This window comes from Pseudomonas sp. D1HM (assembly GCF_019266105.1).
Lineage (GTDB): Bacteria > Pseudomonadota > Gammaproteobacteria > Pseudomonadales > Pseudomonadaceae > Aquipseudomonas > Aquipseudomonas taetrolens.
In genome coordinates, this window is sequence record NZ_LRMN01000016.1 from 1 (window position 1) to 54,242 (window position 54,242).

The following is a 54,242-nucleotide window of genomic DNA, read 5'->3' on the forward strand; positions in this document are numbered from 1 at the left end:
GGAGAGGGTTGGGGTGAGGGTTTTTTTGAGTCGCTGAGACCCCACGGGTTTTCAGGATACTTCGCACAGCTTTGCCAATTGCTGCACGATCATGACGGCGCCTATAGTCAGCGCTCGCCCAAAAGGGCGGCCGGGTTTGGCGACCTGGAGTTACCCAAGAGTACTGCCCAATTGCTAAATATGGCTGAGCGTGTATTTTGCTCGCTGTGCTTTATGGCAGTTGTACGTGGGAGATCTTCGGATCTGCCGGGGATTCTTGGGTACACCGGTTCGCCAACCCGCGTACAGCGGCCACCTGTTTTCGTTTGGCGACGAAAACAGATGGCTCAAACTCTATACCCAAGAGATTTACTTATGACTAATTCACCATTCATACCGCTCACCGCAATCGACTGCACCATCCCCGCCTTACTGATCGACCGCAACGTTCCCCTCGACGTATTGCACGCCAACGCCACTGCCCGTGTACTGGCCGTGACCCAACTCATGGAAACCTTTTCCAGTCGTGACGTTCAAGAGGCGGACGCTGTTGACCTCAAACACCTGTCCACCACCGCCATGCTCTTGCTGCGCGACGGCTGCGACTTGCTGAACGTGTTGGGCTGGCGTTTGCAGCCCAGGTAAGGCTGCGATTGTTATGCCTCGTCAGCGGCTACAAAAGTTGGCCACAAAAAAGCCCGGCTCAAGAGCCGGGCTTTTTATTCAGCTATTTACACTCAGTTGCCGTAAACAGGCAGCTTGGCGCAGATGGCTTTGACTTTCTCGCGAACGGCGTCGATAACGGCTTCGTTGTTGATGTCAGCCAGGATGTCGCAGATCCAGGTGGCCAGTTCACGGCACTCTTCGACTTTGAAGCCGCGAGTGGTGACAGCCGGGGTGCCGAAACGCAGGCCGGAGGTCACGAACGGGGAACGTGGATCGTTCGGTACGGAGTTTTTGTTCACGGTGATGAACGCTTTGCCCAGTGCGGCGTCAGCATCTTTACCCGAGATGTCCTGCTTGATCAGCGACAGCAGGAACAGGTGGTTTTCAGTACCGCCCGAAACCACGTCAAAACCACGCTCGATGAATACCGAGGCCATGGCCTGGGCGTTCTTCACCACTTGTTGCTGGTAAGCCTTGAACTCAGGTTGCAGGGCTTCTTTGAAGCACACGGCCTTGGCGGCGATGACGTGCTCCAGCGGGCCGCCTTGCGAACCCGGGAAAACAGCCGAATTCAGCTTTTTCTCGATGTCGGCGTTGGCTTTGGCCAGGATCAGGCCGCCACGTGGGCCGCGCAGGGTTTTGTGGGTGGTGGTGGTGACCACGTCAGCAAACGGAACCGGGTTCGGGTAAACGCCTGCAGCGACCAGACCGGCTACGTGAGCCATGTCGACGAACAGGTAGGCGCCTACTTTGTCAGCGATTGCGCGGAAACGCGGGAAGTCGAGGATCTGCGAGTAGGCAGAGAAGCCGGCCACGATCATTTTCGGCTTGTGCTCAACCGCCAGGCGCTCGACTTCGTCGTAGTCGATCAGGCCGTTGGCGTCGATGCCGTACTGGATGGCGTTGTACAGCTTGCCCGAGGACGAAACGCTGGCGCCGTGGGTCAAGTGACCGCCGTGGGCCAGGCTCATGCCCAGGATGGTGTCGCCAGCCGACAGCAGGGCCAGGTAGACAGCGCTGTTGGCCTGGGAACCGGCGTGAGGCTGAACGTTGGCGTAATCGGCGCCGAACAGCTCTTTTGCACGGTCGATGGCCAGTTGCTCAACCACGTCGACGTATTCGCAGCCGCCGTAGTAACGCTTGCCTGGATAACCTTCGGCGTACTTGTTGGTCAGTACCGAGCCTTGAGCTTCCATGACCGCTGGGCTGGTGTAGTTTTCCGAAGCGATCAGCTCAATGTGTTCTTCCTGGCGCTGAGCTTCTTGCTCCATGGCGGCAAAAAGGTCGGCGTCGAACTTGGCAAGTGTCAAATCACGGCTGAACATGGCGGTCCTCAAGGATCGGGGGGGCAGAAAAGGAGGGCATTCTAACTCAATGGGTTTTATCTGGCATATGAAAGCGATTCACGGCACAGATGATTCAAATTGAAAGGCGGCTCAAGCGGGTTCGGGCAGCCCGGAGCTTTGGCCCGAGGGCTCTTGCGAGAGGTCGTCGGGTGAGATCGGGCGGGCGGTGAGCCTGCCGGTTGACGCTTGGTCTGCGCTGGTTTGCCCTGTTCAACGCATTAAGGTAGCTTTGCCGGTTACGCGGGGCAGTGGGGGCATTCTCAATGAGTTTCCACGCCCAAGCGGGGGGAACTCATTGAGAACACCCTCCGGAGCTCCTACACTCAGGCTTTTTCTGCGAGCAGCGATTGATCACCATCAATCGCTGACTTACTGCTATGGCCTGACCCGGGCAGCGCTCGCGCCTTATTCACCAGTCACTGACGCTAGGTTCTCCATGGCTCAATACGTATTCACCATGCATCGGCTGAGCAAAGTTGTTCCGCCGAAGCGGGAAATCCTGAAAAACATCTCCCTGTCATTTTTCCCGGGCGCCAAAATCGGCGTCCTCGGCCTGAACGGCTCGGGTAAATCAACCCTGTTGAAGATCATGGCTGGCGTCGACACCGAGTTCGACGGCGAAGCCCGCCCGATGCCGGACTTGAACATCGGCTACTTGCCGCAAGAGCCGCAGCTGGACCCAACCAAAACCGTACGCGAAGTGGTGGAAGAAGCCGTTAGCGTGATCAAGGACGCTCAAGCGCGTCTGGACCAGGTTTACGCCGAATACGCCGACCCGGATGCCGACTTCGACAAGCTGGCGGCAGAACAGGCCAAGCTGGAATCGATCCTGCAGGCAAGCGACGGGCACAACCTGGAGCGCCAGCTCGAAGTCGCGGCCGATGCGCTGCGTCTGCCGGCCTGGGATGCCAAGGTTGAACACCTGTCGGGTGGTGAGAAGCGTCGTGTGGCCTTGTGCCGCCTGCTGCTGTCGGCCCCGGACATGCTGTTGCTCGACGAACCGACCAACCACCTGGACGCCGATTCCGTCGCCTGGCTGGAGCACTTCCTGCACGACTTCCCGGGTACCGTGGTTGCGATTACGCACGACCGTTACTTCCTGGATAACGTCGCGGGCTGGATTCTGGAACTCGACCGCGGTGCGGGTATTCCTTACGAGGGCAACTATTCGGGTTGGCTGGAAGCCAAGTCCGATCGTCTGGCCGCCGAGTCCAAGCAGCAGTCGGCCCATGAAAAGGCCATGAAAGACGAGCTGGAATGGGTTCGCAAGGGTGCCAAGGCGCGTCAGTCCAAATCCAAGGCCCGTCTGCAACGCTTCGAAGAACTGCAATCGCAGGAATTCCAGAAGCGCAGCGAAACCAACGAAATCTACATCCCGGCCGGTCCGCGCCTGGGTGATAAGGTTATCGAGTTCAAGAACGTGTCCAAGGGTTATGGCGATCGCGTGCTGATCGACAACCTGTCGTTCGCCATGCCTAAAGGCGCGATCGTGGGCGTGATCGGTGGTAACGGTGCCGGTAAATCCACTCTGTTCCGCATGCTGATGGGCAAGGAGCAACCGGATTCGGGCAGCATCGAAATCGGTGAAACCGTGCAACTGGCATGCGTGGACCAGAGCCGTGACGACCTGGATGGCAGCAAGACGGTATTCCAGGCAATTTCTGATGGTTCCGATGTCATTCGCATCGGCAACTATGAAATCCCGTCGCGTACCTACGTGGGCCGCTTCAACTTCAAAGGTGGCGACCAGCAGAAGTTCGTCAAGGACCTGTCCGGTGGTGAGCGGGGTCGCCTGCACCTGGCCCTGACCTTGAAAGAGGGCGCCAACGTGCTGCTGCTCGACGAACCGTCCAACGACCTTGACGTTGAGACCTTGCGTTCGCTCGAAGAGGCGCTGCTGGACTTCCCTGGCGCTGCCATTGTGATCTCTCACGATCGGTGGTTCCTGGACCGTGTCGCGACTCACATCCTGGCGTACGAAGACGACTCGCAAGCGGTCTTCTTTGAAGGCAACTACACCGAGTACGAAGCCGACCGTAAAAAACGCCTCGGCGAAGCGGCTAACCAGCCGCACCGTGTGCGTCACAAAAAACTGGCCCAGTAAGGCCGGTAAGCAGCAAAAAAACGGAGCCTTCGGGCTCCGTTTTTTGTTGGGCGCAGGTTTTTGGCTGCGCTCTTGATGGTGCAAAACTGGGTACAAAAATCACTTTTATGGTGCGCAAAGCATCTGCAAATCGACTCAATTTATATATAAGCACCATTTAAATTCATAACTGCGACATTTTGCGCTGTCGCGGTGCGACATGAATTGATAGAGTTCTGGCCAATCTCCGTTTAACGACAACAAATTTGCCGAGACTTCCCCATGATCGAATCCGTCGACCAGTTCCTATCCCGCCTGAAAAAACGCGACCCGGACCAGCCTGAATTCCACCAGGCCGTGGAAGAAGTATTGCGTAGTCTTTGGCCCTTTCTTGAGGCCAATCCGCATTATCTGAACTCAGGGGTTCTTGAGCGTATCTGTGAACCTGAGCGTGCGATTGTGTTCCGCGTGTCGTGGGTCGATGACGAAGGGAAAGTGCGGGTCAACCGCGGTTTCCGGATCCAGATGAACAGCGCCATTGGCCCTTACAAGGGCGGGCTGCGTTTCCATCCGTCAGTGAACCTGGGTGTGCTGAAGTTCCTGGCTTTTGAGCAAACCTTCAAGAACTCCCTGACCTCGTTGCCTATGGGCGGCGGCAAAGGTGGTTCGGACTTCAATCCCAAGGGCAAGAGCGACGCAGAGGTCATGCGTTTCTGCCAGGCCTTCATGAGCGAGCTGTATCGTCACATCGGTTCTGACGTCGACGTGCCTGCGGGCGATATCGGTGTTGGCGCACGGGAAATCGGCTTCATGTTTGGTCAGTACAAGCGTCTGAGCAATCAGTTCACGTCAGTGTTGACCGGCAAGGGCATGAGCTACGGCGGCAGCCTGATTCGTCCGGAAGCCACCGGGTTCGGGTGCGTGTACTTCGCTCAGGAAATGCTCAAGCGCAGCGGCCAGCGCATTGATGGCAAGCGCGTGGCCATTTCGGGCTCGGGCAATGTGGCGCAATACGCGGCTCGCAAGGTCATGGACCTGGGCGCCAAGGTGATTTCGCTGTCGGACTCCGAAGGCACGTTGTATTGCGAAGCGGGGTTGAACGAAGAGCAATGGCTGGCGCTGATGGACCTGAAAAACGTCAAGCGTGGCCGTATCAGCCAGTTGGCCGAGCAGTTTGGCCTGGAGTTTTTGGCCGGTCAGCACCCATGGAACCTGGCGTGTGACATCGCCCTGCCGTGCGCCACTCAGAACGAGCTGGATGCCGAGGCCGCGCGTACGCTGCTGAGCAATGGCTGCGTGTGCGTAGCCGAAGGCGCGAATATGCCGACCACCCTTGAGGCAGTCGATCTGTTTATCGAGGCTGGCATTCTGTTTGCCCCGGGCAAGGCGTCCAATGCCGGTGGCGTTGCGGTGAGCGGCCTGGAAATGTCGCAAAACGCCATGCGCCTGTTGTGGACCGCAGGTGAAGTCGACAGCAAGTTGCACAACATCATGCAGTCGATCCACCACGCGTGCGTGCATTACGGCGAAGAAAACGGTCGGGTCAACTATGTAAAAGGCGCCAATATCGCGGGCTTCGTCAAAGTGGCTGATGCGATGCTGGCTCAGGGTGTGGTTTAAGCCGGCTCAATCCTGATGATTTCGACCTGCTGGTCCCCGGCAGGTCGTACCCACAGCACTTCGTCGCCCGGTTGCGCACCCAGCAGTGCGCGACCCAAGGGCGAGCCCCAATTGATCAGCCCGCGGGCCGCATCGGCCTGATCTTCACCCACCAGCTGCACCCGCTGTTCATGGCCCTGGTCATCGGCATAGGTCACCCAACTCCCAATCTGCACGGTCTGCGTCGAGGACGCCGGGGCGACTTCGTGGGCGCTTTTCAGGCGTTGATTGAAATAACGCAAGTCGCGCTCGAGGTCGGCTAAGCGCTGTTTGTCGGCAGCATCCTGGCGGGCAGACTCTTCGCTGTGCAGACGCTGCAGCTCACGCACTCGGGCTTGCAACTGCGCCAGACCACTGGCGGTGACATAGTTGGGCTGGTCACTGACCTGTCGCTCAATGGGGGCATTGGCCTGGTCAGCGGCATTGTCTTCGTTCACAAACGCGCGGCTCATGGCAGCAACTCCATAGGATCCATAGGATTGAGAGCCTGTTCAGGGCGCGGCGTTCAGATTATTTGGCGCGATAGGCTCGGCCGGCGTCCTGATCTTTTTCGTGCTGCCAGTCACGTTCGCGCTGATCCAGGTGCCGTTCCTGATAGTCATTGAGCTCTTCGCTCTCACGCAGGGACTTGCACTGGCGGAAGCCATCCTCCCAACCTTGTGCGTAAGTGGGATCCTTGAGGTAGCGCGGGACATCTTTCTTGAATTCGCCGCTGATGACGCCGGCGGCTTGTCGGCCGCTACTGCATCCCGCATCAAAGCCGTCGGCGTAGGCGGGAGGATAGCCGTTGGCCAGCAGTGTTTCGTGGGTGGACTGACACCCGGTGAGCGCAATCAGCGTTACCAGCAACATCCTGACTTGCCACATAAACACCTCCCGCACCGTCAGACGGCCTGTGAAATGAGCTTAGGTGTGGACCTGTGAAACTTCTGTCAGAACCCTGTAGAAATGGCGCGCATAGTGCTCTGCACCCGCCCTGTCAGTTCAGCCGGCTTGATCGGCCTGCAACGCGGAATGCTCGGCCAGTTCCTGCTGGATGAAAGCCGCGATCATGGCGCGGTAGACGCTTTCGGTGACGCCCGCATTGGCCCCCAGTTCTTGTGCCAATGACCTCACCTTGGCAATGACCTGCTCAACCCGCTGCGGGGCTTTCACGGCTTCGCTGTCTTTTTTGAAGCCTGCGGCTTGCGAGACGTAAGCGCCACGCTCGGCGATCAGGCTGACGATTTTGCGATCAAGCCCGTCGATGTGCTCACGGACTTGCTCAAGGGATGTGCAGTTAACGGCCATGTTCTGACAACTCCATTTAATAGTGATACCACTTCAGTTCCAGCATCACCTCGTTGACCGGGGATGCAAAGTGGCTGAATGCCCGTTCTGCGCTCACTCGTAGACCCAGGTTTCGCGAGATTTCCCACTGCTGATTCAAACTGATACTGCGCCGGATTTCACCGTTGGCGAAATAGTCGCCCTTGGCTTCCAGGCTCAAGTTACCCACAGGGTTGCGCCACAGCAGGCCGGTGTTGAAGCCGGCAGCCGGGGACACAAAGGCGGCGAAGTCATTGTTGTGCTCCACGCGCAGGGTTCCCAAGGCAAAACCCAGCAGGTTTTCGCCCAACTGCCAGGTTCCACCTGCGCCGCCGTTGACGTGGGTGACGAGTGTTTCATCGCCATGCTTGCCCAGTACGCGCTCCAGGCCGCCTCCCACTTGCCATGACCAGGGTTTGAGCAAGTCGTTGCGCGGGGTCAACGAGCGGATGTTGGCCAGATCAAGCTGCTGAACTTGCCAATGATTACCTTCGTACTGGCGAAGTTTGAGCTGCAGGATTTCAATTTGTGCGCCCAGCGGGAAGCCCGGGCTGTTGTCGTTCAGGTCGTGGTAGGCCATGCGCAGGCCGTACTCGGCAAACGCCGTATCGTCACGGCTGCCGGCGCCCAGTTGCCAGGTGCGGGACTCGTGGCCGTTTTCCGGGAGTTCGGGCTGTTCGACCTGTAATTCGGGCGCAGGGTTCTGGTTGATCGCCCGCAGCAGTTCAAAGCTGCGTTGTGAGCGTGACGTATCGCGCTCAAGGCCATTGGCCCGATAGCGCTCAAGACGATAAGCAGCATCGATGATCAACGCCTGGCGGTCTTTGGGCAGCGCCTTGAACGTCGGGTTTTGCAATTGGGTTTGATCCGCGCTGACCTGCAAGACCCATTGTTGTTCTTCAGGATCCAGTGCTTTGGCACGATCCAGCAGTTCGCGTTCGCGCGAAGGGCGGTACTCGATGCTTTCGACAAGGCCGGCTTCCTTGACCGCTTTGACAGTGTCGGTAGGAATGGCGGTCAACGGGAACTGGCTGGTCAGTTGCAAGCCGGGGCGTGCTACTTGCAGCAGTTCGAGCAGGCGATACGAGCAGTTTTCGTCGAAGAAAAAATAGTCGAACTTGATCTGCTTCAACTCCCACACATGCTCGACCATGCGCCGGGTTTCTTCGGGGGTCAGATTCAGCCTGTATTCCCAGAGGTCGCGGTTCTCGAGGCTGCGGTACTCCGAGAGCTTCTCCTGATAGGGCACCAGGGCGAACAGACCGGGATACCCGCCTGCCAAGCCTTTCCAGGCGTACAGGATGCTGTTGTCGGAACCTTCGATATAGGCTCCGAAGTTGATCGCGTAGCTGAGCAGGGAGGTCTTGTTGCTTTGTACGTCGGCCTGATCGATGCGCAATAACGTATGGCCAAACATTGACGACGGGCTATTGAGATAGGCCGCCGGGAAAATCATCACCGTACTGTGGGGCGCCACATCCTTGAACCATTGGCTGAACTCTGCGCATTCGGCCTTGGGCAGGCCGGTCAGGTTCAACTGATCCTTGAGCCAGCGGGTGCGGGCCGGGTAGACGCATTGCGGGTGTTTGTCCCCAAGGCTCAGGGGTGAATACAACGCGTCGACCGTGGCACGCAATTCGGCATCCGGGTGATGAGCGCCGTCGGGGGCAAGAAAGAATTTGTCATCGCTGACATAGCTGCGCCAGCCGCCCAGCTTGCCGGCCTCGTAATGCCCGAGAGAGATCCAGAAAGGATCATTGGCCAACTGCTGCAAACGATGATTGTCGATTTGAGGTGCGGCATACAGCGGGGTACAGGCACAGAGCGCCAGGTAGGCAAGGCGTTTGAGCATGGTGGGCAACTGTTGTCAGACAATGGAGATGAAGCTCGAGAATACCCGCTCCCGGAGGAGCGGGCAGGTCTCATTTACGCAGCGGTGGCGTACTTGGCCAGGCGAGCATCGCCTTTGAGGATAGCCAGTGTGTTGGCATGCACATCTTCAGCCGTTACATCGGCCTTGCTGAAGATTTGCTGGAAGTGCTCATGGGTGACCGCGGCGAAATGAGCACGGTCTTCAGGGGCGACACCCAGCACAACAGCGTAGGTGGTCAGTGCTTCGCCATTGCCTTTGGCCATGTCTTCGGACAGTTCGTTGATCATGCCATTCATGGCAATCCACGATTTGCCGCCGTAGGTCAGTGCGTCCTTGGTGGTGCAACCGTTGGTGCCTGAAGTCATACCGAAGGTAGCGTTGCCGGACGTGCCGTTGGTGGTCGAAGCCAGGAAGTGGGCAGGGGTTCCGCGCTGGCCGTCAAACAGCATGTTGCCCCAACCGCAGTTCGGGCCACCTGGTGCTTGCGCCATGGCATTGAGGGAAACAACAGTAAAGAGAGTACCGAGAAGAATCCGTTTCATAAGCTGTGTTCTCTATGTGTATGCAACCAATGGACAAGGGTGTCTGGCCTTACCGCGCCAGTACGGGCCAGTTATCACTTCCAGCCGCGTAACAAGTAGGAGTCTAGGCACGATCGGCGGGTTCCGTGTTTTTTTGTAAAACATTCATCAAACGAAGTCTTTTTTGGCCCGTAAATGCGGGGCTCTGGCTTTTCACGTGTTGTGCGCCTTGCCAGTGGTATACGGCCAGCGCCAGAATGCTGCCATCTGCCCCGCCCGATGTAAGGAAGCCCGATGCCTGATTCTGTTGCTGCCAGCTTGCGTCTAGCGCCTGACGCGCTAACCCGTCCGTTCTCCGCTGAACAGTTCAGCTTCTCTACCACCAATGATTTGGAACCCTTTCGCGGCATTCTCGGCCAGGAACGTGCGGTCGAAGCCTTGCAGTTCGGCGTGGCCATGCCGCGTCCGGGTTACAACGTATTTGTCATGGGCGAGCCGGGTACGGGTCGCTTTTCGTTCGTCAAACGCTACCTCAAGGCGGAAGGCAAGCGCCTGACGTCGCCGAGCGACTGGGTCTATGTCAATAATTTCGATGAGCCTCGCGAGCCGCGTGCCCTGGAACTGCCCGCCAGTTCAGCGGGCGCTTTTATCGGCGACATCAATGGCCTGATCGATAATCTGCTGGCGACCTTTCCTGCCGTGTTTGAACACCCGACGTATCAACAGCGTAAAAGCGCCATCGATCGAGGTTTCAATCAACGTTACGACCGCGCCCTGGATGTGATCGAGCGTTTGGCCCTGGAAAAAGGCGTTGCGCTCTACCGCGACAGCAGCAACGTGGCCTTCACCCCCATGAGTGATGGCAAGGCGCTGGATGAAGCCGAGTTCTCGCAACTGCCCGAGGAAGAGCGTGAGCGCTTCCATGAGGATATTTCAGCGCTTGAAGAGCGCCTGAACGAAGAGCTGGCCAGCTTGCCGCAGTGGAAGCGCGAGTCAAACAATCAGCTGCGCCAGTTGAACGAAGAAACCATCACGCTGGCTTTGCAACCGTTGCTGGCGCCGTTGTCGAACAAGTACGCCGAAAATGCTGCGGTGTGCGGTTACTTGCAGGCGATGCAGGTCTACTTGCTGAAAACCGTGGTCGAGCAACTGGTTGAAGACAGCAAGACCGATGCCCAGGCGCGCAAGTTGCTCGAAGAGCAATACCTGCCAAGCCTGGTGGTTGGCCAGCCCATGAGTGGGGGCGCGCCGGTCGTTTTCGAACCGCATCCGACCTACGACAACCTGTTTGGCCGTATTGAGTACAGCACTGATCAAGGCGCGCTCTACACCACGTATCGTCAGCTGCGTCCCGGCGCCTTGCACCGCGCCAATGGCGGCTTTTTGATTCTTGAAGCCGAAAAGATGCTGAGCGAGCCTTTCGTATGGGACGCCCTTAAGCGCGCCCTGCAATCGCGAAAACTGAAAATGGAGTCGCCGCTCGGTGAAATGGGCCGACTGGCCACCGTGACACTGAGCCCGGAAATGATCCCGCTGCAGGTGAAGGTGGTCATCATCGGTGCGCGTCAGTTGTATTACACGCTGCAAGACCTGGATCCGGATTTCCAGGAGATGTTCCGGGTGCTGGTGGACTTCGATGAAGACATCCCGATGGTCGATGAAAGCCTCGAGCAGTTCGCTCAGTTGCTGACCACACGCACCTGCGAAGAAGGCATGGCACCGTTGACCGCTGACGCCGTTGCGCGTCTGGCGACCTACAGTGCACGTCTGGCCGAGCATCAGGGGCGTTTATCGGCGCGTATCGGTGACTTGTTCCAGCTGGTCAGTGAAGCCGACTTCATTCGCCATCTGGCCAACGATGAGATGACCGACGCCGGGCACATCGAGCGCGCCCTCAAGGCCAAGGCTACGCGGACCGGACGCGTGTCGGCGCGGATTCTCGACGACATGCTGGCCGGCATCATCCTGATTGATACCGACGGTGCAGCGGTGGGCAAATGCAACGGCCTGACCGTGCTGGAAGTCGGCGATTCGGCGTTCGGTGTACCGGCGCGGATCTCGGCCACGGTGTACCCGGGCGGCAGCGGTATTGTCGACATTGAACGTGAGGTCAACCTCGGGCAGCCGATTCACTCCAAGGGCGTGATGATCCTGACCGGGTACCTGGGCAGCCGTTACGCCCAGGAGTTTCCGTTGGCGATTTCGGCCAGCATCGCGCTGGAGCAATCGTACGGTTACGTCGATGGCGACAGCGCATCGCTGGGCGAGGCCTGTACGCTGATTTCGGCGCTGTCGAAAACACCGCTCAAGCAATGCTTTGCAATCACCGGCTCGATCAACCAGTTTGGCGAAGTCCAGGCCGTAGGCGGGGTCAACGAAAAAATCGAAGGCTTCTTCCGGCTGTGCGAAGCACGAGGTCTTACAGGCGAGCAGGGTGCAATCATCCCGCAAGCCAACGTGGCGACCTTGATGCTTGACGAAAAAGTGCTGCAGGCGGTGCGGGCGGGCAAGTTTCATGTGTACGCCGTACGCCAGGCAGACGAAGCCTTGAGCCTGCTGGTCGGTGAACCTGCCGGTGAACCGGATGCTGAAGGCCAGTTCCCTGAGGGCAGCGTCAATGCCCGGGTGGTGGAACGACTGCGAGTGATTGCCGAAATGATCAGCGACGACGACCTCAAGGAAGCAGAGAAAGAGCTGGCTGCCGAGGCCCTGGCCGCGGCAAAACCAGCGTAACGCTAACGTGACTGTTTGTAGCAGTGGTCGAGCTGAGCGACGTAGCCTCGTTCTACTCGTCACCTGCTACAGGTTCGAGGGCATCCTGTAGCAGCCGTCGTAAAACATGGCGTTGTCAGAAAATTCTTCTATTCTCAGCTCAAGGACATCCACTGTCGTCACTGGAACGATACAGCCCGCAGTGTGGCTGAAGACAGGATCTAGAGGGTCGCCGCCATGTCGCGCAACCTTTCTCTTACCCGGCAGTGCCTGGGCCTGGTGACGCGAATTGAATGCAGCATTCGCCCGCTGGCAGGCAACACGGGGATGTGGACGCTGCTTTTCGCAGCAGGACTGGCCGGTGAGCAACCGACTACGATCAAGTCTCAAGGCCCTTTTCCTGGCCCGTTCGTGGCTGAAACCATTCTCGATTCGATTGTTGAAAACCTGACATTGCACGGCTATCAGTTGGCGGACGACCCGCAAATCTGGTGCCTGCATGTGCAGGCCCAGTTGCGGCAGCTCAACAGCGGGCGTTGCCGCGCCTCGCGTTAATCAGCAGGGACCTTGTCCAGCTTGACCTCGAAGCCGTATTGAACAGGCGTCAGGTCAGTGCGTGTGTAGCTTTCAAACTGAGTCGGCTGGCCATAAAAGTAATGCACATCGAACAGGGGCGGCCCGTGTGGCTCAGCGCTGTGGCTTACGGCGAGGGCTTCCTTCAGGTAGTTGCCGGTGGCGTCTTTTGCATAAAAACGCCAGGCCTCGGAAGGGAATAGCGTCTGGTCAACCACCAGTGCATTGCCTTTGAGCTCAAGGCCCTTGGGTAGATGGGCTACCTCCAGCGTTTTTTTATCAATGGCAGCGATATACATGGGCATTGAGCCGACCGCATACGCCGGTGTTTCCGGGAACAGATTGAGGTCGTAAGTGATCACCCCGGTTTCCGGATCGATATCAAAGGCCTCCGCAGGCAACTCCAGAGGTTCGCTGCGCGTGCCGTTTTCATCTTCGGCGAAGAAGGTGACAGGCGCGATGGATGTTTCAGGCAGTGTTCCGAGCAGTTCGTCATTGAACGTAGCGGGATGGGTGAACTCAAGCGTGGCGGCGCTGGCATCCTCGACCGACTGGATGATCACCACCTGCCGTTTCAGGTGCTCGGGGTCCAGAGCGGCATCTTTCAGGTAGTTGGCGGCCTGATCGTCGTACACCACCACAGGGATCGGCAACAGCCCAATCTCTTTCCCTGTCATTGCTTTGTCGAGTCGGTGTACGGGCAGCTTAAGCGCCTTGCGGGTGATGTCAGCCCTGGAAAAATCGAGCACGCTGACGTCGAGCTGTTCGATGGCACCTTTGAAATACACCTTGCTGTACTGCCCCGGGTGCTTGCGTTCAAACGCCTGTTGTTCGTCATCCAGTTGCTGAGCGAAGGTGGCGCTCCATTCGGTCTGTTTGAGCATCCGGGCCAGTTGCTGCTGATAAAACGCAAGTTGTTCGGCGTTCTGGTTGATAGCACCTGCGCGCGACAGGAACTGTCCGGAAGTGTCGCGCGCCTGGATGATCAGAGGGTCAAGCGGCAGATCGCGCACTTGCTCGGCCACTGGTGCGCTGTTGGCGATCTCGACTTCCGCAAAGTTGTTACCCAGTGCGAGCAAGGTCACGCTGATCGTGCCTTCTGTGCGGGTATGGCCCACGTCGTTGGCGGTCAGGTTGAAATGGACCACGTTAGCCGGTGCCACCACCTCGACGGTACCCTGCAGCATCACGGGCTGAGGCTGCTGGCTGTTCTGGATTTCTACCCCGTCGGTAAAGGGGTAGGCGATGGTCAGGTCATCCGGATTGCTCACGTTGGCGCTGGAGGGGCTGAGCTGTATGCCTGGATCGGTTTCAGACCACTCGTTCTGAAAGGGCACCACTTGTTGATTGCTCAGGGTTACGGACTGCCATTCCAGGGTATGGGGGAATGGAAACTCGGAAGCGCTGCTGGAGGAAAATGGGAAGACGGGCTCTAGATCGGTCAGATAATCGGAGCTGTTGTTTCTGCGCAGGATAAACAGGCCGTTGATATAGGTATCGCTCAGGGCCTGGCTGTCGGGGTAATGCTTGAGCAATGCAAGGTCATCCTCGCCGTATTCGGTCTGGATCGGCATGTCTTGCAATTTTAGGCGCGCACGCTCCAGCAATAACAGTGAGCCCCCCAACTCGGCGACGGCATCTTTCAGTTGCGGATCCTGAAGGGTGTCGAGGCTCTTTTCGAACGCTGCGGTCCTTTCTTCCAGGCTGGCCTGCGGGTGTTTGTCGTCGGGGGAGCAGCCGCTCGTGACGAGCAGAGCCATTGAAATCCCGAGACACGCCAAGGGGAGACGCAGATCCATTGTTGAGTTTTCCTGTCCGTAAGCGGTGCTGAGAAAGAGGACACTAGCAGAAAATGTTTTTACCGGCTGTTTCCAAGACTTTCTCTATGCGGTTTTCTCACTGATATACTCGCGCCCATTTTTATACGTCCTGTGAGATTCAATGGAACGCTTTATCGAAAACGCAATGTATGCCTCGCGCTGGATTTTGGCGCCCATCTACTTCGGGCTATCGCTGGGCCTGCTGGCGCTGGCGTTGAAGTTCTTTCAGGAAGTGTTTCACGTTATCCCCAACGTGTTTGCATTAACCGAGTCGGACTTGATTCTGGTCATTCTGTCGCTGATCGACATGGCGCTGGTGGGCGGTTTGCTGGTCATGGTGATGATTTCAGGCTACGAGAACTTCGTCTCGCAACTGGATATCGATGAGCACAAAGAGAAGCTCAGCTGGTTGGGCACCATGGACTCCACGTCGCTGAAAATGAAAGTGGCGGCGTCGATTGTGGCCATCTCCTCAATCCATCTGCTGCGGGTCTTCATGGATGCACGCAACATCGAGACCGAGTACCTGATGTGGTACGTGATCATTCATATGACTTTTGTGGTGTCCGCGTTTGCGATGGGTTACCTGGACAAGCTGACCAAGCACTGATGCATCTACAGGGCGGCGTGTACACGATCCCGGGCTGCGAAGGCTTTGGGGGCTGTGGTAGTCTGCTCGCCCTTTTTTGGTTCAGGGTGTTCGGGGCTGGCGGTTGAAAGACGGCTTTTCCTGGATACCCCACAGCGGAGCAGTGTTATGTCCGAAGTAAATCTGTCGACCGACGAAACCCGTGTCAGCTACGGCATTGGCCGCCAGCTGGGTGACCAGCTGCGCGACAACCCGCCACCGGGCGTGAGCCTGGATGCAATCCTGGCCGGCCTGACTGACGCTTTCGCAGGTCAGCCGAGCCGTGTAGGTCAGGAAGAGCTGTCTGCCAGCTTCAAAGTGATCCGCGAGATCATGCAAGCTGAAGCCGCCGCCAAAGCAGAAGCTGCTGCAGGTGAAGGCAAGGCTTTCCTGGCCGAAAACGCCAAGAAAGACGGCATCACCACTCTGGCTTCGGGCCTGCAATTTGAAGTGGTTACTGCGGGCGAAGGCGCCAAGCCATCCCGTGAGGACACTGTACGTGTTCACTACCACGGCACCCTGATCGACGGTTCTGTCTTTGACAGCTCCTACGATCGTGGCCAGCCTGCCGAATTCCCGGTTGGTGGCGTGATCGCTGGCTGGACCGAAGCCCTGCAACTGATGAATGCCGGCAGCAAATGGCGCATCTACGTGCCGAGCGAACTGGCTTACGGCGCTCAAGGCGTTGGCAGCATTGCTCCGCACAGCGTGCTGGTGTTCGACGTTGAGCTGCTGGACGTTCTGTAAGAACGCAGCGCTTTAACGGTGGTCGCGGGTGTACTGGCGATGGGGGCGACATGAAGTCGTCTGCATCGCCAGGCCCGCTTCCCTGAAGGGAGCTTCATAGTTCTATTTTGGCGTGATGCTCGTGAGTGTCAGTGGTGCCGACGGGGCGCAATGCCCGGGCATAGCAAAACAGAAACAAATTGCGCACCAGCTCCTTGAGCACCAACGGTTCGCTTGAGTTAAGTCCCGAAAAATCCAGATCCCCCTGATCCTGTAGCTCGTTGAGGGCTTCTTCTTCCAGTACTGCGCAGACTTCTCCGGTTTCCCGATGGAGGATTCGCAGATAGGGATGTGGACGGTCCAGCCAGGCATCAATTAAATAAGTCATGGTCGTCATCTCCTTGATGAATATCAATGAGAATAATTCTTATTCAATTAATAGCAAGTGCCTATTGGCAGATTTCCGGTTTTTCCGCGCAAGAGCTGCTGCAGGTCAAGAGGGCTGGCTTTTTGAGATCGCGGAGGCAATTTGGCGGGAGCGTAGCGGGGGGAGGCGAGCAGTACAGCACCTTCCTACGCCGGGCGCAGGAAGGAATGCAGCAGAATCAGACCTTGCGGACGAACTCGGACTTGAGCTTCATCGGGCCGATACCGTCGATTTTGCAGTCGATATCGTGGTCGCCATCACACAGGCGAATGTTTTTGACCTTGGTACCCACTTTGACCACCAGTGAAGTGCCTTTGATTTTCAGGTCCTTGATCACGGTGATGGTGTCGCCGTCGACCAGAACATTGCCTGCAGAGTCTTTGTAGACTTTGACGTCAGTGTCGACTTCAGCGTCGCCGCTGGCGGACCACTCATGGGCGCATTCCGGACAGATCAGCTGAGTGCCGTCTTCGTAGGTGTACTCGGAATTGCATTTTGGGCAGGGTGGCAACGTGCTCACTAAAGCTCCTTAAGGGGCAGGATGGCTAAAGGCGCGTATTGTATAGGGTTTTAGCGGGAAGGGGGGGATTCGCGGTTGTGGCCGACCCGTAGCCGCTGCCGGGGTACGAGGCTGCGTCCGGCGGCGAAGCCGCCGCAGGGTCAGATATCGCGGTGTATCAGATACACCGCATGCTCAGGGTTGACGACCGCTTCATGGCCGAACGCAGCCTTCGGCAGCGGCTACAGGTCGTGTGCAAACTCAGTGCGTACGGGCCACTGCAAATTCGCTCAGCTCGACCAGTGCATCGCGGTACTGGCTCGGTGGCAGCGTTTCCAGGCATTCAATTGCGCGGGCTACGTAATCCCGGGCCAACTGGGCGGTGTAATCCAGGGCGCCGGAAGATTCCACGGCGTCGCGAATGCTTTCGAGGTCTTCAATGCCGCCTTTCTGGATGGCTTTGCGTACCAGGGCTGCTTGTTCCGGAGTGCCTTCGCGCATGGTGTAGATCAGTGGCAGTGTCGGTTTGCCTTCTGCCAGATCGTCACCGACGTTCTTGCCCAGGGTTTCGGCGTCGCCGCGGTAGTCGAGCAGGTCGTCCACCAGCTGGAAAGCCACACCCAGGTGATCGCCAAAGGTGCGCAAGGCTTCGCTCTGCTGCGCAGTTGCGCCAGCCAGGGCAGCCGCACTGTGGGTCGAAGCCTCGAAAAGCATCGCGGTTTTGCCGCGAATCACTTCCATGTAGGTTTCTTCAGTAGTGCTGGCGTCACGAACCTTGGACAGCTGCAGTACTTCACCTTCCGCAATGATGCGAGTGGCTTGCGACAGGATTTTCATCACTGGCATCGAGCCTAGCTCAACCATCATCTCGAATGAGCGCGAGTACAGGAAGTCGCCGACCAGTACGCTTGGCGCGTTGCCCCACGTGGCGTTAGCGGTTTTACGGCCACGGCGCATGCCCGACATGTCGACCACGTCATCGTGCAGCAGGGTGGCGGTATGCAGGAACTCAATGGTCGCGGCGAGCAGACGCATATCGTCGCCTTCGCGGCCCAGGGCCTTACCACACAGCAACACTAATAAAGGACGAAGACGCTTGCCGCCGGCCGAGGTGATGTAGTCGCCGATTTTTGAAACCAGCGGTACGCGGGAAGTCAGCTGCTTCTTGATGATGCAGTCTACGGCGCTAAAATCGTCCGCCACCGCGTGGTAGAAAGCTTGGGGTTGCATCAGCGACAGGTGCTCCAGAAGGGTTGCGCGGCATGCTAGGTCGGGGGGCTGGGCCTGTCAAGGCGAGATGGACGGCCCCTTGCAACCCTGACTTGCCTTGCGTACAATCGCGCACCCTGAACTTCCTGGGCAGCACCTGCCTTACGCAATTGCACTTGGGCCGTTCCAGCCCCATGCAGCCATGCCAGCCAATACCTTTACCTATAAAGCGCTGGGTGAGCAGGATTATCGGAGAAATACCATGTACGCAGTAATCGTTACCGGTGGTAAGCAGTACAAAGTAGCACCAGGTGAATACCTGAAGATCGAGAAACTGGAAATCGCTACTGGCGAATCCGTTACTTTTGATCGCGTTTTGTTGGTTGGCAATGGCGATGACGTAAACATCGGCGCACCAGTTGTTCCTGGCGCTACCGTAGTGGCTGAAGTGATTTCCCAAGGTCGTCACGACAAGATCCGCATCATCAAGTTCCGTCGTCGTAAGCACCACATGAAGCGTATGGGCCACCGCCAGTGGTACACCGAGATCAAAATCACCGGTATTCAGGCTTAATTTCAGCCTAATTCCTCACTAGGAGAATTGACTCATGGCACACAAAAAAGCTGGTGGTAGTACCCGTAACGGTCGCGACTCAGAAGCCAAACGCCTTGGCGTTAAGATGTATGGCGGCCAGGCTATCATTCCGGGCAACATCATCGTGCGTCAGCGCGGCACCCAATTCCACGCTGGCTACGGCGTTGGTATGGGCAAAGATCACACCCTGTTCGCGAAAGTGGAAGGCGTGATCAAGTTCCAGGTTAAAGGCGCCTTCGGTCGTCGCTATGTAAGCATCGTTCCGAAGACTGCAGTCGTCGCGGCGTAATAGCTTGGTAGCTGGAAGAGCCCTGTCTTGCGACGGGGCTTTTTCGTTTGTGGGGTGAGTCTCTTGCAAAACTGTTTGTATGGGCTGCTGGCGCTGGATTTAACGGTCGTTGATTGAGGTCGCTGCGCTCATTTTTGCAAGAGTCTTATGTCTTAGTGTTTATCGGCTCGTCCTGATGACGAGAGGCGTTTTGTTATGAAGTTTGTTGATGAAGTATCGATCAAGGTAAAAGCTGGCGACGGTGGTAACGGTTGCATGAGTTTCCGTCGCGAGAAGTTCATCGAAAATGGTGGTCCGAACGGTGGTGATGGTGGTGATGGCGGCTCGATCTACATGGTCGCTGACGAAAACCTCAACACCCTGGTTGACTACCGGTACACCCGTCACTTCGACGCCCAGCGTGGCTCGAATGGTGGCAGCGCCGACTGTACGGGGCGCAAGGGTGAAGACATGGTGCTGCGCGTTCCGGTCGGAACGACGGTGATCGATGCCGGTACTCAGGAGATCATTGGTGACCTGACCAAGGCTGGCCAGCGTTTGCTGGTTGTGCATGGCGGCTGGCACGGTCTGGGTAACACCCGTTTCAAGTCTAGTACTAACCGGGCTCCACGCCAGACCACTCCGGGTAAGCCGGGTGAGCAGCGTGACCTGAAACTGGAATTGAAAGTACTGGCTGACGTGGGTCTGCTGGGCTTGCCGAATGCGGGCAAAAGCACCTTTATTCGCTCGGTGTCTGCAGCCAAGCCAAAAGTGGCGGATTATCCGTTCACTACCCTGGTGCCTAACCTGGGTGTGGTCAGTGTTGATCGCTGGAAAAGCTTTGTGATTGCCGATATTCCGGGCTTGATCGAAGGCGCTTCCGACGGTGCTGGTCTCGGGATTCGCTTCCTCAAGCACTTGGCGCGTACGCGTCTGTTGTTGCACCTCGTGGACATGGCTCCGGTTGAAGGCACTGAAAGTGCTGCAGATACCGCTGAAGTCATCGTGAATGAGCTGACCAAGTTCAGCCCGTCCCTGGCTGAGCGTGATCGCTGGTTGATCCTGAACAAATGCGACCAGTTGCCTCAGGAAGAGCATGATGCGCGGGTCAAGGAAGTGGTTGATCGCCTTGAGTGGACTGGCCCTGTGTATGTGATTTCGGCTATTGCCAAGATCGGTACAGAGAAGCTGTGTCACGACATCATGCGTTACCTGGAAGACCGTGCTGACCGTCTGGCCAATGACCCGGCTTACAAAGAAGAGCTGGCCGAGCTTGATCAGCGCATCGAAGACGAGGCGCGTGCGCAGTTGCAGGCGCTGGATGACAAGCGTGCCCTGCGTCGCAGTGGCGTGAAGAGCGTCCACGACATCGGTGAAGATGACTGGGACGAAGAAGATGTTGATGATGAAGATGGTCCGGAAATCATTTACGTCCGCGACTGATTCGTTGCAGTAAACTACAGCGCCGCTCACTAGAGCGGCGTTTTAGCATCTACGAAACGGTAATCAAAAATAATTCCATGGGTGGCGCTCGGTCGCGCCGTCCTCAGGCATAGGTTGGATGATGATGCGGAGCAAGGTGACGGGTGCGCGGCGCTGGGTCGTAAAGATCGGTAGCGCATTGCTGACAGCGGATGGTAAAGGCCTGGATCGCGCTGCGATGGGCGTTTGGGTCGAGCAGATGGTGGCCTTGCACGAGGCCGGCGTTGAGCTGGTGCTGGTGTCTTCGGGCGCGGTGGCGGCAGGCATGAGCCGCTTGGGCTGGACGGTACGACCGAGTGCCATGCATGAGCTGCAAGCCGCTGCGGCCATTGGTCAAATGGGATTGGTGCAGGCCTGGGAGTCGAGCTTTGCCGAACATTCTCGGCACACCGCGCAAATCTTGCTGACCCATGATGACCTGTCTGATCGCAAGCGTTACCTGAATGCCCGCAGCACCTTGCGTGCGCTGGTGGAGTTGGGCGTGATTCCGGTCATCAATGAAAATGACACGGTGGTCACTGACGAAATCCGTTTCGGTGATAACGATACGCTGGCAGCGCTGGTGGCCAATCTGGTCGAGGCGGATTTGCTGGTGATCCTGACTGACCGCGACGGCATGTTTGATGCTGATCCGCGCAATAACCCTGATGCGAAAATGATCTACGAGGCACGAGCCGACGATCCTGCGCTGGATGCGGTGGCGGGTGGCACCGGGGGAGCGCTCGGGCGTGGCGGTATGCAGACCAAGTTGCGTGCAGCGCGCCTGGCTGCGCGTTCAGGTGCTCATACGATTATTGTCGGTGGGCGCCTGGAGCGCGTACTGGATCGTCTCAAGGCGGGTGAGCGGCTAGGCACTTTGCTGTCTCCTGAGCGTGGCATGCTGGCGGCGCGCAAGCAGTGGCTGGCCGGTCATTTGCAAACCCGTGGCACGCTGGTGCTGGACGAGGGGGCTGTCGTTGCTTTGTCCAAAGGCAATAAAAGCTTGTTGCCGGTGGGGGTGAAGGCGGTTCAGGGTGGCTTCCGTCGCGGAGAGATGGTGGTGTGTGTGGCGCCGGACGGTAGGGAGATTGCTCGCGGCCTGGCCAACTACAGTGCCCAGGAAGCGCAAAAAATTATCGGGCAGTCGTCGGATGCGATTGTCGGTCTGTTGGGTTATATGGCGGAGCCTGAGCTGGTTCACCGCGATAATCTGATTCTGGTTTGATATTGAGGTGGTCATGCGGTTGATTAAAAGCGTGTTGGGCCTGGTATTGGCAATCCCGTTGCTGGCGTCGGCTGAAGAGATCGGCACGGTGTCGACCGTTTTCAAGTTTGTCGGCCCGAATGACCGCATTGTGGTCGAGGCCTTTGATGATCCGAAGGTGGAAGGGGTTACGTGCTACCTGTCGCGCGCCAAGACTGGCGGCATGAAAGGGGGGTTGGGGCTGGCAGAGGATCGCGCCGAGGCTTCCCTGGCGTGTCGTCAGATCGGTCCGATCAGCTTCAAGGGCGACTTGAAGGATGGTGAAGAGGTGTTCAAGGAGCGTACGTCGCTGGTGTTCAAAACCATGCAAGTGGTGCGCTTCCTGGACAAAAAGCGCAATACGCTGGTGTATCTGGTGTACAGCGATCGCTTGATCGAGGGTAGCCCGCAGAATGCGGTGACGGCAATCCCGATCTTGCCGTGGCCGAAACAGTAGCGGTTGATCAAAAAAAGCTGCGACGGGTCATCCGGTCGCAGCTTTTTTTTTGCCTGGCCGTCGGCGATTGCTGAATCGCAGGCATTAAAAAGCCGACCCTGAGGTCGGCTTTTTAAAAAGCTTAACGCTTAAGCGGCAGTCGCAAGGTTCAACGCCTTGACGTGGCCATTCAGACGGCTCTTATGGCGAGCAGCTTTGTTCTTGTGGATGATGCCTTTATCGGCCATACGGTCGATAACAGGTACAGCCAGAACAAAAGCAGCTTGCGCTTTAGCAGCGTCTTTTGCGTCGATGGCTTTAACTACATTCTTGATGTAGGTGCGAACCATGGAACGCAGGCTGGCGTTGTGGCTGCGACGCTTCTCAGCCTGTTTTGCACGTTTTTTGGCGGAAGGTGTGTTGGCCACCGTCGAGCTCCTCGAAAGACTTTGGGAAATAGCAAACAAAATAGGCCGCGAATCATGCCGATGACGGGATCTCTTGTCAAGGGCGTTTGATACGATCCGCTGAGTGGTTGATCGAGGTAGACGGGAGATTTATTTCCGGCGCTTGACCTGTAAACTCGCGAGCTTGGCTCTGTGCTGTTGCGGCGCGCAGTATCGCATAAGTGGGCGCTTTGTTCGCCTGCTCTTTCTCTTATAGGCAAAAACTCTTTCAATGAATTTGCTCAAGTCGTTGGCTGCCGTCAGCTCAATCACCATGATATCCAGGGTCCTGGGCTTCGTTCGAGACACCATTATCGCCCGTGCCTTTGGTGCGGGAATGGCCACGGATGCGTTCTTTATTGCCTTTAAACTGCCCAACCTGTTGCGCAGGATCTTTGCTGAGGGTGCTTTTTCGCAGGCATTTGTACCGATTCTTGCCGAGTACAAAAACCAGCAGGGTGAAGAGGCGACACGTACATTTGTGTCTTACGTAGCCGGTTTGCTGACGCTGGTGCTCGCCATTGTGACCGCGCTGGGCATGGTCGCCGCGCCGTGGGTCATATGGGCCACGGCGCCAGGATTTGCTTCGACTCCCGAGAAGTTCCAGCTGACCAGCGACATGTTGCGGGTCACGTTCCCTTATATATTGCTGATCTCGCTGTCTTCTCTGGCAGGGGCGATTCTCAATACCTGGAACCGTTTTGCGGTCCCGGCCTTTGTGCCGACCCTGCTTAACGTCAGCATGATTATTTTTGCGTTGTTCCTGACACCCTATTTTGACCCGCCGGTAATGGCGTTGGGGTGGGCGGTGCTGGCCGGCGGGCTGGCCCAGCTGCTGTTCCAGCTGCCGCACTTGAAAAAAATCGGCATGCTGGTGCTGCCGCGCCTCAATTTGCGTGACTCCGGTGTGTGGCGGGTCATGAAGCAGATGTTGCCGGCCATCCTGGGGGTTTCCGTCAGCCAGATTTCGCTGATCATCAATACGATATTCGCTTCATTTCTGGTGGCTGGGTCGGTGTCCTGGATGTATTACGCTGATCGCCTGATGGAATTGCCGTCCGGGGTACTGGGTGTTGCGCTGGGGACGATTCTGTTGCCCGTCCTGTCCAAGACCTATGCCAGCAAAGACCGTCACGAGTATTCGCGGATCCTCGACTGGGGGCTGCGCCTGTGCTTTGCGCTGGCGCTGCCGTGCGCGCTGGCGCTGGCGATCCTCTCCGAGCCATTAACGGTTTCGTTGTTTCAGTACGGTCAGTTCAGCGCACTGGATGCGGCTATGACCCAGCGAGCACTGATTGCCTACTCCGTCGGGTTGCTCGGGATCATTCTGATCAAGGTGCTGGCACCAGGGTTTTATGCCCAGCAGAATATTCGCACCCCGGTAAAAATCGCGGTGTTCACGCTGGTCATGACGCAACTGCTGAACCTGGTGTTCATTGTGCCGTTGCAACATGCCGGCCTGGCCTTGGCCATTAGCGTGGGGGCGTGCATCAACGCGGGCCTGCTGTTTTGGCAGTTGCGCAAGCAAAAGCTGTTTGTCGCCCAGCCGGGTTGGGCCAAGTACCTGTTCAAGCTGGTGCTGGCGGTGTCGGTCATGTCTGCGGTTCTGCTGGGGTTGATGCAGTTGATGCCGGCGTGGGATCAAGGCCATATGCTGGAGCGTTTCATTCGCCTGGGCGGATTGGTGGTTGCCGGAGTGCTGGCTTATTTCGGAATGTTGTTGCTGCTGGGCTTGCGTTTGAAGGACTTCGCCCGCAAGTCTCTGATGTAGGGCGATCACCGGTCAGACGTCTGTTTTGTCGCATTGACTGATTTGCCTTGCTCTGTTGCCTGTCGTACAGGCCCGGGTGTGGTTATAATCGACCACTTTATGAGCAAGAAGCGCGTTATGCAGCTGGTTCGAGGCCTTCACAATCTGCGGCCCCAACATCGGGGCTGTGTCGCCACTATTGGCAACTTTGACGGTGTACACCGTGGCCACCAGGCTATCCTGGAGCGGCTGCGCGAGCGTGCACTGGAGTTGGGCGTGCCCAGCTGCGTGGTGATATTTGAGCCGCAGCCGCGCGAATTTTTTGCCCCGGAACTTGCTCCGGCACGTCTGGCCCGGTTGCGCGACAAGTTGCAGCTGTTGGCAGATGCCGGGGTTGATCGTGTTCTGTGCCTGGCGTTCAATCAACGCCTGTGCAAGCTCAGCGCCGCCGAGTTTGTCGATACCATTCTGGTCGATGGGCTGGGTGTACAGCACCTGGAGGTCGGCGACGACTTCCGTTTCGGCTGTGATCGGGTCGGTGATTTTGATTTCCTGCAACAAGCAGGCGTCATGCGCAACTTCACCGTCGAGGCCGCTCAAACCGTTGAGCTTGAAGGTGTGCGAATCAGCAGCACCAAGGTGCGCGATGCCTTGGCCAGCGGCGATTTCTCCCTGGCAGAGCGTTTGCTGGGGCGCCCGTTTCAAATCGCTGGCAGGGTATTGCACGGTCAGAAACTGGCGCGCCAATTGGGTACGCCAACCGCCAATATTCAGTTAAAGCGTCGTCGGGTTCCGTTGACCGGGGTTTACCTGGTGAGCGTTGAAATCGACGGGAAAACCTGGCCTGGCGTCGCCAATATCGGCGTCAGGCCTACCGTTTCAGGAGATGGCAGCGCCCATCTTGAAGTACATGTACTGGATTTCGCCGGCGATTTGTATGGCCGGCGTTTGACTGTGGCATTCCACCACAAGCTGCGTGATGAGCAGCGTTTCGCCTCCCTGGAGGCGCTCAAGACGGCGATCAATGCGGACGTCGCCGCCGCCCGAGCCTATTGGCTGGGTCAACCGCTTAAAAAGAGCCTGAAATGACCGACTACAAAGCCACGCTAAACCTTCCGGACACAGCCTTCCCAATGAAGGCCGGCCTGCCACAGCGCGAACCGCAAATTTTGCAGCGCTGGGACAGCATTGGCCTGTACGGGAAGTTGCGCGAAATTGGCAAGGATCGTCCGAAGTTCGTACTTCACGACGGTCCTCCGTATGCCAACGGCACGATTCACATCGGTCATGCGCTGAACAAGATTCTGAAGGACATGATCATCCGTTCGAAAACCCTTTCGGGTTTCGACGCCCCGTATGTGCCGGGCTGGGACTGTCATGGCTTGCCGATCGAGCACAAGGTCGAAGTGACTCACGGCAAAAACCTGAGCGCGGATAAAACCCGCGAGCTGTGTCGCGCCTATGCGACCGAACAGATCGAAGGGCAGAAGTCCGAGTTCATCCGTTTGGGCGTGCTGGGTGATTTCGCCAACCCGTACAAGACCATGGACTTCAAGAACGAAGCCGGTGAAATCCGTGCGTTGGCCGAAATCGTCAAGGGCGGTTTCGTCTTTAAAGGCCTGAAGCCAGTGAACTGGTGTTTTGACTGCGGTTCGGCTCTGGCTGAAGCGGAAGTCGAGTACCAGGACAAAAAGTCCGCCGCCATCGACGTTGCATTCCCGATTGCCGATGAAGCAAAGCTGGCCGCAGCCTTTGGTCTGGCAGCGTTGAGCAAGCCGGCCTCGATCGTGATCTGGACCACTACGCCGTGGACCATCCCGGCGAACCAGGCGCTCAACGTGCACCCGGAGTTCACCTACGCGCTGGTTGACGTGGGCGACAAGCTGCTGGTGCTGGCCGAAGAGCTGGTTGAATCGTCTCTGGCGCGCTACAACCTGCAAGGCTCGGTCATCGCCACCACCACGGGCGCTGCCCTGGAGCTGATCAACTTCCGTCACCCGTTCTACGACCGTCTGTCGCCGGTTTACCTGGCCGAGTACGTTGAACTGGGCGCAGGTACCGGCGTGGTTCACTCCGCCCCGGCCTACGGTGTGGACGACTTCGTGACTTGCAAAGCCTATGGCATGGTCAACGATGACATCATCAACCCGGTGCAGAGCAACGGCGTGTACGTACCGTCGCTGGAGTTCTTTGGCGGCCAGTTCATCTGGAAGGCCAACCAGAACATCATCGACAAGCTGATCGAAGTCGGCTCGCTGATGTTCACTGAAACCATCAGCCACAGCTACATGCACTGCTGGCGCCACAAGACCCCGCTGATCTATCGCGCTACCGCGCAATGGTTCATCGGCATGGACAAAGAGCCGACGGCTGGCGATACCTTGCGCACCCGTGCAATCAAGGCCATCGAAGACACGCAGTTCGTTCCGGCCTGGGGCCAGGCTCGCCTGCATTCGATGATCGCCAACCGTCCTGACTGGTGCATCTCGCGTCAACGCAACTGGGGTGTGCCTATCCCGTTTTTCCTGAACAAGGAAAGCGGCGAGCTGCACCCGCGTACCGTCGAAATGATGGAGCAAGTCGCTCAGCGTGTTGAAGTCGAAGGCATCGAAGCCTGGTTCAAGATGGACGCTGCCGAATTGCTGGGCGACGAAGCACCGCTGTACGACAAAATCAGCGATACCCTGGACGTCTGGTTCGATTCGGGCACCACGCATTGGCATGTCCTGCGCGGTTCACACCCGATGGGTCACGAGACAGGCCCGCGTGCGGACCTGTACCTGGAAGGCTCGGACCAGCACCGTGGCTGGTTCCACTCGTCGCTGCTGACCGGTTGCGCCATCGACAACCATGCGCCGTATCGCGAACTGCTGACTCACGGCTTTACCGTGGACGAAGCCGGTCGCAAGATGTCCAAGTCGTTGGGTAACGTGATTGCACCGCAAAAGGTCAATGACACCCTGGGTGCTGACATCATGCGCCTGTGGGTTGCCTCGACCGACTACTCGGGTGAGATCGCGGTTTCCGATCAGATCCTGCAGCGCAGTGCCGACGCTTACCGGCGTATCCGCAACACCGCGCGCTTCCTGCTTTCGAACCTGACCGGCTTCAACCCGGCCACCGACCTCCTGCCTGCAGAAGAAATGCTCGCGCTGGATCGTTGGGCGGTGGATCGTGCACTGTTGCTGCAGCGCGAGCTCGAGCTGCATTACGGTGAATACCGTTTCTGGAACGTGTACTCCAAAGTGCATAACTTCTGCGTGCAGGAGCTGGGCGGCTTCTACCTCGATATCATCAAGGATCGCCAGTACACCACGGGTGCCAACAGCAAGGCCCGTCGTTCGTGCCAGACCGCACTGTTCCATATCTCTGAAGCGTTGGTACGCTGGATCGCGCCGATCCTGTCGTTCACTGCCGACGAGCTGTGGCAATATCTGCCGGGCGAGCGCAACGAATCGGTCATGCTCAACACCTGGTACGAAGGCCTGACTGAAATGCCGGAAGGTACTGAAATGGGCCGCGCTTACTGGGAGCGGATCATGGCGGTCAAGGTTGCGGTCAACAAAGAGATGGAAAACCTGCGCGCGGCCAAAGCCATCGGCGGCAACCTGCAGGCTGAAGTCACCCTGTTCGCTGAAGATGAACTGGCTGCCGATCTGTCCAGGCTCAGCAATGAGCTGCGCTTCGTTCTGATCACGTCCACCGCCAGCGTCGCGCCGTTTGTGCAAGCGCCAGCGGATGCCGTGGTCACCGACGTGCCGGGTCTCAAACTCAAGGTCGTCAAGTCGGCCCATGCCAAGTGCGCACGTTGCTGGCATTGCCGTGAGGACGTCGGGGTGAACCCGGAGCATCCGGAAATCTGCGGTCGTTGCGTCGACAATATCAGTGGCTCCGGCGAGGTACGTCACTATGCCTAACACCAGCACTGCCGGGCGCTTCGGGCGCCTGGGCTGGCTTTGGTTAACGTTGCTGGTCCTGGTCATTGACCAGGTCAGCAAGACCTACTTCGACAGCGCCCTGACGATGTACCAGCGAATTGAGGTTATTCCTGATTTCTTTAGCTGGACCCTGGCCTATAACACGGGCGCGGCCTTCAGCTTTTTGGCTGACAGCGCTGGTTGGCAGCGCTGGCTATTTGCGTTGATCGCGGTGGTCGTCAGTACGGTCCTGTTGGTCTGGCTCAAGCGTCTTGGACGTAACGACACCTGGCTGGCCATTGCGCTGGCGCTGATTCTGGGTGGCGCGCTGGGTAACCTGTATGACCGTATTGCTTACGGTCATGTGATCGATTTCATTCTGGTGCACTGGGAACATCGGCTATTTCCTGCATTCAATGTCGCCGACAGTGCGATTTGTGTAGGGGCCGTGATGCTGGCGTTGGATATGTTCAAAAGTAAAAAGTCCGGAGAAACCGCTCATGACTGAGCAACGCATTGGCCAGAACACGGAAGTCACTCTGCATTTCGCATTGCGCCTGGAGAATGGCGACACCGTCGACAGCACGTTCGACAAATCCCCGGCCACCTTCAAGGTGGGAGATGGCAGCCTGTTGCCAGGTTTTGAAGCCGCTCTGTTCGGCTTCAAGGCAGGTGACAAGCGTACTCTGGAGATCCTTCCGGAAAACGCCTTTGGCCAGCCGAACCCGCAAAACGTACAGGTTATTCCGCGCTCGCAGTTCAAGGACATGGAGCTGTCTGAAGGCTTGCTGGTAATTTTCAATGACGCCGCGAACACCGAGCTTCCGGGTGTGGTCAAAGTCTTTGATGATGAGCAAGTGACGATCGACTTCAACCATCCGTTGGCAGGCAAGACCCTGACCTTCGAAGTTGAAATCAAAGACGTCAAGGCGCTGTAATTCAGTGCCCGGCCATCGCCGGGCCTGATTGGCATTATTTTTTTGCGCGTCCCACGAGGCCCAGCATGCACATCAAACTCGCCAATCCCCGTGGCTTCTGCGCCGGGGTGGACCGAGCGATTGAAATCGTCAATCGCGCTCTGGAAGTCTTCGGCCCGCCTATCTATGTCCGCCACGAAGTGGTGCATAACAAATTTGTCGTTGAAGACCTGCGCTCCCGTGGCGCGATCTTTGTCGAAGAGCTGGATCAGGTGCCGGATGACGTCATCGTGATATTCAGTGCCCATGGTGTTTCTCAGGCGGTGCGTACCGAAGCTGCCGGCCGTGGCCTGAAAGTGTTCGATGCGACCTGCCCGTTAGTGACCAAAGTGCATATCGAAGTTGCCCGTTATAGCCGCGACGGCCGCGAATGCATCCTGATCGGCCATGCCGGTCACCCGGAAGTTGAAGGCACCATGGGCCAGTACGACGCCAGCAATGGCGGCGCGATCTATCTGGTTGAAGATGAAAAAGGCGTTGCCAGCCTGAATGTAATGAACCCGGAAAAACTGGCGTTTGTTACTCAGACGACCTTGTCGATGGATGACACCAGCCGTGTGATCGATGCTCTGCGCGCACGTTTCCCTTCGATTGGCGGTCCGCGCAAAGATGACATCTGCTATGCCACGCAAAACCGTCAGGATGCGGTGAAGCAATTGGCCAGTGAATGTGATGTGGTGCTGGTGGTGGGTAGCCCGAACAGCTCGAACTCCAATCGCCTGCGTGAGCTGGCTGAGCGCATGGCCACTCCGGCTTACCTGATCGACGGCGCTGAAGACCTGCAAAAAAGCTGGTTTGACGGTGTAGAGCTTATCGGTATTACTGCAGGTGCTTCAGCGCCTGAAGTGCTGGTGCGTGGGGTGATTCAGCAATTGCATGCCTGGGGGGCCACCGGTGCCGATGAGTTGGCCGGTCGGGAAGAGAACATAACGTTCTCGATGCCCAAGGAACTGCGCGTTCGCTCCCTGCTTTAAGACGCACACAATGCCTGCGCGGCCTGATCGCTGCGCAGGCTGATACGCCCGCTTTTTGCGAGGACCACCTGGTGGTGGCTTGTGCCAGTACTGGCCTGGCAAACATGCAGCGTTCCGGCCTGGAACGCACCGGCAGTCAACTGAGGCTCCCCCAGCGGGCTGAATCGCACGTAGTGTTTTACCGGCGTATTGCCCGCAATCGGTATGCGTCCATCACCCTGGATTTCGGTGAGCACCGGGTTGCTTTTGTCGAGATGCCCCTGGCCGCTCAGGTCCAGAATCACCCTCCAGCCGCGGCTCCAGTCTTCTTCAAACGCATGAATGATCACGTAATGCTGGCGTAGCAGCGCTTCCGTGCGCGCGTTGCGCAGGCTGCTGGCCAATTGTTCGGCAGTCACCTGGCGTCGCTGTTGCTCGACCAAAGCACTGTAGGCCGGGCTGGCAAAGCGGGCTGTCAGCGCCACGATGGTCAAGGTGAACAGCAGCTGAATCATGCCCATGCCTCGTTGATACACACGGTCCTCCCTGGACGCCTGCCGCTGTTCTCGTACGGGTTTCTACTAGGTATAGCGTGCGCAGCCCTGCACCGGGTCGTCTGTTGCCCGGTAATGGTTTCACCATGTTTGCAGGTGTGTGATGGGTTGTGTCTCACGGAATCATGCGAAGAATATGGCTGATCGCCTTGGCTGCCTCCTACCGGCAACGATGGTGCTCTGGATTAGGCTTTTTGCATGACGGTGCAGGACGCTCCGTCGATCCAGGCACAGGGACGGTTCAGATGGTTCGATTCTATAAACGCCGGCAAGCAGGAATGACCCTGATCGAGGTGCTGATCGCGATGTTGATCCTGGCGATCGGCCTGCTCGGCGGCGCAGGGCTCCAGCTCAATGCACTGAAATACACCCGCAGCGCGCTCATGAACACTCAGGCCAGTTTTATCGCTCATGATCTGCTGGAGCGCATGCGCGCCAACGCGGGCGGTGATTACCGCGTGACAGGCCTGGACCGGACCAGCCCCACGCTCAGCGGTGTGGCCGGGCAGGACCTGAATGAGTTCAAGCGCAATATTCGCCAGTTTGCAGGGGACGCCGCCAAGGGCACGGTTGCAGTCAGTGGGCAGCAGGTGCGTATCAGCCTGGAATGGAATGATGCCCGCGGTGGGCAGCATGACGGCTTTTCGAACTCATTTACCTTGAGCAGCCAGATCAGTGCCGATGCGCCGGTAAAAGCATCATGAAGCGCATGAGTTCAGGCTTTGGCCTCGTCGAACTGATGGTGGCGCTGGTGTTGGGGATGTTGATGGTGCCCGGAATGGCACAGATTTATTTAAGTGCTCACGAGACCTACGCCAGTCAGCGTGCATCGGCCATGCTTCAAGAAGATGCACGTTACGTCCTGAGTAAAATGGCCCGGGAAATTCGTATGGCCGGGATGTTTGGTTGCCTTGGGAGTGAGTACATCATTGATGCGCCGTCGGCGTTTCAAACGCCTGTGTCCTGGCAGGGGCAGGCCGGTTCCCGATCGCTACAGATGATCAGTGCAGACATAGGGCCTCAGGGAACAAGGCCAGACTGGACTGTGGTGTCTGACTGTACGACCTTTGCCCAGGCATATCGTGGCGCACGATCATCGTTGTCCCCGGGTGAAACAGGGTTTCCCGTGCGACGGGTGGTCTACCGGTTTGATAAGGGGCAGTTGAAAACGGGGGCTGACAACGCGGTGCTGCTGGACAATGTCGCGACATTTGACGTGAGTTTTGGTGTGGCCGGCTCGGCCAGTGCCCAGTCGGTTCTGCGTTATGAGTCCAGTCCGGACGATCTAGCCAGAATCCGCAGTGTAAAGGTTGCTCTCACGCTGAGAGATCCCGCGGGGCGGGTCAAAGATCAGGCTTATCACCTGGTTGTCGCGTTGCGCAATCGACTGGTTTAGGGCGCGACCCATGTTGGTTTATTCGCATGCGCAGAAAGGCATGGTGTTGCTGGTTAGCCTGATATTCCTGTTGTTGCTCAGTCTGATCGGCATTGCTGCAATGACCCGAGCGACGCAGCAGGAAAAAATGGCCGCAGGCATTCAACATGCCAATCATTCGTTCCAGGCTGCAGAAGCTGCACTGCGCCAGGGCGAGTCCTGGTTGCGGGTCAACTGGCCCGGTTTGCTCGCCTGTACTTCTCCGTTTATGTGCGTTCCACCAGCCTCTGCGCGTATTCAACGGATGCCGGGCTTCGACCCCATATCAGGTGTGCGCTGGCTACCCGTTGCGGGTGGGTTGTACGGCATTCAGAGCCTTGGCCCGAGCATGACACCGGCCGATTATCCGGCGAACACTTCGACCTGGTTGTACCGGATTACAGGGATCGGTTTGCATGGGCAATCCCGCACGGTGCTCGAAAGTCTGTATGCCCGGTATCAGGATGCGAGTGGGGGCACTGAAGATGTTTCTCCACCGTCTGTGCGAAGGGTGATGTGGCGACAAATTCAATAGGGAGTGTCTGATGCCAAAGCATGGGGACGGTTTTAGCTTGATCGAATTGATGATCGCTGTGGCGATCGTCGGTATCCTTGGAGGATTCGCTTATCCGCTGTACAGCGATTATGTGAAGCGGGCTTATCGCTCTGAAATTGTTGTCCTGTTGATGGAGAACGCTCAAGCCCTTGGGCGGTTTTACACAAAAAGCGGTGTATATACCGGCGCGCAGGGTCTTGGTTCAGGTAATCAATACTACAGCGTCACGTCCGATCTGGCAGATCACGCCTTCTTGCTCACGGCAACGCGCAAAGAAGGCTCCTCAATGTCGGACGACTCATGCGGGAACTTCACATTGACCCACACGGGCTTGATGGCAATGACCCAGGCCGCCCCGGACCTGACACCTCAGCAGTGTTGGGGGCGCTAATGATTTACTTTGAATGACGGGCTGGATTGAAAAAATGGCTAGGCAGGAACGAGTAGTGATTGTCGGCGGCGGAGTGATTGGCTTGCTGACAGCGTTTAATCTGGCCTCTGAAGTCGAACAGGTCATTCTGCTGGACCGTGGTGGGGTTGGGCAGGAGTCTTCCTGGGCCGGCGGCGGTATTGTTTCGCCGCTTTATCCATGGCGCTATAACTGCGCAGTTACAGCACTGGCTCACTGGTCGCAAGACTTCTATCCACAGTTGGCCGAGCGTTTGTTTGCCTCCACAGGTCTTGACCCTGAAGTTCATACGACCGGTTTGTACTGGCTCGACCTGGATGATGAAGCCGAAGCGCTGGCGTGGGCCCGGCGCGAAGGTAGGCCCTTGAGTGAGGTGGATGTCGCGTCGGTTGAGCGCGCCGTTCCGGTATTGGGTGGTGGTTTTTCTCGCGCGATCTATATGGCCGATGTGGCAAATGTGCGTAACCCGCGACTGGTCAAATCATTAAAAGCAGCGCTGCAATCCATGCCGAATGTCACGATCCATGAGCACTGCGAGGTTCAGGGGTTCATTCGTGAAGGCGCAAAAATTGCGGGAGTGAACACGGCGCAGGGTGAGATTCACGGCGATCAGGTGGTGTTGTCGGCTGGCGCCTGGAGCGGAGAACTCTTGAGTAACCTGGGGCTTGAGCTGCCGGTGGAGCCCGTCAAGGGGCAGATGATTCTGTACAAGTGTGCGTCAGACTTTTTGTCGTGCATGGTGTTGGCAAAAGGGCGCTATGCGATCCCGCGCCGAGACGGTCATATCTTGGTCGGCAGCACGCTGGAGCATGAAGGCTTTGATAAAACACCGACCCAAACGGCACTTGAAAGCCTGAAAGCATCGGCGATAGAGCTGATTCCGGCACTGGCCGATGCTGAGCCAGTGGCTCATTGGGCAGGCTTGCGCCCTGGCTCACCGGAGGGTATCCCGTATATCGGGCGGGTTTCCGGCTTTGACGGCTTGTGGCTCAACTGCGGGCATTATCGCAACGGCCTGGTACTGGCGCCTGCATCTTGCCAGTTATTTGCCGACCTGCTGCTGGGGCGTGAACCGATCATCGACCCTGCGCCTTATGCACCGGCGGGACGTTTCTGATGATGTCGATGCTCCTGTAGTTGTCGCGGGACGGCAGCTACAGGAGTGTTTGTCGGTGAAGAGTCAGCGCTTGACGGGGCCCTGCTCCAGATGGCTCTGGCTGCAATACCACGTTTGTTGCTGGCTTAATGCGCGGTCACGGGGCAAGTGCACGCCGCAATGGGCGCACCGCACCATTGGGTGGGCGTCAGGGTCGACCGGCTTTTTAGTCGCGCTCAGGCTGGCTTTGTATTTGCGCCAGAACCAGACGCCTGCAGCTATCAGTGCAGCCCAGAACAGTAAACGAAGCATGGTTATTCGCTATTCGATAAAAGATGCGTCAGTTTAGCCAAGGTCGTGTCAGGCGCACAGCGTAATCAGCATTGCCTGAATCCAGAGCAAAAAAAGAGCCCCGAAGGGCTCTTTTTTATGGGCTGAACAATCAGTCGAACAGGCCCAGGGTCATGTAGCTGAACCATGAGCGGCTCTGGCCTTCAGCTTCAGGTGCTTCGATGATGTTGCCATCGGCATCTTTGGGCTTCAGCTCGGCAGGAATTGCATCTTTGGCTTCCTGGAACTGCTTCTGAACGTCCTGGTTGGCACGGGTTTCACCCGGTGGCAGCGGGGTGGTCGACTCGATCAGGCCCAGGGTTGCCTTGCTCAGCCACGAGCGGTTGTCCGACTCGGAAACCTGCGGCACAAACTGACCGTCTACCAGGCTTGGGTGCTCTGGGTAGTTGTCCTTGAGGACTTCAAGGCTGGTCGCAGCCAGCTCATCGAGGTGCATGCGCTGATAGGATTCAACCATGACCGCGAGTCCGTCGGCGACCGAAGGGGTTTCCTGGAAGTTCTCGACGACATAGCGACCACGGTTGGCTGCGGCAACATAAGCCTGACGGGTCAGGTAGTAGTTGGCTACGTGGATCTCGTACGCTGCCAGCAGGTTGCGCAGGTAGATCATGCGCTGCTTGGCATCAGGTGCGTAGCGGCTGTCCGGGAAGCGGCTGGTGAGCTGGGCGAACTCGTTGAACGAGTCGCGTGCAGCGCCCGGGTCGCGCTTGGTCATGTCCAGCGGCAGGAAGCGCGCCAGCAGGCCAACGTCCTGGTCAAACGAGGTCAGGCCTTTCAGGTAATAGGCGTAATCGACGTTTGGGTGCTGAGGATGCAGACGGATAAACCGTTCGGCTGCCGACTTGGCGGCCTCGGGTTCGGAGTTTTTATAGTAGGCGTAGATCAGTTCGAGCTGGGCCTGGTCGGCATAGCGTCCGAACGGGTAGCGCGACTCCAGAGCCTTCAGTTTGGCGGTAGCACTGGTATAGCTGTGGTTATCCAGGTCGGCCTGCGCCTGCTGGTACAGCTCGACTTCGCTCAAGTTGTCGTCAACAACTTCCTTTGTCGACGAACAAGCGGCGGTCAGTGCGAGGATGGCGATCAGCAGCAGGTGTCTCACTTGCATGGCGGCTTGCGTCCCTATGACGGCCGCTGTCTTGGGCGGGTCCGTCCTGTTATGATGAACGCCCCGTGAAAAGCCTCGGGGCAAAAGACGCCGTATTTAACCACAAGCGCGCAGCCGAAACCAAAGGCTTGGCGCCGTCCTGATGAGCATGTCCGAGAAAATTCTACTTCGCGCAGAGGTGCCGTCCGAACTGGGTGGCCAACGCCTCGATCAAGTCGCCGCACAATTATTCGCTGAGCACTCGCGCTCGCGCCTATCCGCCTGGATCAAAGACGGCCGCCTCACTGTGGACGGAGGCGTCATACGCCCCCGTGACATTGTGCATGGTGGTGCCATCCTGGAGCTGACTGCCGAGCAGGAAGCCCAGGGTGAGTGGGTCGCCCAAGACATCCCCCTGGACATCGTTTACGAAGACGATGACATCCTGGTCATCAACAAGCCTGCCGGCTTGGTGGTGCACCCGGCTGCCGGGCATGCCGACGGCACTTTGCTCAATGCCTTGCTGCACCACGTACCGGACATCGTCAATGTGCCGCGTGCGGGGATCGTGCATCGCCTGGACAAAGACACCACCGGTCTGATGGTGGTCGCCAAGACCATCCAGGCGCAGACACAACTGGTTACCCAGTTGCAGAGCCGCAGCGTCAGCCGTATCTATGAGTGCATTGTTATCGGTGTCGTCACCGCCGGGGGCAAGATCGACGCGCCCATCGGCCGTCACGGCCAGCAACGCCAGCGCATGGCGGTAATGGAAGGCGGCAAGCAGGCGGTGAGTCATTACCGCGTGCTTGAGCGTTTCCGTTCCCACACCCATGTGCGGGTCAAGCTGGAAACCGGTCGCACGCACCAGATTCGTGTGCATATGTCCCACATCAACTTCCCGTTGGTCGGAGATCCTGCCTATGGCGGCCGTTTCCGCATCCCGCCGGCAGCCAGTGTGACAATGGTCGAATCCTTGAAAAACTTCCCGCGTCAGGCATTGCATGCACGCTTCCTTGAGTTGGATCATCCGACGACCGGTAAGCGCATGAGCTGGGAATCGCCACTGCCGGACGATTTTGTCTGGTTGTTGACGTTGCTCAAGCAAGACCGTGAGGCATTCATCGGATGAACACCTTCCTGATTCCTGACTGGCCTGCGCCGGCAGGCATCAGGGCCTGTGTGACCACCCGGGCGGGCGGCGTCAGTCTGGCGCCGTTCGACAGCTTCAATCTGGGCGATCATGTTGACGACGATCCTGTCGCCGTCGCGCATAACCGCCAGCGCCTTACCCATGTATTTGACGTACAGCCCGCTTGGCTCAGCCAGGTTCACGGGGTTGTCGTTGCGCCTGCCACTCCCGGCCAGATCATCGAAGCCGATGCCAGCTGGACGGCAACGCCCGGCATTGCCTGTACGGTGATGACCGCCGACTGCCTGCCTGCATTGTTCTGTGATCGAGCGGGCACCCGTGTCGCGGCGGCCCATGCCGGTTGGCGCGGGCTGGCAGCGGGTGTACTTGAAGCGACAGCCCAAAGCCTCAATGTTGAACCGCAAGACATACTGGTCTGGCTTGGGCCGGCCATTGGCCCCAAAGCGTTCGAAGTGGGGGCTGAAGTGCGTGATGTGTTCATGCGCGACTTGCCGCAGTCAGCCGCGGCGTTTGTACCCAGCGTCAATCCGGGGCGCTTTATGGCTGACATCTATGAGCTGGCGCGCCTGCGCCTGGCCCGATGCGGAATCACGGCGGTGTACGGTGGCGGCTTTTGCACCGTGACGGATTCACGCTTCTATTCATACCGGCGCAGCCCGCGTACGGGTCGCTTCGCGTCACTGGTCTGGATTGAAACCTCCTCCTGACTGACCTGTGTCAATTCCATACGCTTGAAACTCCCGTAATCGCCCGCATCTACTATTGTATCTGGCAGGTTTCTTCATTCAGGAGTTTCCATCCCTCCGGCCTGCTCATAAGGAAGGTGACGAATGCGTATAGATAGATTAACCAGCAAGTTGCAATTGGCATTGTCTGATGCTCAGTCGTTGGCTGTTGGCCATGACCATCCGGCCATTGAGCCGGCGCACTTGATGCAGGCATTACTTGACCAGCAGGGCGGATCGATCAAACCGCTGCTGATGCAAGTCGGTTTTGATGTAAACAGCCTGCGTAAAGAGCTGACCAAAGAGCTCGATCAACTGCCAAAAATCCAGAACCCGACTGGCGACGTGAATATGTCGCAGGATCTGGCGCGCCTGCTCAACCAGGCAGACCGTCTGGCCCAACAGAAAGGCGACCAGTTCATCACCAGCGAAATGGTGTTGCTGGCTGCAATGGATGACAACAGCAAGTTGGGCAAATTGTTGATGGGGCAGGGCGTGAGCAAAAAAGCGCTCGAAAACGCCATCAATAACCTGCGCGGCGGCGAAGCGGTCAATGACCCGAATGTTGAAGAGTCGCGGCAGGCGCTGGACAAATACACCATCGACCTGACCAAGCGCGCCGAAGAAGGCAAGCTAGATCCGGTCATTGGGCGTGACGATGAAATTCGCCGCACGATTCAAGTGCTGCAGCGCCGGACCAAAAATAACCCGGTGCTGATCGGTGAGCCCGGGGTGGGTAAAACCGCCATTGCTGAAGGTTTGGCGCAGCGGATCATCAATGGTGAAGTACCGGATGGCCTTAAAGGCAAGCGTCTGTTGTCGCTGGACATCGGTGCGCTGATCGCCGGTGCCAAGTTCCGCGGTGAGTTTGAAGAGCGTCTCAAAGCATTGCTGAATGAACTGTCCAAGCAGGAAGGTCAGATCATTCTGTTTATCGACGAGCTGCATGTCATGGTCGGCGCCGGCAAGGGCGAGGGCGCCATGGATGCGGGCAATATGCTCAAGCCAGCCCTGGCGCGCGGTGAGCTGCACTGCGTGGGCGCGACCACGCTCAATGAGTACCGTCAATATATAGAGAAGGATGCGGCACTTGAGCGTCGCTTCCAGAAAGTACTGGTTGATGAGCCGAGCGAAGAAGACACCATTGCGATCCTGCGTGGCTTGAAAGAGCGCTATGAGGTTCACCACAAGGTGGCCATTACCGACGGTGCGATTATTGCCGCGGCCAAACTCAGTCATCGCTACATTACTGATCGCCAGTTGCCTGACAAGGCGATTGACTTGATTGACGAGGCTGCCAGCCGTATTCGCATGGAGATCGACTCCAAGCCGGAAGTGCTGGACCGCCTGGAACGTCGCTTGATTCAACTGAAGGTTGAAGCTCAGGCGCTGAAGAAAGAAGAAGACGAGGCGGCGAAAAAACGTCTCGAGAAACTGCAGGAAGAAATCGAGCGCCATGAGCGCGAGTATTCAGACCTGGAAGAAATCTGGACCTCGGAAAAAGCCGAAGTGCAGGGTTCTGCCCAGATCCAGCAGAAGATCGAGCAGGCGCGCCAGGAGCTTGAAGTGGCCCGTCGCAGCGGCAACCTCAACCGCATGGCCGAGTTGCAGTACGGGATCATTCCCGATCTGGAGCGCAGCCTGCAGATGGTCGATGAGCACAGCAGCAAGACTGAAAACCAGTTGTTGCGCAGCAAGGTGACCGAAGAGGAAATCGCTGAAGTGGTATCGAAGTGGACGGGTATCCCTGTCTCCAAGATGCTCGAAGGCGAGCGCGACAAGCTGATGAAGATGGAAAGTCTGTTGCATGAGCGCGTGATCGGTCAGGACGAAGCTGTGGTTGCCGTGTCCAACGCGGTTCGTCGTTCGCGTGCCGGCTTGAGCGATCCGGATCGACCAAGCGGTTCGTTCATGTTCCTGGGCCCGACCGGCGTAGGTAAAACCGAGTTGTGCAAGGCGCTGGCCGAGTTCCTCTTTGATACTGAGGAGGCGATGGTGCGCATTGATATGTCCGAGTTCATGGAGAAGCACTCCGTGGCTCGACTGATTGGTGCTCCACCAGGCTATGTGGGCTACGAGGAAGGCGGGTACCTGACCGAAGCCGTACGGCGCAAGCCTTACTCGGTCATCCTGCTGGACGAGGTCGAGAAGGCTCACCCGGATGTATTCAACGTGTTGCTACAGGTGCTTGAAGACGGTCGATTGACTGACAGCCATGGCCGCACAGTTGACTTCCGCAACACGGTGATCGTGATGACGTCCAACCTGGGCTCTGCGCAGATCCAGGAGCTGGTAGGCGATCGCGAGGCGCAACGGGCCGCGGTGATGGATGCGGTGAGTACGCACTTCCGTCCGGAGTTTGTGAACCGGATCGACGAAGTGGTGATCTTCGAGCCTCTGGCCCGTGATCAGATTGCCGGCATTGCTGAAATCCAGCTGGGTCGTTTGCGTGGCCGTCTGGCAGAGCGTGATCTGAGCCTCGAGTTGAGTCAGGAAGCTCTCGACAAGCTGATTGCCGTTGGCTATGACCCGGTTTATGGCGCACGTCCGCTCAAGCGTGCGATCCAGCGCTGGATCGAAAACCCGCTGGCACAACTGATTCTGTCGGGTCAGTTCATGCCGGGGACCACGGTGACCGCCACTGTGAAAGACGACGAAATCGTCTTCGCATAAGGCCCAGTGTGGGTGTTTTAAGAGAGGCCTCGCATTGCGAGGCCTTTTTTTTATTTAGGGTGTTGATCTATAAGGAAAACGCTAGTAAAGTGCGCCCCGCAGTAAGTCACCCGCAACGGCAACCTGGCCCAAACCAGCAAGCCCGCTAGAAGAGCTAAATCATTGTCTTCTAACGAAAAATAAGGGTTGACAAAGATTCAAAGGGTTGTAGAATAGCGCGCCTCAGAGGCACTAACGCAGCGATGCGAGAGAGCCAAAGAGAACGAGCAAAGTTGTAGAGAAGCACCGTTGTAGATTGAAATATGTAGTTCCGCGATAGCTCAGTTGGTAGAGCAAATGACTGTTAATCATTGGGTCCCTGGTTCGAGTCCAGGTCGTGGAGCCATTTTCAAGCCGGGGTATAGCGCAGTCCGGTAGCGCGCCTGCTTTGGGAGCAGGATGTCAGGAGTTCGAATCCCCTTACCCCGACCATTTTTGGGTCGTTAGCTCAGTTGGTAGAGCAGTTGGCTTTTAACCAATTGGTCGTAGGTTCGAATCCCACACGACCCACCATTTTTGGCTCCAGTTCACTGGGGTTAGATCTTAAGATCAGAGGCCAAAAGCACTGATCGCAGAAGGCGCCTCTTGAAGGTGCCTTTTTTTTACCGGGGTATAGCGCAGTCCGGTAGCGCGCCTGCTTTGGGAGCAGGATGTCAGGAGTTCGAATCCCCTTACCCCGACCATTTTCTGCCCGGCAGTAATGGGTATGAAGATCAGGCTCTGATGCCAATTGCATCAGTGGCCAATAAAAAAAGCGTCCTTCGGGGCGCTTTTTTTTGTCTTCGAAAAAGTGGAAGTACGCTATTCAATTCTTGTTTAAGGCTGTGGAGTTGAGGGCGCTATGTGCCTCTGTAGCCGCCGAGAAGCGCAGCGGCTACAGAGTGTCGGGTTAGTGCAGCTTCAGGCGCGGTTCGGTGCCTCGGCCAATCCGGCTGCCAAGCATCAGCATCAGGGTGCGGAATGTCCCGTACAGCGCCATTTGGTGCATGCGGTACAACGAGATATAAAACATCCGTGCCAACCAGCCTTCCAGCATGACAGTGCCCATCAGGCTCCCCATCAAGTTACCCACAGCCGAAAAGCTCGACAGCGAGATCAGTGAGCCGTAGTCGCGGTAGTGGTAATCCGGTAATTGCGGTTTGCCTTCGATCCGCAGCTTCAGGGACTTGGCCAGCAGTGACGCTTGCTGGTGAGCGGCCTGGGCGCGTGGGGGGACGGTCCGGTCGGTACCAGGCTGAGGGCACGCCGCACAATCGCCAAAGGCAAAAATATTGTCGTCGCGGGTTGTTTGCAGAGTAGGTCGTACCACCAGCTGGTTGATGCGGTTGGTTTCCAGTCCGGCCAGCTCCTTGAGGAAGCCCGGTGCGCGGATCCCGGCTGCCCAAACCTTCAGGCTGGCAGGAATCACCTGGCCGTCGGCGGTAATCAGGCTGTCGGCGGTCACTTCACTGACGGCAGAGTTGGTCAGCACAGTTACCCCGAGTTTCTCCAGAGTTTTATGCACAGGCCCGCCAATGCGTTCTGGCAGGGCGGGCAATACCCGTGGGCCGGCTTCGATCAGAGTAATGTGCATGTTTTCCGGTTTGATCCGGTCAAGACCATACGCTGCCAGTTCGTGGGCGGCGTTATGCAGTTCTGCTGCCAGCTCAACACCTGTTGCTCCCGCACCCACAATGGCTACGCTGATCTGCTCGACCACATCGCTTTGCCCGGCGTGAGCGCGTAGATAGTGATTGAGCAATTGCTGATGGAAGCGTTCGGCCTGCTTGCGGGTATCGAGGAACAGGCAATGTTCAGCCGCGCCTTTGGTACCGAAATCATTGGTGGTGCTGCCTACCGCGATGACCAACGTGTCGTAGTTCAGCTCTCGCGCCGGAACCAGTTCCTGGCCGTTTTCGTCGAGAGTCGCAGACAATGAGATCTTTTTCAGCTCCCGGTCGAGTCCGCTCATGCGGCCTAGCTGAAACTCGAAATGGTTCCATTTGGCTTGAGCGACATAGTTGAGTTCATCTTCCGAAGAGTTCAGCGAGCCGGCGGCCACTTCATGCAGCAGGGGTTTCCAGATGTGGGTCAGGTTGGCATCGACCAGCGTGATGCTGGCTTTGCCGCGCTTGCCCAGCGTCTTGCCCAGGCGGGTGGCCAATTCCAGGCCCCCGGCGCCGCCGCCGACGATAACAATACGATGGTTCATGGGTATCACTCACAAGGCTTAAAAAAATCTGTGCCTGAGTAACCCGGGCGAGCGCGATGCAGCTCATAGCACCAGGTAACTCAGGAGGCGGCTCAACAGGCCCATGCCAATCACCACAATCACAACCACCGCAAGGAGCAGCCAGGGCCTGAAAGGCCGGCGCTCAACTTGATTCTGTGGCAACTGCAGGTACTGTTCGACACGCTGCTGATCATCTGGGTTCAGACGGCTGGACATATATATTGCCTCGTCAGATAGACGTTGCGGGAAGGGTAAAAGCTACAGCGTTGAGTCAACCTGGATGAAAAGAAGCATAGCCGCTTGAGCCCAAAGGCTCGACCCGCAGTTCGTCGTCTAGACGAATGATCCCGCTTTCGATTACCCGTGCCGTAATACCGCCGTGGCCACGTACAGCCTGGAAGGTGCCTTCACCCAAGCGTTGCTCAAGGCGGGCACAGGGTTGGCACCAGCCTGTTGTTTCAAGAATGGCCTGGCCAATTTTGAAGCGTCGCCCTTTAAGGCTGAACAAATTGATTCCGCCCACCACAATATTGCGCCGCAACTCCTGTGGCCGAAGGGGGTGATCGTCTTGACGGCCGAGCAGGGAGTGGATCACCGCCAGGTGCTCCCATTGGATCAGTGTCACCTGGCGCGCATTGCGTGCGCCGGGGCGAGCATGATCGCCCGTCAGTCCCGCTTCACGTCGGGCCTCGACGGCCTCCAGTTCGAGCATGTCGCCGCGTGATTCCGGGCGCACGCCGAGCCAGCGAACACGCCCGGTTTGCGGAACGTGCGCGATCAATTCCTGTAAAGGACTCACAAACTGATGCCTACGTCGAAAATGATACTGCGCCCCAGGTTGTTGCGCAGGAAGTCCGGTGCATCCGGTTGTGCAAACAGCACCCGGGCAAAGGTCGGGCCGACGAGCGACAGCGAGCGCCAGCCTTGGCGCAAGTACTCGGTGGGTGGCGGGAAGTGGCTGTTCAGATCAAGGACTTCGCGCTTGAGGCTGGAAAACGCAATGATGTCCAGTTGGTCCAGGTCGATGCCGCGCTCAAGGTAATTGTTGGCCTTTTTGTGCAGGGTCGGACCCAGGCGTTGCAACAGTTTGCTCGCCGGAATCCGCTTGGGTCGTGCTTCGCGCCGCACCAGTTGGCTCAGGGAATAGGCGCTGCGCCGCCGCTGAAGTTCTTCGCGCCATTCATCGTTCAGGCGCCGGCCTTCATCCAGCACAAAGAAAACTTCAAAGCGCGCGTCACCAAACAATACATCCGGTGGTTCCTGGCTTGCCTGGATGAAATCTTCGGTGTGATACGGAATATTCAAGCCCTGTAGCAGGCGCTGGCAAACCCAACGCTCACGCTCCCATTTGCGGGCATTGGAGAGAAAAGCATTGGCTTGCTCGGCCTGTGTGGTGAGCAGGCGTAGATAGTCTGAGTCGTCCATGAACGCAGCTTAGCCTTGAAACAGGTGTTACTGAAAGTCTGAGGTGTAGACTGATGCGTATCACCGACACGGACTTTAAACGGGGAGGGTAGAGCGGTGTGCTTTAACGAGATGGCGTTGGAGATGCATACGTGATCGGAGCCGAGGTGTTATCCACTCAGACTCAGCTGCTTGGCTGGATGCTCTACGTGCCTGCTGTGCTATGGGCGATCTGGCGGGCACCGTGGGTTGAGCTGTTTAGCGACACCCGGCGCCAGCATCTGTTGTTCGGCACTGTTTTTTCTCTGTTCTTGTTGTGGCTGGTACGGCGCGACTTTGATACAGGCGTTTCCTACCATTTCATCGGCCTGACGGTCGTCACGTTACTGCTTGACTGGCCGCTGGCAATTGTCGGTGCGCTTATGGCGCAAGCGGGGCTGGTATTGCTGGGGCGCCAGGACCTGGCGGCGATGGGGGTCAACGGCGTGTTGCTGATTTTGCTGCCAGTAGCCGTGACCGAGGCCTGCGCGAGTGCAGTCGAGCGTGCGCAGCCGCGTAACCCATTCGTTTATATTTTTTGTTCGGGTTTTTTTGCCGCAGCTCTGGCTGCGCTGCTGTGTCTATTGGCGGTGCTGGGGGTGTTGTGGCATGACGGGGTGTTCGTGATGCCTGAATGGCTGGAAGACTTTGTGGGCTACCTGTGGCTGATCATCTTCCCGGAGGCTTTTATCAACGGAATGCTGGTGACAGCTCTGGTAGTGTTTTGCCCCGAGTGGCTGGAAACCTTCAACCGGACTCGCTACCTGGCGGCCCCCTGGAAGGATGAAGGGCGCAAGTAGCATTCAGAACCCGCGACGGGGGTGTGCCGCAACCCCCGTCGACGACTGCAAAAAATCGTCTCTGTGCATCAATGAATGCGGGGCGATAAATCGTCCGAGAACAGGTCATCTTCAGCGTCCGGGCTCACCGGAATTTTGTGCTCTTCGCTGGCCCAGGCTCCCAGGTCGATCAGCTTGCAGCGATCCGAGCAAAAAGGCCGGAAGGTATTGCCTGCGGCCCATTCCACGGCGGTGCCACAGGTTGGGCAGTCTACGATCATCGGTTTGGTCATGGTTGGCCTCCACGCAAGGTTAAGTAAAAGTGATGCAAGCGCTCGACTTCGGTCTGAAGCGCCTTCAAGTCGGCGTCATTGACCAGCACATCATCTGCATGCTGCAGACGTTCTTCGCGGCTGGCCTGGGCCTTGAGAATGGCCTGGATCTGTTGTTCGCTGGTGTTGTCGCGCAGCAACGTGCGCTGGATTTGCAGGGCTTGCGGGGCGTCAATCACCAGTATGCGCTGGGTCGTCGAATATTGGCCGGACTCGATCAGCAGCGGTGAGACCAGAATGGCGTAGGGTGATTGCGCCTGCGCCAGGTTGTTGGCGATCTCATCGCGAATCAATGGGTGCAACAGCGCTTCAAGCCAGCGGCGTTGCTCGGGGTCGCTGAAGATCAGCGCACGCAGCGCGCTGCGATCGAGTTGCCCGTCGGCCTGCAGTACGCCATCGCCAAAGTGCGCGGCGATTTTTGCCAGCGCCGGGCGCCCCGGCTCCACGACCCAGCGAGCGGCATGATCGGCGTCCACTACGTGTACGCCCAATGCGGCGAAGTGATGGGCGGCGGCACTCTTGCCGCTGCCGATACCACCGGTCAGGCCGAGAATCCAGGGTTTGGAAGGAGGGGTATTCATGTCAAACCGCAAGCTGCCAATAGAAAGTGGTTATTTGACCACCCCAGAGCAATGCAAGCCAACCGGCAATTGCCAGATACGGCGCAAAGGGGATGGGAGTGGATGTTTTGGCGCGGCGTAATCCCAGCAGGCTCAGCCCCACGAGGGCGCCCACCAGCGACGAGAGCAAGAGGGTCAGAGGCAGGATGGCGATGCCTCCCCAGGCGCCGAGCATGGCCAGCAATTTGAAGTCGCCGTAGCCCATTCCGTCCTTGCCGGTGAGCAGTTTGAATATCCAGAAGATTGACCACAGACTGGCATAGCCCAGCGCAGCTCCCCATACGGCTTGCGACAAGCTGGTGAACATATCGAAACTGTTCAGCAGCAAGCCCAGCCAAAGCAAGGGCAAGACCAGCACATCGGGTACGATCTGGTGCTCGAGGTCAATCAGGCAGATGGCGAGCAATCCCCACGTCAGCACCAGCATCCAGCCCGCTTGCCCGCTAACACCGAAATGCCAGGCGATGAAGGCTGACAGCAGCCCGCAGGCCAGTTCGGTCAGGGGATAACGCAGACTGATCGCTGTATTGCACTGGCTGCACTTGCCACGCAGCAAGGCATAGCTCAGTAACGGAATATTTTCCCGGGCGCGCAGGGGATGCTGGCAATGCGGGCAGTGCGAGTGGGGCAACATCAAGTTATACACAGGGCCTTTTTCAGCGGCCGGCATTGCCAGCAGCTCCCGGGCCTGGGCTTGCCAGTCATGTTCGAGCATTTTGGGCAGGCGCCACACCAGCACATTGAGAAAGCTGCCCACCAGCAAGCCCAGTACCAAAGCACAAGCGATGAAGGCACCGGGGTGAAAACTCAGAAAATCAATCATGCTCAAATCACTTGGCCCAGTTGGAAAATCGGTAAATACATGGCAACGACCAGCCCGCCTACCAGAACGCCAAGCACCACCATGATGGCGGGCTCCATCAGCGTTGTCAGGTTATCGACCAAAGTGTCGACCTCGTTCTCATAATAAGTGGCTACATGACCAAGCATGTCGTCCAATGTGCCAGATTCTTCGCCAATAGCTGTCATCTGAATCGCCATGCCCGGAAACACGCCTGCGCTGGTCATGGCCATGTGAATCTGACTGCCCGTCGCCACCTGTTGCTTGAGTCGCAGCACGGCTTCTTTGAACACGCTATTGCCAGTGGCGCCGGCCACGGAGTCCAGCGCCTCGAGCAGAGGAACGCCGGCTGCCATCGTGATGGACAGCGTGCGAGCAAAACGGGCAATGGCGGACTGGTGAAGCAGGCGCCCTGTCACGGGCAGTTTTAATTGCCACCGATCAAGCCGCTGGCGCCAGCTCGCAGAGTGTCTGTAGTAGCGGCGCGCACAGCCCAGTGTGGCGCAAACACCTGCCAGCAGCCACAGTCCACAGTTTTTCAGGGCTTCAGACAAGGCAATTGCGCCGAGCGTGAAGGCGGGAAGTTGAGCATCGAATGTGCTGAAAATGCCCTGAAACTTCGGCACCACTTCGATCAGCAGAATCGTACATACCGCCAACGCCACCAGCAGAACCGCGACGGGGTAGGTCATTGCCTTTTTGATTTTCTTTTTAAGCGCTTCGGTTTTTTCTTTGTAGATCGCGATCCGTTCAAGCAGTGCATCCAGCGCGCCGGCCTGTTCACCAGCTTCGATAAGGCTGCAAAACAGAGCATCAAAGTGCAGCGGTTTTTTGCGCAGGGCCGCCGCCAGGCTGGTACCTGCGCCGATGTCCTGCCTGAGGTCAGCCACCAGTTGGCGCATCCGCAGCGTTTCGAAGCCGTTACCGATCACCTCCAGCGCCTGCAGCAGCGGGATGCCAGCCCTGATCAGGGTCGCCAATTGGCGCGTGAACAGCGTGATATGCAGCGCCGTAACGGGTGCTCCTGCGCGGGACCTGCCCTCGCGTCGGATCCTCGTCGCAGTGATGCCTTGGCGGCGCAGGTGCATCCGGATCATGGCGCAAGAATGAGCGGCCATTTCCCCCTTGATCCGTTTGCCTTTGCGATCAGTACCTTCCCACCGGTACAGGCAGGTTTTAACGTCCAGTGTTGCCATGCGAGGGTCCTTGGAAAGCGCAATGCCCGGTTGAGCAGTCAGTTTCAAAGGCTAGTTGCCAATCGCTTATGTTCGGTCACAGGAGCATGTCCAAAGGTGTCAAACACCGTTGTTGAGGAGCATCGGGACCCGATCCTTGGTAGCCTGTGCGCACTTTTTTTGGCAGCCCGCAGCTGCCAGGGCGTCTGGTCATCAGGCCACGTCTCATTTTCGGAGTCCTCACATGAAACAGCACAAAGGCTTCACTCTGATCGAACTGATGATCGTGATTGCGATCATTGGCCTGATCGCTTCGTTCGCATTACCGGCCTACAACGATCACACCATGAAGGCGCGTTTTGCCGAGGTGAATTCAATCAGCAATACCTACAAAACAGCGGTGGCCCTGTGTTACAGCGAGAGCAATGATTTAAGCGTTTGCGATGCAGGCAAGCACGGGATACCGGCCCCGGCCGAGGCCACCGACAACCTGGCAGCCGGGATGACAGTTGAAGATGGTGTGATCACCATGACCGGCACGCAGGCTGCCGGTAACTGGACCAGCATCATGGTGCCGGCAATCAGCGGCTCGGGCGCAACCCTGGTGTGGAATCAGAGCGGTACATGCCTGGCCAGCGGAGCCTGCAAATAATCGTACGCATGATTCAACAGGCCCGGGCCCGCTCGCGCTTCAGGCGCTATAGCGGGAGGGCCTGCCGCGGTTTACCCGCTATGCGCATGCCAATGCCCGACTGATCAATGGTCGACATTGACGTCCGAAAATGGCGAGAACCTGCAAAAACGTGGTGCTATTCTGCGGCCATGAACACATACGAAAGCCTCGCCATACCCTCTGTTGCTGCCTGCGAAATCGCTCGCCTGAGCCGTGATGCGCGTTTTGACGGGGTGTTCTTTACCGCAGTGCTCAGCACCCGGATCTATTGTCGCCCGGTGTGTCCGGCCCGACCTCCAAAAGCTGAAAACGTGGTGTATTACTCCAGCGCAGCCGCCGCCCAGGCCCAGGGATTCAGACCCTGTTTGCGCTGTCGGCCCGAGCTGGCACCGGGCAATCAATTGTGGCTGCAGGGCGAGCATTTAGTGTCGCGTGCCTTGAAGCTGATCAATGAAGGGTATCTGGCAGACCATTCGCTGGAAGCACTGGCTCAGCGTCTTGATCTGGGTGCCCGGCAGTTGCGCCGTCTGTTCGTCAAGTATCTGGGGGCGCCGCCGATGGCGGTTCACGCCACCCAGCGCCTGCTGTTTGCCAAGCAACTATTGACCGAGACGCACCTGTCGATCACCGACGTGGCGATGGCATCGGGGTTTGGCAGCTTGCGACGTTTCAATGCGGCGTTTGCCGAAGCCAATCATGCCGAGCCCCGGTCTTTCCGGCGCAGTCCCAAGCCGCGTGCAGGCAAGGCACTGGTTTTGCGTTTGGGTTATCGCCCGCCTTATGACTTCCCGGCGTTGCTGGCTTTCTTGAAGAGCCGCGCCTTGCCGGGTATCGAACAGGTTGACGAGGTCAGTTACCAGCGGGTTTTTGCGGGGCCGCAGGCGACGGGCTGGCTGCGGGTCAGCGCCTGGCCAGGTGAAACACACGCGCTGCAATTGGAGTTGCTGAATGTGGCGCCGGGTCAAATGCTCGGCGTGGTCACGCAGATCCGGCGGATGTTCGATCTGGATGCCGATCCGCTGGCAATTGCTCATACCTTGAGTGCCAGCCCGCTGCTGGCACCGATTATTGAACGTTATCCCGGCCTGCGTTTACCCGGCGGTTGGGATGGCTTTGAAGTGGCGGTGCGTGCGGTTTTGGGTCAGCAAGTCAGCGTTGCTGCAGCCCGCACTCTGGCCAGCCGTATCGTCAATCGTTATGGCATGGCAATCGAAGCCCCGGGTGGCGCGCCGCTGGATCGTTTATTTCCGACACCCGGCCAATTGGCCGACGCTGACCTGGGGCAGATGGGAATTACTCAGGCACGGATCGATACGATCCAGGGGATTGCCCGGGCCTTGCTTGATGGACGTGTGGATTTCGCCATGGAGCAACCCTTGCAAGGTTTTATCAGTCGCTGGGTGCAGTTGCCCGGGATTGGTGAATGGACGGCTCATTACATCGCCATGCGCGTGCTGAAGCACCCCGATGCATTTCCGGCGGCGGACTTGATCCTGCGCCGTGAGGCCAACCCCGGGAGTGAACCGCTGAGCACCAAGGCGTTACAAACCCTGGCCGAAAGCTGGCGCCCGTGGCGGGCCTATTCCGTGATGTATTTATGGCGCGCAGCCACCGACGCGGCGGCTGCAAGGAAGGTATGAACATGACCCGGATTTACTACGAATACATGCCGTCGCCGGTCGGCCCGCTGCTGTTGGTGGCTGATGATGAAGGTTTGCGGCAGATACGCTTCGAGCTGGAGCACCGCCCCCATGCCCCTCTGGCGGAGTGGGAGCACTCACCGCAAAAACTGGCCGAAGTCAGGCGTCAGCTTGAAGCGTATTTCGCCGGTGAACGGTACACCTTCGATCTGCCACTCAAGCCATTGGGCACTGAATTCCAGCAGTCGGTGTGGCAAGCCCTGATGACCATTCCCTACGCGGCGACCACCAGCTACGGGCAACTATCGCAGCTGATCCTTCGTCCTAAGGCATCGCGGGCGGTGGGGGCTGCCAACGGGCGTAATCCGATTCCGATCATCATTCCATGCCACCGTGTCATTGGCAGCAATGGTTCGTTGACCGGTTTTTCGGGCGGGCTGGCAACCAAGCAGTGGTTGCTGGAGCACGAGCTCAAGCAACAGGGGTTTGTGTTGTCTTGATGGCAGAACAGGTGCGGGCGGGGCCGATCGCAGAACCCGCGCCCGCCCCAGGACGTTACAGGCTCAAGCGCATCGACAAATCCACCGCTTTCACATCCTTGGTCATGGCGCCAATCGATATGTAGTCCACGCCTGTTTCGGCGATGGGGCGCAAGGTGGTTTCGTTGATCCCGCCGCTGGCTTCCAGCTTGGCTTTGCCCGCGTTCAGGCGCACGGCTTCGCGCATGTCGTCCATGCTCAGCTCGTCGAGCATGATGATGTCAGCGCCTGCTGCCAGCGCCTCCTTCAGTTCGGCGAGGCTTTCAACTTCGATTTCAACCGGTTTGCCCGGGGCGATTTTGTGCGCCGCGCTGATGGCTTCAGCGATGCCGCCGCAGGCTGCGATATGGTTTTCCTTGATCAGGAACGCGTCGTACAGACCGATGCGGTGGTTGTGACAACCGCCACAGGTGACCGCGTACTTTTGCGCCAAACGCAGGCCGGGCAGGGTTTTGCGGGTGTCCAGTAACTTGACCTGAGTGTCGGCGACTTGATCCGCCAGGTACTGGGCATGGGTCGCAACGCCGGACAGCATCTGCAAAAAGTTCAGGGCGCTACGTTCACCGCTGAGCAGTGAGCGGGCCGGGCCTTCAAGGTGGAACAACACTTGATTGGGGGTTACGCGCTCGCCGTCGGCCACCTGCCAATGCACTGCAACCCGTGGGTCCAGCTGGCGAAACACAGTATCGACCCAGGCAGTTCCGCTGATAACGGCGGCTTCACGGGTGATGATCGACGCTTTTGCCAGACGTTCGGCAGGGATCAGTCGTGCAGTGATATCGCCACTGCCAATGTCTTCGGCTAACGCACGGCGTACGTTGGCTTCGATTTCGGCGGTGAGGTCGGCCAGACGTAAATTCGGCATAACGAGCTCCACAAACAAAGTGCGCCGATTATAGGGCCATGCAGCGAGTGAACCCAAGTACGCCGGTGTCTATTGGCCAGCGTACTTAACCGTGTGTTTTTTGGCGCTTTTATGGGGCAGTCGCAGTCACTGCAATACAGATTGCTCCCCATAGGTGTGTTCATCGCGGCATACTGAGGCCTTTCGCTTTCGTCGTTGAAGGAGCCTCTATGCAGCTGGACCCCGCGAGTGGTTGGTGCCAGGGTGTGTGTCATTGCCCGTCGCCCAACTTCAATGCGCGCCCGAATGGCGAAATTTCCTTGCTGATTATCCACAACATCAGCTTGCCGCCAGGGCAGTTCGCCACAGGCAAGGTTCAGGCGTTTTTCCAGAACCGACTGGACGTCACAGAGCATCCCTACTTTGAAGGCATCCGTGAACTCAGGGTGAGCGCGCACTTTCTGATCGAGCGCGATGGCGGCGTGACCCAATTTGTTTCCTGTCTTGATCGCGCATGGCATGCCGGTATTTCGAGCTTCGAAGGGCGCGAAACCTGCAATGACTTTTCGCTCGGGATCGAGCTCGAGGGCACTGATGAATTGCCGTTCAGCGACGCGCAATATGACGCGCTGATTACGCTGACCCGGCAATTGCAGGCGGCGTATCCCGGCATTACGCTGAACAGAATATGCGGCCACAGTGATGTGGCTCCCGGGCGCAAGACAGATCCGGGCCCGGCTTTTGACTGGACGCGCTTTCGCGGCGCGTTGCAGCACACAGGAGAAATGCAATGAGTTTTGTGGTGTTACTGCTGACGATACTGATCGAGAAGTTCTCGGGGCTGCGTCAATATCTTCAGCGTGATGGCGGCTGGCTGCGTGAACTGCACAAGCTGGAAGCCAGCCCGAGGCTTGCCACCCAGCCGTGGTGTGTACTGGCCATTCTGATCCTGTTCCCCGTGGCGGTCCTCGGGTTGCTGTTACTGGTGCTGCAACCCGTGGCGTATGGCCTGCTGGCATTGCCGGTGCATGTGCTGATCGTGATTTACAGCTTGGGTCGAGGTGATTTGCTGGAGGGCCTGGGGCCGATTCGCGATGCCTGGCGCCGGGGCGATTTACAGGCCGCCGCGCATGTGGCCGAACGCGATCTGGGGGTGACTGCCGAGAGTGGCGAACAGTTGCTGGAGAAGGTCCAGAGTCACTTGCTGTGGCAGGCTTATCAAAGTTTCTTTGCCGTGATTTTCTGGTATTTCCTGCTGGGTCCCGTCGCGGCGCTGAGTTATCGCCTGCTGGCATTGGCGGCTGAGAACGGTAAGAACCCGGAGCTGATCGAACGTGCCCAGCAACTGCGTCACGCCTTCGACTGGTTGCCAGTGCGGCTGCTGGCCGCGAGTTTTGCACTGGTGGGTCACTTTGCGGCAGTGAGCCGAGTGATGTTGCACGAGTTGCTGAGTTGGGACATCAGCGCCGAGCAATTGATCAACAAGGCTGGCTGTGCAGCGGCAGAGATTCCCGCGCCTCAGGTGGGGCCTGAGGGCGTGGCCAGTCTGGATACCCTGTGGGCACTGCTATTGCGTGCAGCAGTGCTGTGGTACGCGTGCTTTGCGGTGTGGACGTTGCTGCTCTGACCTGTCGGAGGGTTTATCCGCGTTGAGTGTGGGGCCAGTTGAACAGTTCGCATGCGTTGGCGGTGCTGGCGCTGGCCAGGGCTTCGGGGCTGACGCCCATGACTTCAGCCAGGGCCGTGCAAATGGCCGGCAAGTGCTCGGGGCTGTTGCGCTGGTTGGCAAACATGACCGGGGCCATGTCGGGGGCATCGGTTTCCAGCACGATGGTGTCCAGCGCCAGATCGGCAATCACCTTACGCAGGCGCAATGCCTGGGGCCAGGTGGCTGCGCCTCCGAGCCCCAGTTTGAACCCCAGCTTCAGGTATTCTCGGGCTTCTTCGCGACTGCCCGCAAACGCATGAATGATCCCGCCGCGCTTTAACCGAAAACGCTTGAGTGTCGCAATCACCTGCGCATGGCTACGTCGCACGTGCAGCAAGGCGGGAAGTTGAAAGTCGGCCGCCAGTTGCAATTGGGCTTCAAACAACCGCTGCTGAACATCGCGGTCCAGCTCGGGAAGAAAGTAATCGAGGCCTATTTCGCCCACGGCGCACAGTTGCGGGTGCCCCGCCAAACGGCTCAGCCATTCCCCCAGCTCAGTCACATGCTCAGGGCGATGATCATTGAGGTACATCGGGTGCAAGCCAAAGGCGGCATACAGCTGACTGTCGGTTTGCACCAGATCCCACAACCGTTGCCAATTGCGCTGATCGACACCCAGCACCACCATTCGCTCGACGCCCAGGGCTCGACTGTGCGCCATTAACGGCACACGGTCGTGGTCAAAGTCCGGGAAGTCGAGGTGGGTATGGCTGTCGATCAGCTGCATGGTCAGGCCTGATGAATGCGCTGCTTGAAGGTACGGGCAATGGCCCGGATGCCCGGCTCATAGCGCTGTTCTTCAATGGCCGCGAGGGCCAGGTCCAGGGCTTTCTCGGCAATCAACTGATGTTGTTGGCCCATCGCGTTGACCGGCAACGGCAAAAAGTCCAGCAACTGAGTGTCGCCAAAGGTGGCCAGGCGCAAGGGAGCTTTATGCTCCGGGTGATCGAGCAACGCATCAAACATGCCTTGCAGCAGCACATAGGACGTGGTGACCAGCGCCTCCGGGAAATGTCCCAGGCGTGCCAGTAAATCATCAATGATGCGTCGGCCGCACTCACGGCTGAAGGCGCTGCCGTGCTCAATGAACACGTCGCCGTCATACCCTTCAAGTGCCTGTTTAAAGCCTTTGGCACGGGCCTGGCTGACGCTCAGCTCGGGGCGTGCACCAATCAGGGCGATTTGCCGTGGCACCGGCTGCAGCAAGCTGCGGGTCAGTTGCAGGCTGGCTTCGCAGTCATCGCTGATGACCGAACAAAAGCGTGCAGGCTCCATCGTCCGGTCAATGGCAATGATCGGCATGCCAA

57 protein-coding genes and 4 tRNA genes (1 of these 61 running past the window's edge) are annotated in these 54,242 nt (G+C 57.9%); 36 read left to right on the plus strand and 25 right to left on the minus strand.

Annotation, left to right across the window (positions count from 1 at the left end; genetic code table 11):
- Nucleotides 1–354 precede the first annotated feature (354 nt).
- Nucleotides 355–624 (plus strand): short-chain dehydrogenase, encoded by a 270-nt coding sequence (locus AWM69_RS17115; protein ID WP_218727682.1) that lies wholly within the window; start codon nt 355–357, stop codon nt 622–624.
- Between the two features lie 92 nt (nt 625–716).
- Here the strand turns inward: AWM69_RS17115 and glyA are convergent, their stop codons facing one another.
- Nucleotides 717–1,970, minus strand: coding sequence for a serine hydroxymethyltransferase (gene glyA, locus AWM69_RS17120; RefSeq protein WP_019824044.1), 1,254 nt, complete (start codon nt 1,968–1,970; stop codon nt 717–719).
- Between the two features lie 457 nt (nt 1,971–2,427).
- On the opposite strand from glyA, the gene ettA reads away from it, so the two are divergent.
- Nucleotides 2,428–4,095 carry an energy-dependent translational throttle protein EttA gene (ettA, locus tag AWM69_RS17125; protein WP_218727683.1) on the plus strand — a complete coding sequence of 556 codons (1,668 nt, stop codon included), beginning with the start codon at nt 2,428–2,430 and terminating at the stop codon, nt 4,093–4,095.
- A 261-nt stretch (nt 4,096–4,356) separates the two neighbouring features.
- Nucleotides 4,357–5,694, plus strand: a complete 1,338-nt coding sequence (gdhA, locus tag AWM69_RS17130; protein WP_131652140.1) for an NADP-specific glutamate dehydrogenase — start codon at nt 4,357–4,359, stop codon at nt 5,692–5,694.
- Here the strand turns inward: gdhA and AWM69_RS17135 are convergent.
- The 5 genes from AWM69_RS17135 to AWM69_RS17155 form a co-directional block, all read right to left on the minus strand.
- Complete coding sequence (locus AWM69_RS17135) at nt 5,691–6,185, minus strand: GreA/GreB family elongation factor (RefSeq protein WP_218727685.1); 495 nt, start codon at nt 6,183–6,185, stop codon at nt 5,691–5,693. The two genes, gdhA and AWM69_RS17135, sit on opposite strands and share 4 nt — an antisense overlap.
- A gap of 58 nt (nt 6,186–6,243) precedes the next feature.
- Nucleotides 6,244–6,600: a hypothetical protein gene (locus AWM69_RS17140; protein WP_218727686.1), complete on the minus strand. Its 357-nt coding sequence runs from the start codon at nt 6,598–6,600 to the stop codon at nt 6,244–6,246.
- Nucleotides 6,601–6,717: 117 nt separating this feature from the next.
- Nucleotides 6,718–7,023, minus strand: coding sequence for a chorismate mutase (locus AWM69_RS17145; RefSeq protein ID WP_131652143.1), 306 nt, complete (start codon nt 7,021–7,023; stop codon nt 6,718–6,720).
- A 16-nt stretch (nt 7,024–7,039) separates the two neighbouring features.
- Nucleotides 7,040–8,893 (minus strand): DUF4105 domain-containing protein, encoded by a 1,854-nt coding sequence (locus AWM69_RS17150; RefSeq protein WP_218727688.1) that lies wholly within the window; start codon nt 8,891–8,893, stop codon nt 7,040–7,042.
- A 74-nt stretch (nt 8,894–8,967) separates the two neighbouring features.
- Nucleotides 8,968–9,456, minus strand: coding sequence for a DUF3015 domain-containing protein (locus AWM69_RS17155; RefSeq protein WP_131652145.1), 489 nt, complete (start codon nt 9,454–9,456; stop codon nt 8,968–8,970).
- 273 nt (nt 9,457–9,729) lie between these two features.
- Between AWM69_RS17155 and AWM69_RS17160 the strand changes: the two genes are divergently transcribed.
- Nucleotides 9,730–12,168 (plus strand): Lon protease family protein, encoded by a 2,439-nt coding sequence (locus AWM69_RS17160; protein ID WP_131652146.1) that lies wholly within the window; start codon nt 9,730–9,732, stop codon nt 12,166–12,168.
- Between the two features lie 216 nt (nt 12,169–12,384).
- On the plus strand, nt 12,385–12,702 hold the full coding sequence (locus tag AWM69_RS17165) for a hypothetical protein (RefSeq protein WP_131652147.1): 318 nt from the start codon (nt 12,385–12,387) through the stop codon (nt 12,700–12,702).
- On the opposite strand, the gene AWM69_RS17170 is transcribed toward AWM69_RS17165, so the two are convergent.
- Entirely contained in the window at nt 12,699–14,519 is a 1,821-nt protein-coding gene (locus tag AWM69_RS17170) for a hypothetical protein (protein ID WP_218727690.1), read from the minus strand. The two genes, AWM69_RS17165 and AWM69_RS17170, sit on opposite strands and share 4 nt — an antisense overlap.
- A 142-nt stretch (nt 14,520–14,661) precedes the next feature.
- On the opposite strand from AWM69_RS17170, the gene AWM69_RS17175 reads away from it, so the two are divergent.
- Together AWM69_RS17175 and AWM69_RS17180 are read left to right on the plus strand one after the other, a co-directional pair.
- A complete protein-coding gene (locus AWM69_RS17175; RefSeq protein ID WP_016779412.1) occupies nt 14,662–15,150 on the plus strand; it encodes a TIGR00645 family protein in 489 nt (162 codons plus the stop codon).
- Between the two features lie 147 nt (nt 15,151–15,297).
- On the plus strand, nt 15,298–15,915 hold the full coding sequence (locus AWM69_RS17180; RefSeq protein ID WP_131652149.1) for an FKBP-type peptidyl-prolyl cis-trans isomerase: 618 nt from the start codon (nt 15,298–15,300) through the stop codon (nt 15,913–15,915).
- A 94-nt stretch (nt 15,916–16,009) separates the two neighbouring features.
- On the opposite strand, the gene AWM69_RS17185 is transcribed toward AWM69_RS17180, so the two are convergent.
- From AWM69_RS17185 to AWM69_RS17195, 3 genes are all read right to left on the minus strand, one after another.
- Entirely contained in the window at nt 16,010–16,282 is a 273-nt protein-coding gene (locus AWM69_RS17185) for a hypothetical protein (RefSeq protein ID WP_131652150.1), read from the minus strand.
- A 217-nt stretch (nt 16,283–16,499) separates the two neighbouring features.
- The gene (locus AWM69_RS17190; protein ID WP_048378248.1) at nt 16,500–16,841 is read right to left on the minus strand and encodes a zinc ribbon domain-containing protein YjdM; all 342 of its coding nucleotides are present in this window, start codon (nt 16,839–16,841) and stop codon (nt 16,500–16,502) included.
- A gap of 240 nt (nt 16,842–17,081) precedes the next feature.
- Complete coding sequence (locus AWM69_RS17195) at nt 17,082–18,050, minus strand: polyprenyl synthetase family protein (protein WP_131652151.1); 969 nt, start codon at nt 18,048–18,050, stop codon at nt 17,082–17,084.
- Between the two features lie 241 nt (nt 18,051–18,291).
- Here AWM69_RS17195 and rplU point away from each other — a divergent pair, with 241 nt between their 5' ends.
- From rplU to AWM69_RS17220, 5 genes are all read left to right on the plus strand, one after another.
- Complete coding sequence (gene rplU, locus AWM69_RS17200; RefSeq protein ID WP_048378246.1) at nt 18,292–18,603, plus strand: 50S ribosomal protein L21; 312 nt, start codon at nt 18,292–18,294, stop codon at nt 18,601–18,603.
- Nucleotides 18,604–18,637: 34 nt separating this feature from the next.
- Nucleotides 18,638–18,913 (plus strand): 50S ribosomal protein L27, encoded by a 276-nt coding sequence (gene rpmA / locus AWM69_RS17205; protein WP_003443913.1) that lies wholly within the window; start codon nt 18,638–18,640, stop codon nt 18,911–18,913.
- Nucleotides 18,914–19,108: 195 nt separating this feature from the next.
- Nucleotides 19,109–20,335, plus strand: a complete 1,227-nt coding sequence (gene cgtA, locus AWM69_RS17210; RefSeq protein WP_048378245.1) for an Obg family GTPase CgtA — start codon at nt 19,109–19,111, stop codon at nt 20,333–20,335.
- Nucleotides 20,336–20,459: 124 nt separating this feature from the next.
- Nucleotides 20,460–21,578: a glutamate 5-kinase gene (gene proB, locus AWM69_RS17215; RefSeq protein WP_048378460.1), complete on the plus strand. Its 1,119-nt coding sequence runs from the start codon at nt 20,460–20,462 to the stop codon at nt 21,576–21,578.
- A gap of 13 nt (nt 21,579–21,591) precedes the next feature.
- On the plus strand, nt 21,592–22,053 hold the full coding sequence (locus tag AWM69_RS17220; protein WP_218727692.1) for a CreA family protein: 462 nt from the start codon (nt 21,592–21,594) through the stop codon (nt 22,051–22,053).
- A 128-nt stretch (nt 22,054–22,181) separates the two neighbouring features.
- Here the strand turns inward: AWM69_RS17220 and rpsT are convergent, their stop codons facing one another.
- A complete protein-coding gene (rpsT, locus tag AWM69_RS17225) occupies nt 22,182–22,460 on the minus strand; it encodes a 30S ribosomal protein S20 (protein WP_131652153.1) in 279 nt (92 codons plus the stop codon).
- Nucleotides 22,461–22,710: 250 nt separating this feature from the next.
- On the opposite strand from rpsT, the gene murJ reads away from it, so the two are divergent.
- The 6 genes from murJ (at nt 22,711) to ispH (ending at nt 30,096) form a co-directional block, all read left to right on the plus strand.
- Nucleotides 22,711–24,249: a murein biosynthesis integral membrane protein MurJ gene (gene murJ / locus AWM69_RS17230; RefSeq protein ID WP_131652154.1), complete on the plus strand. Its 1,539-nt coding sequence runs from the start codon at nt 22,711–22,713 to the stop codon at nt 24,247–24,249.
- A gap of 117 nt (nt 24,250–24,366) precedes the next feature.
- Nucleotides 24,367–25,317: a bifunctional riboflavin kinase/FAD synthetase gene (ribF, locus tag AWM69_RS17235; protein ID WP_131652155.1), complete on the plus strand. Its 951-nt coding sequence runs from the start codon at nt 24,367–24,369 to the stop codon at nt 25,315–25,317.
- Nucleotides 25,314–28,145, plus strand: a complete 2,832-nt coding sequence (gene ileS, locus AWM69_RS17240; protein WP_131652156.1) for an isoleucine--tRNA ligase — start codon at nt 25,314–25,316, stop codon at nt 28,143–28,145. Before ribF ends, ileS begins: the two co-directional genes overlap by 4 nt.
- On the plus strand, nt 28,138–28,653 hold the full coding sequence (lspA, locus tag AWM69_RS17245) for a signal peptidase II (RefSeq protein ID WP_048378239.1): 516 nt from the start codon (nt 28,138–28,140) through the stop codon (nt 28,651–28,653). Before ileS ends, lspA begins: the two co-directional genes overlap by 8 nt.
- On the plus strand, nt 28,646–29,083 hold the full coding sequence (gene fkpB / locus AWM69_RS17250; protein WP_048378238.1) for an FKBP-type peptidyl-prolyl cis-trans isomerase: 438 nt from the start codon (nt 28,646–28,648) through the stop codon (nt 29,081–29,083). Before lspA ends, fkpB begins: the two co-directional genes overlap by 8 nt.
- Before the next feature lie 65 nt (nt 29,084–29,148).
- Nucleotides 29,149–30,096, plus strand: a complete 948-nt coding sequence (gene ispH, locus AWM69_RS17255; protein WP_131652157.1) for a 4-hydroxy-3-methylbut-2-enyl diphosphate reductase — start codon at nt 29,149–29,151, stop codon at nt 30,094–30,096.
- Here ispH and AWM69_RS17260 read toward each other — a convergent pair.
- Nucleotides 30,093–30,596 carry a GspH/FimT family protein gene (locus tag AWM69_RS17260; protein ID WP_218727715.1) on the minus strand — a complete coding sequence of 168 codons (504 nt, stop codon included), beginning with the start codon at nt 30,594–30,596 and terminating at the stop codon, nt 30,093–30,095. The two genes, ispH and AWM69_RS17260, sit on opposite strands and share 4 nt — an antisense overlap.
- A 278-nt stretch (nt 30,597–30,874) precedes the next feature.
- On the opposite strand from AWM69_RS17260, the gene pilV reads away from it, so the two are divergent.
- Genes pilV through thiO form a run of 5 tightly spaced genes read left to right on the plus strand, consistent with a single transcriptional unit; the run spans nt 30,875 to nt 34,125 of the window.
- Nucleotides 30,875–31,333 carry a type IV pilus modification protein PilV gene (pilV, locus tag AWM69_RS17265; RefSeq protein ID WP_131652158.1) on the plus strand — a complete coding sequence of 153 codons (459 nt, stop codon included), beginning with the start codon at nt 30,875–30,877 and terminating at the stop codon, nt 31,331–31,333.
- A complete protein-coding gene (locus tag AWM69_RS17270) occupies nt 31,330–32,025 on the plus strand; it encodes a PilW family protein (RefSeq protein WP_218727694.1) in 696 nt (231 codons plus the stop codon). Before pilV ends, AWM69_RS17270 begins: the two co-directional genes overlap by 4 nt.
- A gap of 10 nt (nt 32,026–32,035) precedes the next feature.
- Nucleotides 32,036–32,578: a PilX N-terminal domain-containing pilus assembly protein gene (locus tag AWM69_RS17275; protein WP_256930399.1), complete on the plus strand. Its 543-nt coding sequence runs from the start codon at nt 32,036–32,038 to the stop codon at nt 32,576–32,578.
- 10 nt (nt 32,579–32,588) lie between these two features.
- The gene (locus AWM69_RS17280) at nt 32,589–32,990 is read left to right on the plus strand and encodes a type IV pilin protein (RefSeq protein ID WP_218727695.1); all 402 of its coding nucleotides are present in this window, start codon (nt 32,589–32,591) and stop codon (nt 32,988–32,990) included.
- A gap of 34 nt (nt 32,991–33,024) precedes the next feature.
- Nucleotides 33,025–34,125, plus strand: coding sequence for a glycine oxidase ThiO (gene thiO, locus AWM69_RS17285; protein ID WP_218727697.1), 1,101 nt, complete (start codon nt 33,025–33,027; stop codon nt 34,123–34,125).
- A 63-nt stretch (nt 34,126–34,188) separates the two neighbouring features.
- Here thiO and AWM69_RS17290 read toward each other — a convergent pair whose 3' ends face one another.
- Both AWM69_RS17290 and AWM69_RS17295 read right to left on the minus strand, forming a co-directional pair.
- On the minus strand, nt 34,189–34,416 hold the full coding sequence (locus AWM69_RS17290) for a PP0621 family protein (RefSeq protein WP_131652162.1): 228 nt from the start codon (nt 34,414–34,416) through the stop codon (nt 34,189–34,191).
- A gap of 130 nt (nt 34,417–34,546) precedes the next feature.
- A complete protein-coding gene (locus AWM69_RS17295) occupies nt 34,547–35,560 on the minus strand; it encodes an outer membrane protein assembly factor BamD (RefSeq protein ID WP_131652163.1) in 1,014 nt (337 codons plus the stop codon).
- 148 nt (nt 35,561–35,708) lie between these two features.
- Here AWM69_RS17295 and rluD point away from each other — a divergent pair, with 148 nt between their 5' ends.
- From rluD to AWM69_RS17330, 7 genes are all read left to right on the plus strand, one after another.
- Nucleotides 35,709–36,671 (plus strand): 23S rRNA pseudouridine(1911/1915/1917) synthase RluD, encoded by a 963-nt coding sequence (rluD, locus tag AWM69_RS17300; RefSeq protein WP_048378458.1) that lies wholly within the window; start codon nt 35,709–35,711, stop codon nt 36,669–36,671.
- On the plus strand, nt 36,668–37,399 hold the full coding sequence (gene pgeF, locus AWM69_RS17305) for a peptidoglycan editing factor PgeF (RefSeq protein ID WP_048378229.1): 732 nt from the start codon (nt 36,668–36,670) through the stop codon (nt 37,397–37,399). Before rluD ends, pgeF begins: the two co-directional genes overlap by 4 nt.
- 123 nt (nt 37,400–37,522) lie before the next feature.
- Nucleotides 37,523–40,090: an ATP-dependent chaperone ClpB gene (clpB, locus tag AWM69_RS17310; protein WP_131652164.1), complete on the plus strand. Its 2,568-nt coding sequence runs from the start codon at nt 37,523–37,525 to the stop codon at nt 40,088–40,090.
- A gap of 309 nt (nt 40,091–40,399) precedes the next feature.
- Nucleotides 40,400–40,475, plus strand: a tRNA-Asn gene (locus AWM69_RS17315).
- Between the two features lie 9 nt (nt 40,476–40,484).
- Nucleotides 40,485–40,561: transfer RNA gene (locus AWM69_RS17320), tRNA-Pro, on the plus strand.
- Nucleotides 40,562–40,566: 5 nt separating this feature from the next.
- Nucleotides 40,567–40,642 (plus strand) — tRNA-Lys (locus tag AWM69_RS17325).
- A 93-nt stretch (nt 40,643–40,735) separates the two neighbouring features.
- Nucleotides 40,736–40,812: transfer RNA gene (locus AWM69_RS17330), tRNA-Pro, on the plus strand.
- Between the two features lie 206 nt (nt 40,813–41,018).
- Here the strand turns inward: AWM69_RS17330 and AWM69_RS17335 are convergent.
- The 4 genes from AWM69_RS17335 to AWM69_RS17350 form a co-directional block, all read right to left on the minus strand.
- Nucleotides 41,019–42,320, minus strand: a complete 1,302-nt coding sequence (locus AWM69_RS17335) for an NAD(P)/FAD-dependent oxidoreductase (protein WP_048378227.1) — start codon at nt 42,318–42,320, stop codon at nt 41,019–41,021.
- 63 nt (nt 42,321–42,383) lie between these two features.
- Nucleotides 42,384–42,557, minus strand: a complete 174-nt coding sequence (locus tag AWM69_RS17340) for a DUF3094 family protein (protein ID WP_048378226.1) — start codon at nt 42,555–42,557, stop codon at nt 42,384–42,386.
- Nucleotides 42,558–42,612: 55 nt separating this feature from the next.
- Complete coding sequence (locus AWM69_RS17345; RefSeq protein WP_218727699.1) at nt 42,613–43,140, minus strand: MOSC domain-containing protein; 528 nt, start codon at nt 43,138–43,140, stop codon at nt 42,613–42,615.
- Nucleotides 43,137–43,766 carry a DUF1780 domain-containing protein gene (locus tag AWM69_RS17350; protein WP_048378224.1) on the minus strand — a complete coding sequence of 210 codons (630 nt, stop codon included), beginning with the start codon at nt 43,764–43,766 and terminating at the stop codon, nt 43,137–43,139. Before AWM69_RS17350 ends, AWM69_RS17345 begins: the two co-directional genes overlap by 4 nt.
- Before the next feature lie 131 nt (nt 43,767–43,897).
- Between AWM69_RS17350 and AWM69_RS17355 the strand changes: the two genes are divergently transcribed.
- Complete coding sequence (locus AWM69_RS17355) at nt 43,898–44,584, plus strand: energy-coupling factor ABC transporter permease (RefSeq protein ID WP_048378223.1); 687 nt, start codon at nt 43,898–43,900, stop codon at nt 44,582–44,584.
- 68 nt (nt 44,585–44,652) lie between these two features.
- Here the strand turns inward: AWM69_RS17355 and yacG are convergent, their stop codons facing one another.
- The 4 genes from yacG to AWM69_RS17375 are packed head-to-tail and all read right to left on the minus strand — an operon-like array spanning nt 44,653 to nt 47,552.
- Complete coding sequence (gene yacG, locus AWM69_RS17360; RefSeq protein WP_131652166.1) at nt 44,653–44,856, minus strand: DNA gyrase inhibitor YacG; 204 nt, start codon at nt 44,854–44,856, stop codon at nt 44,653–44,655.
- The gene (gene coaE / locus AWM69_RS17365; RefSeq protein ID WP_218727700.1) at nt 44,853–45,476 is read right to left on the minus strand and encodes a dephospho-CoA kinase; all 624 of its coding nucleotides are present in this window, start codon (nt 45,474–45,476) and stop codon (nt 44,853–44,855) included. Before coaE ends, yacG begins: the two co-directional genes overlap by 4 nt.
- 1 nt (nt 45,477) lies before the next feature.
- Nucleotides 45,478–46,338 carry an A24 family peptidase gene (locus tag AWM69_RS17370; protein WP_306299246.1) on the minus strand — a complete coding sequence of 287 codons (861 nt, stop codon included), beginning with the start codon at nt 46,336–46,338 and terminating at the stop codon, nt 45,478–45,480.
- Between the two features lie 2 nt (nt 46,339–46,340).
- The gene (locus AWM69_RS17375; protein WP_218727704.1) at nt 46,341–47,552 is read right to left on the minus strand and encodes a type II secretion system F family protein; all 1,212 of its coding nucleotides are present in this window, start codon (nt 47,550–47,552) and stop codon (nt 46,341–46,343) included.
- A 223-nt stretch (nt 47,553–47,775) separates the two neighbouring features.
- On the opposite strand from AWM69_RS17375, the gene AWM69_RS17380 reads away from it, so the two are divergent.
- The 3 genes from AWM69_RS17380 (at nt 47,776) to AWM69_RS17390 (ending at nt 50,344) form a co-directional block, all read left to right on the plus strand.
- Nucleotides 47,776–48,183: a prepilin-type N-terminal cleavage/methylation domain-containing protein gene (locus tag AWM69_RS17380; RefSeq protein ID WP_131652169.1), complete on the plus strand. Its 408-nt coding sequence runs from the start codon at nt 47,776–47,778 to the stop codon at nt 48,181–48,183.
- 170 nt (nt 48,184–48,353) lie between these two features.
- The gene (locus AWM69_RS17385; RefSeq protein ID WP_218727706.1) at nt 48,354–49,844 is read left to right on the plus strand and encodes a DNA-3-methyladenine glycosylase 2; all 1,491 of its coding nucleotides are present in this window, start codon (nt 48,354–48,356) and stop codon (nt 49,842–49,844) included.
- 2 nt (nt 49,845–49,846) lie between these two features.
- Complete coding sequence (locus AWM69_RS17390; RefSeq protein ID WP_218727707.1) at nt 49,847–50,344, plus strand: methylated-DNA--[protein]-cysteine S-methyltransferase; 498 nt, start codon at nt 49,847–49,849, stop codon at nt 50,342–50,344.
- A 55-nt stretch (nt 50,345–50,399) separates the two neighbouring features.
- Here the strand turns inward: AWM69_RS17390 and nadC are convergent, their stop codons facing one another.
- A complete protein-coding gene (gene nadC / locus AWM69_RS17395) occupies nt 50,400–51,248 on the minus strand; it encodes a carboxylating nicotinate-nucleotide diphosphorylase (RefSeq protein WP_131652172.1) in 849 nt (282 codons plus the stop codon).
- Nucleotides 51,249–51,457: 209 nt separating this feature from the next.
- Between nadC and ampD the strand changes: the two genes are divergently transcribed.
- Together ampD and ampE are read left to right on the plus strand one after the other, a co-directional pair.
- Nucleotides 51,458–52,021 (plus strand): 1,6-anhydro-N-acetylmuramyl-L-alanine amidase AmpD, encoded by a 564-nt coding sequence (gene ampD / locus AWM69_RS17400; protein ID WP_131652173.1) that lies wholly within the window; start codon nt 51,458–51,460, stop codon nt 52,019–52,021.
- Nucleotides 52,018–52,854: a regulatory signaling modulator protein AmpE gene (ampE, locus tag AWM69_RS17405; protein ID WP_131652174.1), complete on the plus strand. Its 837-nt coding sequence runs from the start codon at nt 52,018–52,020 to the stop codon at nt 52,852–52,854. The genes ampD and ampE overlap by 4 nt, the downstream gene beginning before the upstream one ends.
- A 13-nt stretch (nt 52,855–52,867) precedes the next feature.
- Here the strand turns inward: ampE and AWM69_RS17410 are convergent, their stop codons facing one another.
- Nucleotides 52,868–53,662 (minus strand): TatD family hydrolase, encoded by a 795-nt coding sequence (locus AWM69_RS17410; RefSeq protein ID WP_218727709.1) that lies wholly within the window; start codon nt 53,660–53,662, stop codon nt 52,868–52,870.
- A gap of 2 nt (nt 53,663–53,664) precedes the next feature.
- Nucleotides 53,665–54,242 carry the 3' portion of a catabolite repressor/activator gene (gene cra, locus AWM69_RS17415; RefSeq protein ID WP_048378211.1) on the minus strand. It continues 418 nt past the right edge of the window, so the window shows 578 of its 996 coding nt (coding positions 419–996); its start codon lies beyond the right edge, outside the window — the gene reads right to left on this strand; it ends in the stop codon at nt 53,665–53,667.

What these genes read in the sequence shown, in the direction of transcription:
- AWM69_RS17140 (WP_218727686.1), bottom strand. Translation starts at nt 6,600, where the DNA reads ATGTGGCAAGTCAGGATGTTGCTGGTAACGCTGATTGCGCTCACCGGG.
- AWM69_RS17155 (WP_131652145.1), bottom strand. Translation starts at nt 9,456, where the DNA reads ATGAAACGGATTCTTCTCGGTACTCTCTTTACTGTTGTTTCCCTCAAT.
- AWM69_RS17370 (WP_306299246.1), bottom strand. Translation starts at nt 46,338, where the DNA reads ATGATTGATTTTCTGAGTTTTCACCCCGGTGCCTTCATCGCTTGTGCT.
- ettA (WP_218727683.1), top strand. Translation starts at nt 2,428, where the DNA reads ATGGCTCAATACGTATTCACCATGCATCGGCTGAGCAAAGTTGTTCCG.
- ampD (WP_131652173.1), top strand. Translation starts at nt 51,458, where the DNA reads ATGCAGCTGGACCCCGCGAGTGGTTGGTGCCAGGGTGTGTGTCATTGC.
- AWM69_RS17290 (WP_131652162.1), bottom strand. Translation starts at nt 34,416, where the DNA reads ATGCTTCGTTTACTGTTCTGGGCTGCACTGATAGCTGCAGGCGTCTGG.
- AWM69_RS17185 (WP_131652150.1), bottom strand. Translation starts at nt 16,282, where the DNA reads ATGACTTATTTAATTGATGCCTGGCTGGACCGTCCACATCCCTATCTG.
- AWM69_RS17295 (WP_131652163.1), bottom strand. Translation starts at nt 35,560, where the DNA reads ATGCAAGTGAGACACCTGCTGCTGATCGCCATCCTCGCACTGACCGCC.
- ampE (WP_131652174.1), top strand. Translation starts at nt 52,018, where the DNA reads ATGAGTTTTGTGGTGTTACTGCTGACGATACTGATCGAGAAGTTCTCG.
- ispH (WP_131652157.1), top strand. Translation starts at nt 29,149, where the DNA reads ATGCACATCAAACTCGCCAATCCCCGTGGCTTCTGCGCCGGGGTGGAC.
- cgtA (WP_048378245.1), top strand. Translation starts at nt 19,109, where the DNA reads ATGAAGTTTGTTGATGAAGTATCGATCAAGGTAAAAGCTGGCGACGGT.
- AWM69_RS17340 (WP_048378226.1), bottom strand. Translation starts at nt 42,557, where the DNA reads ATGTCCAGCCGTCTGAACCCAGATGATCAGCAGCGTGTCGAACAGTAC.
- fkpB (WP_048378238.1), top strand. Translation starts at nt 28,646, where the DNA reads ATGACTGAGCAACGCATTGGCCAGAACACGGAAGTCACTCTGCATTTC.
- AWM69_RS17270 (WP_218727694.1), top strand. Translation starts at nt 31,330, where the DNA reads ATGAAGCGCATGAGTTCAGGCTTTGGCCTCGTCGAACTGATGGTGGCG.
- clpB (WP_131652164.1), top strand. Translation starts at nt 37,523, where the DNA reads ATGCGTATAGATAGATTAACCAGCAAGTTGCAATTGGCATTGTCTGAT.
- AWM69_RS17150 (WP_218727688.1), bottom strand. Translation starts at nt 8,893, where the DNA reads ATGCTCAAACGCCTTGCCTACCTGGCGCTCTGTGCCTGTACCCCGCTG.
- AWM69_RS17335 (WP_048378227.1), bottom strand. Translation starts at nt 42,320, where the DNA reads ATGAACCATCGTATTGTTATCGTCGGCGGCGGCGCCGGGGGCCTGGAA.
- rluD (WP_048378458.1), top strand. Translation starts at nt 35,709, where the DNA reads ATGTCCGAGAAAATTCTACTTCGCGCAGAGGTGCCGTCCGAACTGGGT.
- AWM69_RS17175 (WP_016779412.1), top strand. Translation starts at nt 14,662, where the DNA reads ATGGAACGCTTTATCGAAAACGCAATGTATGCCTCGCGCTGGATTTTG.
- AWM69_RS17135 (WP_218727685.1), bottom strand. Translation starts at nt 6,185, where the DNA reads ATGAGCCGCGCGTTTGTGAACGAAGACAATGCCGCTGACCAGGCCAAT.
- coaE (WP_218727700.1), bottom strand. Translation starts at nt 45,476, where the DNA reads ATGAATACCCCTCCTTCCAAACCCTGGATTCTCGGCCTGACCGGTGGT.
- AWM69_RS17260 (WP_218727715.1), bottom strand. Translation starts at nt 30,596, where the DNA reads ATGGGCATGATTCAGCTGCTGTTCACCTTGACCATCGTGGCGCTGACA.
- proB (WP_048378460.1), top strand. Translation starts at nt 20,460, where the DNA reads ATGCGGAGCAAGGTGACGGGTGCGCGGCGCTGGGTCGTAAAGATCGGT.
- AWM69_RS17170 (WP_218727690.1), bottom strand. Translation starts at nt 14,519, where the DNA reads ATGGATCTGCGTCTCCCCTTGGCGTGTCTCGGGATTTCAATGGCTCTG.
- AWM69_RS17280 (WP_218727695.1), top strand. Translation starts at nt 32,589, where the DNA reads ATGCCAAAGCATGGGGACGGTTTTAGCTTGATCGAATTGATGATCGCT.
- AWM69_RS17220 (WP_218727692.1), top strand. Translation starts at nt 21,592, where the DNA reads ATGCGGTTGATTAAAAGCGTGTTGGGCCTGGTATTGGCAATCCCGTTG.
- thiO (WP_218727697.1), top strand. Translation starts at nt 33,025, where the DNA reads ATGGCTAGGCAGGAACGAGTAGTGATTGTCGGCGGCGGAGTGATTGGC.
- AWM69_RS17275 (WP_256930399.1), top strand. Translation starts at nt 32,036, where the DNA reads ATGTTGGTTTATTCGCATGCGCAGAAAGGCATGGTGTTGCTGGTTAGC.
- AWM69_RS17195 (WP_131652151.1), bottom strand. Translation starts at nt 18,050, where the DNA reads ATGCAACCCCAAGCTTTCTACCACGCGGTGGCGGACGATTTTAGCGCC.
- yacG (WP_131652166.1), bottom strand. Translation starts at nt 44,856, where the DNA reads ATGACCAAACCGATGATCGTAGACTGCCCAACCTGTGGCACCGCCGTG.
- rplU (WP_048378246.1), top strand. Translation starts at nt 18,292, where the DNA reads ATGTACGCAGTAATCGTTACCGGTGGTAAGCAGTACAAAGTAGCACCA.
- AWM69_RS17390 (WP_218727707.1), top strand. Translation starts at nt 49,847, where the DNA reads ATGACCCGGATTTACTACGAATACATGCCGTCGCCGGTCGGCCCGCTG.
- gdhA (WP_131652140.1), top strand. Translation starts at nt 4,357, where the DNA reads ATGATCGAATCCGTCGACCAGTTCCTATCCCGCCTGAAAAAACGCGAC.
- rpmA (WP_003443913.1), top strand. Translation starts at nt 18,638, where the DNA reads ATGGCACACAAAAAAGCTGGTGGTAGTACCCGTAACGGTCGCGACTCA.
- AWM69_RS17165 (WP_131652147.1), top strand. Translation starts at nt 12,385, where the DNA reads ATGTCGCGCAACCTTTCTCTTACCCGGCAGTGCCTGGGCCTGGTGACG.
- lspA (WP_048378239.1), top strand. Translation starts at nt 28,138, where the DNA reads ATGCCTAACACCAGCACTGCCGGGCGCTTCGGGCGCCTGGGCTGGCTT.
- AWM69_RS17350 (WP_048378224.1), bottom strand. Translation starts at nt 43,766, where the DNA reads ATGGACGACTCAGACTATCTACGCCTGCTCACCACACAGGCCGAGCAA.
- AWM69_RS17180 (WP_131652149.1), top strand. Translation starts at nt 15,298, where the DNA reads ATGTCCGAAGTAAATCTGTCGACCGACGAAACCCGTGTCAGCTACGGC.
- AWM69_RS17115 (WP_218727682.1), top strand. Translation starts at nt 355, where the DNA reads ATGACTAATTCACCATTCATACCGCTCACCGCAATCGACTGCACCATC.
- nadC (WP_131652172.1), bottom strand. Translation starts at nt 51,248, where the DNA reads ATGCCGAATTTACGTCTGGCCGACCTCACCGCCGAAATCGAAGCCAAC.
- glyA (WP_019824044.1), bottom strand. Translation starts at nt 1,970, where the DNA reads ATGTTCAGCCGTGATTTGACACTTGCCAAGTTCGACGCCGACCTTTTT.
- ribF (WP_131652155.1), top strand. Translation starts at nt 24,367, where the DNA reads ATGCAGCTGGTTCGAGGCCTTCACAATCTGCGGCCCCAACATCGGGGC.
- ileS (WP_131652156.1), top strand. Translation starts at nt 25,314, where the DNA reads ATGACCGACTACAAAGCCACGCTAAACCTTCCGGACACAGCCTTCCCA.
- murJ (WP_131652154.1), top strand. Translation starts at nt 22,711, where the DNA reads ATGAATTTGCTCAAGTCGTTGGCTGCCGTCAGCTCAATCACCATGATA.
- pilV (WP_131652158.1), top strand. Translation starts at nt 30,875, where the DNA reads ATGGTTCGATTCTATAAACGCCGGCAAGCAGGAATGACCCTGATCGAG.
- AWM69_RS17380 (WP_131652169.1), top strand. Translation starts at nt 47,776, where the DNA reads ATGAAACAGCACAAAGGCTTCACTCTGATCGAACTGATGATCGTGATT.
- AWM69_RS17410 (WP_218727709.1), bottom strand. Translation starts at nt 53,662, where the DNA reads ATGCAGCTGATCGACAGCCATACCCACCTCGACTTCCCGGACTTTGAC.
- AWM69_RS17375 (WP_218727704.1), bottom strand. Translation starts at nt 47,552, where the DNA reads ATGGCAACACTGGACGTTAAAACCTGCCTGTACCGGTGGGAAGGTACT.
- AWM69_RS17145 (WP_131652143.1), bottom strand. Translation starts at nt 7,023, where the DNA reads ATGGCCGTTAACTGCACATCCCTTGAGCAAGTCCGTGAGCACATCGAC.
- pgeF (WP_048378229.1), top strand. Translation starts at nt 36,668, where the DNA reads ATGAACACCTTCCTGATTCCTGACTGGCCTGCGCCGGCAGGCATCAGG.
- AWM69_RS17385 (WP_218727706.1), top strand. Translation starts at nt 48,354, where the DNA reads ATGAACACATACGAAAGCCTCGCCATACCCTCTGTTGCTGCCTGCGAA.
- AWM69_RS17160 (WP_131652146.1), top strand. Translation starts at nt 9,730, where the DNA reads ATGCCTGATTCTGTTGCTGCCAGCTTGCGTCTAGCGCCTGACGCGCTA.